At 65.2% G+C, this 55,781-nt stretch carries 57 protein-coding genes (1 of these 57 running past the window's edge); 24 read left to right on the plus strand and 33 right to left on the minus strand.

The genetic code is table 11. The annotated features are described in order from the left end of the window. Positions 1-161: 161 nt before the first annotated feature. The 10 genes from W930_RS0105730 to W930_RS0105775 all read left to right on the plus strand — a co-directional run bounded on the left by W930_RS0105730 (position 162) and on the right by W930_RS0105775 (position 8,956). On the plus strand, positions 162-953 hold the full coding sequence (locus tag W930_RS0105730; protein ID WP_023874320.1) for a DUF1295 domain-containing protein: 792 nt from the start codon (positions 162-164) through the stop codon (positions 951-953). Positions 954-984: 31 nt separating this feature from the next. After that, a complete protein-coding gene (locus W930_RS0105735) occupies positions 985-2,100 on the plus strand; it encodes a cyclopropane-fatty-acyl-phospholipid synthase family protein (RefSeq protein WP_023874321.1) in 1,116 nt (371 codons plus the stop codon). Positions 2,101-2,183: 83 nt separating this feature from the next. Continuing rightward, positions 2,184-2,777 carry a lipocalin family protein gene (locus W930_RS0105740; protein ID WP_048806643.1) on the plus strand — a complete coding sequence of 198 codons (594 nt, stop codon included), beginning with the start codon at positions 2,184-2,186 and terminating at the stop codon, positions 2,775-2,777. A gap of 147 nt (positions 2,778-2,924) precedes the next feature. Further along, positions 2,925-4,229 (plus strand): NAD(P)/FAD-dependent oxidoreductase, encoded by a 1,305-nt coding sequence (locus tag W930_RS0105745; protein ID WP_023874324.1) that lies wholly within the window; start codon positions 2,925-2,927, stop codon positions 4,227-4,229. Further along, the gene (locus tag W930_RS0105750) at positions 4,226-5,077 is read left to right on the plus strand and encodes a DUF1365 domain-containing protein (RefSeq protein ID WP_023874325.1); all 852 of its coding nucleotides are present in this window, start codon (positions 4,226-4,228) and stop codon (positions 5,075-5,077) included. The genes W930_RS0105745 and W930_RS0105750 overlap by 4 nt, the downstream gene beginning before the upstream one ends. Next, positions 5,074-6,285: a cyclopropane-fatty-acyl-phospholipid synthase family protein gene (locus W930_RS0105755; protein WP_023596023.1), complete on the plus strand. Its 1,212-nt coding sequence runs from the start codon at positions 5,074-5,076 to the stop codon at positions 6,283-6,285. Before W930_RS0105750 ends, W930_RS0105755 begins: the two co-directional genes overlap by 4 nt. 1 nt (position 6,286) lies before the next feature. Beyond that, positions 6,287-6,823: a chalcone isomerase family protein gene (locus W930_RS0105760; RefSeq protein ID WP_023596022.1), complete on the plus strand. Its 537-nt coding sequence runs from the start codon at positions 6,287-6,289 to the stop codon at positions 6,821-6,823. Then, positions 6,824-7,417, plus strand: a complete 594-nt coding sequence (locus W930_RS26250; RefSeq protein ID WP_023874327.1) for a DUF2878 domain-containing protein — start codon at positions 6,824-6,826, stop codon at positions 7,415-7,417. Positions 7,418-7,610: 193 nt separating this feature from the next. Next, entirely contained in the window at positions 7,611-8,228 is a 618-nt protein-coding gene (locus tag W930_RS0105770) for a sigma-70 family RNA polymerase sigma factor (protein WP_023596020.1), read from the plus strand. Beyond that, positions 8,225-8,956, plus strand: a complete 732-nt coding sequence (locus W930_RS0105775; RefSeq protein WP_023596019.1) for an anti-sigma factor domain-containing protein — start codon at positions 8,225-8,227, stop codon at positions 8,954-8,956. The genes W930_RS0105770 and W930_RS0105775 overlap by 4 nt, the downstream gene beginning before the upstream one ends. A 73-nt stretch (positions 8,957-9,029) precedes the next feature. Here W930_RS0105775 and W930_RS0105780 read toward each other — a convergent pair whose 3' ends face one another. The 5 genes from W930_RS0105780 to W930_RS0105800 all read right to left on the minus strand — a co-directional run bounded on the left by W930_RS0105780 (position 9,030) and on the right by W930_RS0105800 (position 14,395). Next, positions 9,030-10,841, minus strand: coding sequence for an adenosylcobalamin-dependent ribonucleoside-diphosphate reductase (locus W930_RS0105780; RefSeq protein WP_024788884.1), 1,812 nt, complete (start codon positions 10,839-10,841; stop codon positions 9,030-9,032). A 39-nt stretch (positions 10,842-10,880) separates the two neighbouring features. After that, the gene (locus tag W930_RS0105785; RefSeq protein ID WP_023596017.1) at positions 10,881-11,252 is read right to left on the minus strand and encodes a YqjD family protein; all 372 of its coding nucleotides are present in this window, start codon (positions 11,250-11,252) and stop codon (positions 10,881-10,883) included. Between the two features lie 171 nt (positions 11,253-11,423). After that, positions 11,424-13,244 (minus strand): DNA polymerase/3'-5' exonuclease PolX, encoded by a 1,821-nt coding sequence (polX, locus tag W930_RS0105790; protein WP_023874331.1) that lies wholly within the window; start codon positions 13,242-13,244, stop codon positions 11,424-11,426. Positions 13,245-13,296: 52 nt separating this feature from the next. Continuing rightward, positions 13,297-13,923, minus strand: a complete 627-nt coding sequence (locus tag W930_RS0105795; RefSeq protein ID WP_023596015.1) for a phosphoribosyltransferase — start codon at positions 13,921-13,923, stop codon at positions 13,297-13,299. A 7-nt stretch (positions 13,924-13,930) separates the two neighbouring features. Beyond that, entirely contained in the window at positions 13,931-14,395 is a 465-nt protein-coding gene (locus W930_RS0105800) for a CBS domain-containing protein (RefSeq protein ID WP_023874332.1), read from the minus strand. A gap of 293 nt (positions 14,396-14,688) precedes the next feature. Here W930_RS0105800 and W930_RS0105805 point away from each other — a divergent pair, with 293 nt between their 5' ends. The 3 genes from W930_RS0105805 (at position 14,689) to W930_RS0105815 (ending at position 16,201) form a co-directional block, all read left to right on the plus strand. Continuing rightward, entirely contained in the window at positions 14,689-15,033 is a 345-nt protein-coding gene (locus W930_RS0105805) for a hypothetical protein (protein WP_023596013.1), read from the plus strand. 20 nt (positions 15,034-15,053) lie between these two features. Beyond that, positions 15,054-15,644, plus strand: coding sequence for a rhomboid family intramembrane serine protease (locus tag W930_RS0105810; RefSeq protein WP_023874335.1), 591 nt, complete (start codon positions 15,054-15,056; stop codon positions 15,642-15,644). 95 nt (positions 15,645-15,739) lie between these two features. Continuing rightward, the gene (locus W930_RS0105815) at positions 15,740-16,201 is read left to right on the plus strand and encodes a universal stress protein (RefSeq protein ID WP_023874336.1); all 462 of its coding nucleotides are present in this window, start codon (positions 15,740-15,742) and stop codon (positions 16,199-16,201) included. 36 nt (positions 16,202-16,237) lie between these two features. Here the strand turns inward: W930_RS0105815 and W930_RS0105820 are convergent, their stop codons facing one another. From W930_RS0105820 to W930_RS0105840, 5 genes are all read right to left on the minus strand, one after another. Next, complete coding sequence (locus tag W930_RS0105820; RefSeq protein ID WP_023596010.1) at positions 16,238-16,891, minus strand: nitroreductase family protein; 654 nt, start codon at positions 16,889-16,891, stop codon at positions 16,238-16,240. Between the two features lie 50 nt (positions 16,892-16,941). Next, entirely contained in the window at positions 16,942-17,445 is a 504-nt protein-coding gene (locus tag W930_RS0105825) for a BCAM0308 family protein (protein WP_023596009.1), read from the minus strand. A gap of 219 nt (positions 17,446-17,664) precedes the next feature. Further along, complete coding sequence (locus W930_RS0105830; protein ID WP_023874337.1) at positions 17,665-18,945, minus strand: putative glycoside hydrolase; 1,281 nt, start codon at positions 18,943-18,945, stop codon at positions 17,665-17,667. 295 nt (positions 18,946-19,240) lie between these two features. Then, entirely contained in the window at positions 19,241-19,669 is a 429-nt protein-coding gene (locus W930_RS0105835; RefSeq protein ID WP_023596007.1) for an Hsp20/alpha crystallin family protein, read from the minus strand. Between the two features lie 125 nt (positions 19,670-19,794). Further along, on the minus strand, positions 19,795-21,045 hold the full coding sequence (locus tag W930_RS0105840) for an MgtC/SapB family protein (protein WP_023874338.1): 1,251 nt from the start codon (positions 21,043-21,045) through the stop codon (positions 19,795-19,797). A 189-nt stretch (positions 21,046-21,234) separates the two neighbouring features. On the opposite strand from W930_RS0105840, the gene W930_RS0105845 reads away from it, so the two are divergent. Further along, positions 21,235-22,194 (plus strand): universal stress protein, encoded by a 960-nt coding sequence (locus tag W930_RS0105845; RefSeq protein ID WP_023874339.1) that lies wholly within the window; start codon positions 21,235-21,237, stop codon positions 22,192-22,194. 36 nt (positions 22,195-22,230) lie between these two features. Here the strand turns inward: W930_RS0105845 and W930_RS29045 are convergent, their stop codons facing one another. Genes W930_RS29045 through W930_RS0105860 form a run of 3 tightly spaced genes read right to left on the minus strand, consistent with a single transcriptional unit; the run spans position 22,231 to position 23,930 of the window. Next, positions 22,231-22,692 (minus strand): universal stress protein, encoded by a 462-nt coding sequence (locus tag W930_RS29045; protein ID WP_023596004.1) that lies wholly within the window; start codon positions 22,690-22,692, stop codon positions 22,231-22,233. A gap of 51 nt (positions 22,693-22,743) precedes the next feature. Next, complete coding sequence (locus tag W930_RS29050) at positions 22,744-23,217, minus strand: pyridoxamine 5'-phosphate oxidase family protein (RefSeq protein WP_023596003.1); 474 nt, start codon at positions 23,215-23,217, stop codon at positions 22,744-22,746. Positions 23,218-23,276: 59 nt separating this feature from the next. After that, positions 23,277-23,930: a BON domain-containing protein gene (locus W930_RS0105860; protein WP_023874340.1), complete on the minus strand. Its 654-nt coding sequence runs from the start codon at positions 23,928-23,930 to the stop codon at positions 23,277-23,279. Positions 23,931-24,172: 242 nt separating this feature from the next. Here W930_RS0105860 and W930_RS26265 point away from each other — a divergent pair, with 242 nt between their 5' ends. After that, positions 24,173-24,973, plus strand: coding sequence for a universal stress protein (locus W930_RS26265; RefSeq protein ID WP_023596001.1), 801 nt, complete (start codon positions 24,173-24,175; stop codon positions 24,971-24,973). 64 nt (positions 24,974-25,037) lie between these two features. On the opposite strand, the gene W930_RS0105875 is transcribed toward W930_RS26265, so the two are convergent. From W930_RS0105875 to W930_RS0105885, 3 genes are all read right to left on the minus strand, one after another. Continuing rightward, positions 25,038-26,345: an NRAMP family divalent metal transporter gene (locus W930_RS0105875; protein WP_023596000.1), complete on the minus strand. Its 1,308-nt coding sequence runs from the start codon at positions 26,343-26,345 to the stop codon at positions 25,038-25,040. 72 nt (positions 26,346-26,417) lie between these two features. After that, entirely contained in the window at positions 26,418-27,455 is a 1,038-nt protein-coding gene (locus W930_RS0105880) for a nitroreductase family protein (RefSeq protein ID WP_023595999.1), read from the minus strand. A gap of 64 nt (positions 27,456-27,519) precedes the next feature. Beyond that, complete coding sequence (locus W930_RS0105885) at positions 27,520-28,074, minus strand: hypothetical protein (protein WP_141571616.1); 555 nt, start codon at positions 28,072-28,074, stop codon at positions 27,520-27,522. Between the two features lie 650 nt (positions 28,075-28,724). Here W930_RS0105885 and W930_RS0105890 point away from each other — a divergent pair. Together W930_RS0105890 and W930_RS0105895 are read left to right on the plus strand one after the other, a co-directional pair. Continuing rightward, positions 28,725-30,227, plus strand: a complete 1,503-nt coding sequence (locus W930_RS0105890; RefSeq protein ID WP_028730855.1) for a thymidine phosphorylase family protein — start codon at positions 28,725-28,727, stop codon at positions 30,225-30,227. Then, positions 30,224-31,132 carry a ribose-phosphate diphosphokinase gene (locus W930_RS0105895; protein ID WP_023874345.1) on the plus strand — a complete coding sequence of 303 codons (909 nt, stop codon included), beginning with the start codon at positions 30,224-30,226 and terminating at the stop codon, positions 31,130-31,132. Before W930_RS0105890 ends, W930_RS0105895 begins: the two co-directional genes overlap by 4 nt. 82 nt (positions 31,133-31,214) lie before the next feature. Here W930_RS0105895 and W930_RS0105900 read toward each other — a convergent pair whose 3' ends face one another. Continuing rightward, a complete protein-coding gene (locus W930_RS0105900; protein WP_023595995.1) occupies positions 31,215-32,252 on the minus strand; it encodes a zinc-dependent alcohol dehydrogenase family protein in 1,038 nt (345 codons plus the stop codon). Positions 32,253-32,276: 24 nt separating this feature from the next. After that, the gene (locus W930_RS0105905; RefSeq protein WP_023874346.1) at positions 32,277-33,119 is read right to left on the minus strand and encodes a universal stress protein; all 843 of its coding nucleotides are present in this window, start codon (positions 33,117-33,119) and stop codon (positions 32,277-32,279) included. A gap of 245 nt (positions 33,120-33,364) precedes the next feature. Between W930_RS0105905 and W930_RS26270 the strand changes: the two genes are divergently transcribed. Beyond that, positions 33,365-35,335 (plus strand): PAS domain-containing sensor histidine kinase, encoded by a 1,971-nt coding sequence (locus W930_RS26270; RefSeq protein ID WP_023874347.1) that lies wholly within the window; start codon positions 33,365-33,367, stop codon positions 35,333-35,335. A 56-nt stretch (positions 35,336-35,391) separates the two neighbouring features. On the opposite strand, the gene W930_RS0105915 is transcribed toward W930_RS26270, so the two are convergent. The 5 genes from W930_RS0105915 to W930_RS26275 form a co-directional block, all read right to left on the minus strand. Next, the gene (locus tag W930_RS0105915) at positions 35,392-36,384 is read right to left on the minus strand and encodes a zinc-dependent alcohol dehydrogenase family protein (RefSeq protein WP_023874348.1); all 993 of its coding nucleotides are present in this window, start codon (positions 36,382-36,384) and stop codon (positions 35,392-35,394) included. A gap of 93 nt (positions 36,385-36,477) precedes the next feature. Then, complete coding sequence (locus W930_RS0105920) at positions 36,478-37,323, minus strand: cyclic nucleotide-binding domain-containing protein (protein WP_023595991.1); 846 nt, start codon at positions 37,321-37,323, stop codon at positions 36,478-36,480. Between the two features lie 142 nt (positions 37,324-37,465). Next, a complete protein-coding gene (locus tag W930_RS0105925; protein ID WP_023595990.1) occupies positions 37,466-38,110 on the minus strand; it encodes a response regulator transcription factor in 645 nt (214 codons plus the stop codon). 136 nt (positions 38,111-38,246) lie between these two features. Beyond that, positions 38,247-38,723, minus strand: coding sequence for a universal stress protein (locus tag W930_RS0105930; RefSeq protein ID WP_023595989.1), 477 nt, complete (start codon positions 38,721-38,723; stop codon positions 38,247-38,249). Next, entirely contained in the window at positions 38,716-39,231 is a 516-nt protein-coding gene (locus W930_RS26275; protein ID WP_023595988.1) for a universal stress protein, read from the minus strand. Before W930_RS26275 ends, W930_RS0105930 begins: the two co-directional genes overlap by 8 nt. A 253-nt stretch (positions 39,232-39,484) precedes the next feature. Between W930_RS26275 and W930_RS0105940 the strand changes: the two genes are divergently transcribed. Together W930_RS0105940 and W930_RS0105945 are read left to right on the plus strand one after the other, a co-directional pair. Then, positions 39,485-40,900 carry an MBL fold metallo-hydrolase RNA specificity domain-containing protein gene (locus tag W930_RS0105940; RefSeq protein ID WP_023874349.1) on the plus strand — a complete coding sequence of 472 codons (1,416 nt, stop codon included), beginning with the start codon at positions 39,485-39,487 and terminating at the stop codon, positions 40,898-40,900. Then, positions 40,890-41,189, plus strand: a complete 300-nt coding sequence (locus W930_RS0105945) for a DUF1488 domain-containing protein (RefSeq protein WP_023595986.1) — start codon at positions 40,890-40,892, stop codon at positions 41,187-41,189. The genes W930_RS0105940 and W930_RS0105945 overlap by 11 nt, the downstream gene beginning before the upstream one ends. Positions 41,190-41,266: 77 nt before the next feature. Here the strand turns inward: W930_RS0105945 and W930_RS0105950 are convergent, their stop codons facing one another. The 7 genes from W930_RS0105950 to W930_RS0105985 all read right to left on the minus strand — a co-directional run bounded on the left by W930_RS0105950 (position 41,267) and on the right by W930_RS0105985 (position 50,302). Beyond that, complete coding sequence (locus W930_RS0105950) at positions 41,267-42,640, minus strand: MFS transporter (RefSeq protein ID WP_023595985.1); 1,374 nt, start codon at positions 42,638-42,640, stop codon at positions 41,267-41,269. Positions 42,641-42,841: 201 nt separating this feature from the next. Then, positions 42,842-45,580: a YadA-like family protein gene (locus W930_RS26280; RefSeq protein ID WP_158516335.1), complete on the minus strand. Its 2,739-nt coding sequence runs from the start codon at positions 45,578-45,580 to the stop codon at positions 42,842-42,844. Between the two features lie 314 nt (positions 45,581-45,894). Further along, positions 45,895-46,830 (minus strand): LysR family transcriptional regulator, encoded by a 936-nt coding sequence (locus W930_RS26285; protein ID WP_023874352.1) that lies wholly within the window; start codon positions 46,828-46,830, stop codon positions 45,895-45,897. Between the two features lie 116 nt (positions 46,831-46,946). Then, complete coding sequence (locus tag W930_RS0105970; protein ID WP_023874353.1) at positions 46,947-47,567, minus strand: pyridoxamine 5'-phosphate oxidase family protein; 621 nt, start codon at positions 47,565-47,567, stop codon at positions 46,947-46,949. Further along, on the minus strand, positions 47,557-48,951 hold the full coding sequence (locus tag W930_RS0105975) for an adenylosuccinate synthetase (RefSeq protein WP_023874354.1): 1,395 nt from the start codon (positions 48,949-48,951) through the stop codon (positions 47,557-47,559). The genes W930_RS0105970 and W930_RS0105975 overlap by 11 nt, the downstream gene beginning before the upstream one ends. Further along, positions 48,948-49,412, minus strand: coding sequence for a RidA family protein (locus W930_RS0105980; protein ID WP_028730856.1), 465 nt, complete (start codon positions 49,410-49,412; stop codon positions 48,948-48,950). The genes W930_RS0105975 and W930_RS0105980 overlap by 4 nt, the downstream gene beginning before the upstream one ends. Positions 49,413-49,519: 107 nt before the next feature. Continuing rightward, positions 49,520-50,302 carry a helix-turn-helix domain-containing protein gene (locus tag W930_RS0105985; RefSeq protein ID WP_023874356.1) on the minus strand — a complete coding sequence of 261 codons (783 nt, stop codon included), beginning with the start codon at positions 50,300-50,302 and terminating at the stop codon, positions 49,520-49,522. A 125-nt stretch (positions 50,303-50,427) separates the two neighbouring features. On the opposite strand from W930_RS0105985, the gene W930_RS0105990 reads away from it, so the two are divergent. Together W930_RS0105990 and W930_RS0105995 are read left to right on the plus strand one after the other, a co-directional pair. After that, on the plus strand, positions 50,428-51,285 hold the full coding sequence (locus W930_RS0105990) for an alpha/beta hydrolase (RefSeq protein ID WP_023874357.1): 858 nt from the start codon (positions 50,428-50,430) through the stop codon (positions 51,283-51,285). Positions 51,286-51,433: 148 nt separating this feature from the next. Beyond that, positions 51,434-52,804: an APC family permease gene (locus tag W930_RS0105995; RefSeq protein WP_023595976.1), complete on the plus strand. Its 1,371-nt coding sequence runs from the start codon at positions 51,434-51,436 to the stop codon at positions 52,802-52,804. A gap of 103 nt (positions 52,805-52,907) precedes the next feature. Here the strand turns inward: W930_RS0105995 and W930_RS0106000 are convergent, their stop codons facing one another. After that, positions 52,908-53,297: a hypothetical protein gene (locus W930_RS0106000; protein ID WP_023595975.1), complete on the minus strand. Its 390-nt coding sequence runs from the start codon at positions 53,295-53,297 to the stop codon at positions 52,908-52,910. A 255-nt stretch (positions 53,298-53,552) separates the two neighbouring features. Here W930_RS0106000 and W930_RS0106005 point away from each other — a divergent pair, with 255 nt between their 5' ends. Then, a complete protein-coding gene (locus W930_RS0106005; protein WP_023595974.1) occupies positions 53,553-53,933 on the plus strand; it encodes an OsmC family protein in 381 nt (126 codons plus the stop codon). 80 nt (positions 53,934-54,013) lie between these two features. Beyond that, on the plus strand, positions 54,014-54,760 hold the full coding sequence (locus W930_RS31040; protein ID WP_023595973.1) for an A24 family peptidase: 747 nt from the start codon (positions 54,014-54,016) through the stop codon (positions 54,758-54,760). 37 nt (positions 54,761-54,797) lie between these two features. Here the strand turns inward: W930_RS31040 and W930_RS0106015 are convergent, their stop codons facing one another. Together W930_RS0106015 and W930_RS29060 are read right to left on the minus strand one after the other, a co-directional pair. Then, positions 54,798-55,178 carry a hypothetical protein gene (locus tag W930_RS0106015; RefSeq protein WP_023595972.1) on the minus strand — a complete coding sequence of 127 codons (381 nt, stop codon included), beginning with the start codon at positions 55,176-55,178 and terminating at the stop codon, positions 54,798-54,800. Between the two features lie 16 nt (positions 55,179-55,194). Then, on the minus strand, positions 55,195-55,781 hold the 3' portion of the coding sequence (locus W930_RS29060) for a hypothetical protein (protein WP_051610633.1). Its footprint extends 205 nt past the window's final position; 587 of the gene's 792 nt are visible here — the last part of the coding sequence; the start codon falls outside the window, past its right edge; it ends in the stop codon at positions 55,195-55,197.

Genomic DNA, 55,781 nt, shown 5'->3' on the forward strand with positions numbered 1-55,781 from the left:
TGGAAGCCATCACAGATACGGATGACACCGACTTTCGGATGCACCCACCGAGCACATTCTTCGCCGATCGCCCTCAAAAAATTTCTTTATCGAGCGTGCATCCGAAAGCTGCCGATCTACGTATACGTCGCAACGACACTCAATTGCCGGACACATCTCCCATGCTATCGACTGCGGTAGTGACCTTCTGCGGAATGATCTTCGCCTTCGCGTTGGCGTGGCTCCTCCAAAAACGCACGAAAAACGCCGGCCTGGTCGACCCCGTCTGGGCTGCCGCACTCGCTTTGGCGGCGATGTTCGTGGCGGCGCAAGGCACCGGACACGCGCTCAACCGAACGTTCGTCGGCGTGGCCGGCGGGCTGTGGGGCGCACGTCTGGCCCTGCATCTTTGGCGCCGCAACTGGGGCAAGCCGGAAGATGCGCGCTACCGGGTCTTTCGCGAGCGATGGGGGGCGGCGGCCGATCGCAACATGTTCTGGTTCTTCCAGTTCCAGGGTGTGGTGGCGATGCTGCTCGCCGTCGCGTTCTTCGTTCCGGCGTTCAGCGTGCAGGCGGCGTCGCCGCTGAACCTGATCGTCGCCGTCGTCGTCTGGGTGGGGGCGATCATCGGAGAAGCGAGCGCCGATCGCCAGTTGCGCGACTTCGTGAGCGATCCCGCGCATCGCGCACAGGTCTGTCGCAAGGGGTGGTGGCGTTATTCGCGCCACCCCAACTATTTCTTCGAGTGCCTGCATTGGTGCAGCTATGCCGCGCTCTCGATCTCGATGCCGTGGGGCTGGACAACGCTCATTCCCCCGCTGCTCATGGCATGGCTGCTGCTGAAAGTGTCGGGAATCCCGCTGCTGGAGGCGCACCTCATGGCCACGCGCCCGGCATACCGGGAGTACATGCAAACCACCAGCTCGCTGGTTCCCTGGCCCCCGAAATCCTCTCGTCAGACGCGATCGTCATGACGGACGTCGCGCACACATGGAGTTCGACACTATGACTGTCTCCCTTACACGGCCGCCCTCGGCCAGCGCCGACCCGACCGAAGAATCGGGACTCATTCGGCTTTGCGAGCTGGGTGTGGTGCCCGACGCGCTGTTGCGCGCCGGCATGCGTCAGCTGATGCGCCAACGGCTGAAGCAGGAGCACGCGCACGACGTCGAGCGTGGCATGTCGGCGCTGGCCGACCTCGTGAAGGAACTGCGCTCTAGCCCCATCGCGATCGCGTCCCAGGAAGCCAATGCCCAGCATTACGAGGTGCCGAGCGAGTTCTTCCTCGCTCACCTGGGACCTGCGATGAAGTATTCGTGCTGCTACTACGAGTGTGAGGCGACGACACTGGAGCAGGCCGAGCAGGCGATGTTGGCCCGCTATGCCGAGCGCGCTCAGCTTGCCGACGGCCAGCGCATTCTCGACCTCGGCTGCGGATGGGGTTCGCTCGCGCTCTGGCTGGCCGAGCGCTACCCGGGGTCGCAGATCGTCGGGCTGTCCAACTCCCATGGTCAACGCCGTTTCATCGAGGCAACTGCCGCCAAGCGGGGCTTGCGCAACCTTCGGATCGTGACCGGCAATGTGGCCGACTTCGACTTTTCGGACGACGTCCCCGCGCAGTTCGACCGGGTCCTGTCGATCGAGATGTTCGAGCACATGAAGAACTACGGTGCGTTGATGAAGAAGATCGCCCACTGGCTGAACGATCGGGGAATGCTTTTCGTGCACATCTTCGCTCATCGCCATCTGGCCTATCACTTCCAGGACCGTGACGGCTCCGACTGGATGTCGCGCCACTTCTTCACTGGCGGCACCATGCCAAGCGCCGATCTGCTGCTGCACTTCCAGGACGACCTGCGCATCGCCGAGCGCTGGTGGGTGGACGGGAGGCACTACGCGCGCACGGCCAACGATTGGCTGGAAGCGCTCGATGCGTCCAGAGAAACGACGCTGCCGATCCTCGAGGCGAACTATGGGACGCAGGCGCGGCTTCAGTTTCAGCGCTGGCGCATGTTCTACATGGCCGTTGCGGAGTTGTTCGGCTACGCGGGGGGCCAACAGTGGGGTGTGGGGCATTACCTGTTCGAAAAGCGCGGCGCGAACGCAGGAGACGTGGCATGACCGGACATTACACGACCCTTCGCCGGCTTGCGGGCAGGCTCGTCGCTCTGGCACCGCGCATGCAGCGTGCCGCGTCGCAATCGATGTGCGGAGTCTGGGTGGCCGGCGCCGTGCTGGCGTGTGCCACGCTGACCAGTTGCTCCGGCGCACCTCCCAACCCGAATCCGCTCGCCGATGTTCCTCTCAAGGTGGCATCGGTCGATCTGCCCCGTTACATGGGGCGCTGGTACGTCATTGCCAACATTCCCTACTTCGCCGAGCGCGGCTTCGTCGCGAGCCGCGCCGAATGGGTGCTTCGGGAAGACGGGCGCATCGACGATCACTTCTACGGCCGCAAAGGCGGGTTCGACCAACCCGAGAGCCATTACCAGTTTCTCGATAGTGTCGTGCCGGGCAGCGGTGGCGGCCATTGGCGTGTACGACTTTTCTGGCCGATCTACGTCTCCCAACTCACGCTGTACGTAGATCCGGATTATCGCTACACGCTGCTCGGCTACCCGGACAAATCACTCGGCTGGGTATTTTCGCGCGAGCCGACGATGGACGATGCGACGTATCGCTCGTTGCTGACCCGACTCGAGGCCATGGGCTACGACACATCGCGCTTCCGGCGCGTGCCGCAACTGCCGGAACAGCTCGGTCAGCCCGGATTCGCCACGCCGGGGCGCGACGACTGAGCGTCGCAACCCGACGCAGCACACCCGGTTCCGAAATTTTTCTGCATCCGACATGGCCTCGCACACGTATATGACTTCAAGCCCCCACTGCCTCGTTACGGCCGACTTCGCCGTTCGAGCGGCCCACACTGACGGAGAGATCGCGCGATGAGCTCAATGACGGCCGTTCTGCCTCCCGGAAAGCGGATCGCGGTGATCGGCGCCGGCATCGCGGGCATGGCAAGCGCGTATTTCCTCGCACGAAAGTACCGGGTAACGGTATTCGAGGCCGGGCAATACGCGGGCGGACACACGAACACCGTCGACGTCGAACTCGACGGAATGCGCGCGCCCGTCGACACGGGTTTCCTCGTGTTCAACGAGCGCACTTACCCGAACCTCATCGCCCTGTTCGACGAATTGGGCGTGCGCTCCATCGCCAGCGACATGTCGTTCTCGGTGTCCGTCGGCGGCGGCGCGCTCGAATGGGCGGGGACCAACCTGAACACCGTTTTCGCGCAACGCAGGAATCTGTGCTCGCCCAGCTTTCTCGGCATGCTGCGCGACATCCTGCGGTTCAACGCGTCGGCCGAACGGCATCTGGAGAGCGCCTCGCGCGAGCGGCAGTCGGTCGGGGAGCTGTTGCTCGCGCACGGTTATGGCCAGCCGTTCCAGCAGCATTACCTGCTGCCGATGGCGGCGGCGATCTGGTCGAGCCGAGCCGCCGACATTCTGCGGTTTCCTGCCGTGACATTCCTGCGGTTCTGCCTGAACCATGCCCTTTTGCAGATCCGGGATCGGCCGCAGTGGCGTACGGTCGCGGGTGGCGGGCGCGAGTATGTCAGGCGCATCTGCGCCACGCTCGACGACGTTCGACTCGGAAGCCCGGTGAGGCAGGTCGAGCGCGACGCCGACGGGGTGATGGTTCGGTTCGGCAACGCTCAGGCGGAGCGCTTCGACGCGGTGGTGATGGCCAGCCATGCCCCAACCAGCTTGCAGTTGCTTGGAGACGCATGCCCAACGGAGCGCCGGGTGCTCGGCGCCGTGCGCTATCAACCGAACATTGCGGTCCTCCACACCGATCCGACACTGCTCCCCCGGCGCAAGCGCGTGTGGTCGGCCTGGAATTACGTGAGCCACGCGACCCGGACGACCGCTTCCGATCATCCGGTCTGCGTGAGTTACCTGATCAACCAGCTACAGGCCCTGCCCTTCAGCACACCCGTCGTCGTGACGCTCAACCCGGTGCGCGAGCCTGCGCCTTGCACGGTGCTCGGCCGCTACGCTTACGAGCATCCGCTGCTCGATCTCGCGGCAGTCGACGCCCAGTCGCACCTTCCGGCGTTGCAGGGTCGTCGACGGACCTGGTTCGCGGGCGCCTGGACCGGCTACGGATTTCACGAGGACGGCCTCAAATCCGCACTGCGTGTGGCACGGGATTTCGATGTACTCCCGTCATGGGCCTCGCTATGAATCAGAACGATCCGATCGATGCCCCGGCCGCCTGGCTGCTCCGAGGCCGCGTAATGCACGAGCGTCTGTCCCCCGTGCGGCACAGGTTCACGTACCCGTTGTTCCAGGTCTCATGCGACGTTGCGCGCATGGATGCCTTGTCGAGTTGGTGGTTCGCGGTGGATCGACGCCGCATTTTGAGCCTGCGGTCGTCCGACTATGGCCCGAGGGACGGCCGCCCGCTCGATGCCTGGATGCGTGAGCGACTTGCCGAAGCCGCAATACCCGCCGACGGTGCCATCTGGCTGCAAACCATTCCCCGTATCGCGGGTTATGCCTTCAACCCGGTCAGTTTCTGGTATTGCCACGACAAAGATGGCGAGCTGCGCGCGATCTATGCCGACGTGAACAACACATTCGGCCAGCATCACGGCTACCTTTTGTGCGCGCCCGGCGCGGCCGCCATCCGCGGCGACGTCGCGCTGGAATGCCGCAAGGTATTTCACGTCTCGCCGTTCTGCAAGGTCGAAGGCGAGTATGTCTTTCGCGTCAATCGGCATGGCCGGTCATGGTCGGTAGGCATCGATTACCGCGTGGACGACAAGTGGCTCCTGCGAACCGCCATCGGCATGCGTGCCGAGCCGTTCACGGGCGCCGGAATGCTCAACGCCGTGGTGCGCGCGCCGTTCAATGCACTGAACGTCATGTTTCGAATTCATTGGCAGGCGCTGCGGTTATCGCTCAAGCGAGTGCCGTTCCATGGGAAGTCGCCGTCGGGCCCGCTTGTCGACACGCCAACACACGGGGCGGGACGCGTGCGCGAATTGTCACCGTCTGCCACGCCATCCGATCAGGAGATCAGACCATGACGCTGCTTCGACTTCTCTCGCCGCACACTGACATTCCCCTTGGCGCCCGCGTTTTCTGCGCCCTGTTGCAGCGGATTCGCGTCGGGCATCTGACGCTCGTCGCCCCCGACGGATCGATACAGGTTTTCGGAAAATCCAGCGAGGCGCCCGGCGCCACGCTTCAGATCCACGACTGGCGAGCCTGCCGGCAAATCATGCGCGCAGGCGACATTGGTTTTGCAGAGGCCTATATTGCCGGGTGGATCGATACGCCCGACATTGCCGCATTGCTTCGTCTGGCGCTACGCAATCATTCGTCGATCGACAGGTCCATCGTCGGGTCGCGTCTGAGCCGGATCTGGTTCCGCCTGCGGCACGCCCTGCGCCGGAATTCACGCGCCGGCAGCCGGCGCAACATTCATGCCCACTACGACCTCGGCAACCGGTTCTACGGCTTGTGGCTCGATTCGACCTGGACCTATTCGAGCGCATTGTTCGAAGGGGATGCGCAGCGCTCGCTTGCCGACGCGCAGCGCGCCAAGTACCAGCGCATCGTCGACACGCTCGGCCTGCGCCCCGGCGACCGGGTGCTCGAGATTGGTTGCGGCTGGGGCGGCTTTGCCCTGCATGCGGCACGCCAGGGCATTTCGGTCCACGGCATCACCCTGTCGCACGAGCAGCTGGCCCTCGCGCGATCGCGTATCGCCGACGCCGGCCTGGCGAACATGGCAACGGTCTCGCTCACGGACTACCGCGACGTTCAGGGACAGTTCGATGCCGTGGTGTCGATCGAAATGTTCGAGGCGGTCGGGCAAGCCTACTGGACGCGGTACTTCAACGCTCTCGCGGAGCGCCTTCGTCCAGCAGGACGGGCGTTGATTCAGACGATCACGATTGCCGACGCGGCGTTCGATGCCTACCGCGGTTCCAGCGACTTCATTCGAGAGTTCATCTTTCCGGGCGGCATGTTGCCGAGCGTGTCGCGTTTTGTCGCGGCGGCGCGCGGTTGCGGGTTGCAGGCCAGCGAGACGTTGAAATTCGGAATGGACTATGCGCGTACGCTCAATCACTGGCACGCGGCCTTTTCGTCGCGAATCGAGGATGTCCGTGCGCAAGGATTCGACGAGGCGTTCATCCGCACCTGGCGCCTTTACCTGAAGTATTGCGAGGCCGCGTTCGACGAGGGGCGCATCGACGTCAATCAGTTCCTGCTCACGCGAGGGGCGTGACATGGCCGCCCGCGCACTCCACGCCAGCCTGATCGCGCTGCTGCTCGCCGGCGCCCATGTCCCGGTGGCCTCGGCCATCGGTTGTCGTGGCGACATCGCTGCGACGACACGCGTGGGCACGGGGGAGTTTTGCGTCCTGGGGTTCTGCCTCTACAAGGCGGAACTCTGGTCGGCGCGGCCCCGGTTCTCTCCCGACGCGCCTTTCGCGCTGGTGCTCAACTATGAGCGCAGCGTGAGCGCCGAAAAGATGGTCGCGACAGGCATCTCGGAGATCGAGCGGCTGGCAACGCAGCCGCTGCCGAGCGCGACGGTGCAAGCCTGGCGCAACGACATGAAGCGGGCCTTCGGCGACGTATCGCGAGGCGACGAACTGTGCGGCGTTTACCTGCCCGGGCGGGGTGCGCGATTTTATGCCAACGGCGTGGCCACGGCTCAAGTCGACGACGAGGCGTTCGCCCGCGCGTTCTTCGGTATCTGGCTCGACCCCCGCACCCGTGCTCCATCGCTGCGCGAGCGGTTGCTTGGTGGAGGGTCGTGAATGATGGCGTCGACGCATTTGTCCACAACGCGCGTGGTGTCCTCACGCAAGAGGTGGTGCTATTTCATTCTCGGGCAACTGGGGTGGCTGGTCTGCGTGTCGAGTGCGGCGCGTGGCGTTGGCTGGGTGGGGTGTTGCGCGGTGGCGCTCCTCGCGGCGGGCCATTTGCGTCTCGCGCCATTTCCCACCCGCGAGGCGCGGTTCGTGCTTGTCGTGACCGTGCTTGGCTGGACGTGGGAATCCTTCGTGCAGGCGACGGGCGTTCTCGTGTATCCGAACGGCTGGATTCTGGCGTGGGGCGCTCCGTATTGGATGGCCGGGCTATGGGCGCTATTCGCGCTGCAGGTCGGTACGTTGCTCGGGTGGCTGCGCCCATATCCCCTGCTCTCGATGCTGCTTGGCGCGGTGGGAGGTGCCCTGTCATTCAGGGCGGGGGCGATGCTGGGGGCGGTTCGATTCGTGAAGGAAGCGCAGGCCTATGCATTGCTGGCGTGCGGATGGGCGGTCTTCCTCCCCGCCCTCGTATGGCTCGGACAGACCCTGGGAGCGTCGCGTGTGGACTCCCGCGGATCGCCCGACACGAGGTGCCTTTGAAGATCGACATCAAGGAACAACGTCGCAACGTCGCCAACGACCGGCTCAGCGCCAGCAGGCGGCACCGATGCCACGGATCCACACCATGACGCAAGCATGCCCTGGCTCCCCGATGCCTGCGCGCCGCCGCGCAGCCGAGGTGATATATTGCGCGGAGCGTCCCAGCCCCGAACCGAGACACCACCGCGTCCGCATGAACGATATTTCAAAGGATTCCGGCCACACCATCGCCTCGGGCTCCGTACCGGCCGGCGACAGCGTTGCCATGACCGCGCGCCGCGAATTCCTCAACCAGCTGTTGCTGGCGGTGGCCCAGGAAGATCGCACGGCATTTGCCGAGCTTTACCGACTGACCGCCTCGCGGCTATTCGGCGTCATCGTGAGAATGGTGCGGGATCGGGCCGAGGCGGAAGATCTGCTTCAGGATGTTTTCGTGAGCGTGTGGCGTCGGGCGCACGCCTTCGATGACGGGCGAGGCAACGCCATGACCTGGCTCACCGCGCTCGCCCGTAACCGAACGATCGATCGGCTGCGGGAGACGCGGGAGACACACCTCGATGACGCCGAGGATCCCGACCCGCCATCCGAGGACCCGACGCCGGCAGCGCTGGCCGAGGCCAGCGAGCAACGGCGACTTCTCGAGGAATGCCTGCAACGACTCGACCGGCAACCGCGCGCCGCCGTGCGCGAGGCCTTCTTCGGCGGATCGAGCTACAGCGAGCTGGCCGCCCGTCTCGACGTTCCGGAAGGGACGATGAAGAGCTGGATACGTCGCAGCCTGTTGCAACTGAAGCGGTGTCTTGAACAATGAATAGCCCCATCAACCACGACGATGATCTGCGCTGCGCCGAATATGCGCTCGGCGTGCTCGACGCGTCCGAACGGCGAGCGCTCGAACAAGCCGCCAATGCGGATCCGCGTCTGCAACGTGCATTGGCGCAATGGCAGGATCGCCTCGCGTGCCTGGCCGAGGACGTGGCGCCGGTCGAGCCGACGGCGCGCGTCTGGCAGCGCATTCAGCGCGATTTGAATTTCGATGTGGCCGCGCCCGACGCCCCGGAGAGGCGCGTTTCGTTGTGGGACAGCGTCAGGCTGTGGCGCTGGGTCGGATTGGCCGCCAGTGCCGCCGTCCTGGCGCTGGTCGCCGTCAACATGAGTTCGCTGATCTTTCCGCCCACGCAGCACGTCGCGACGACCGGCACCTACATGGTGGCGGCCATGGCGCGACAGGATGGTGTGACGCAGTGGACGGCGACGGTCGATCTCCGCCGCAGCAACATGGTCGTCGTGCCGATCGAGACGCCAGTCGTCGCTGCGGGACACACGACCGAGCTCTGGCTGATTCCGCACAACGGCAAGCCGATCGCACTGGGTGTCTTCCCCTCGAATCAACCGGCGTCGATGCCGATACCGGCGGAGATTCTTGCGCAAATGGACGACAAGGCCGTACTCGCTGTCTCCCAGGAGCCGCCGGGCGGCTCTCCGACGGGCCTTCCGACGGGGCCGGTACTCGCGTCTGGCGCGATTCGCGGAGCCTGACGTTCTGGCGCCTGACTTTCCGACGCTATTCCGTCGCGCGCACCGGGGCGCATTGCCAACGTGACGGCAGGCGCTATTGTCCGCAATCACAGATCGGGCGTTCGTGCGACGGTGTCAGCGTGTGCATCACGGCGTCGGCGGTTTCCAGACGGAAGACCGTCACGCCCTTCAGCCCTGCCCGCCATGCGTGCCGGAACAGCGCCGCGACCTGCTCCGCCGACGCATTGGGCGCCAACGGCACCGTCTTGGAAATGCCGCCGTCCACGAACGGTTGCAGGGCGGCGAGCATCCGCAGATGGTCGAGGCCGTCAATCTGCGCGGCCGTCGCGAAGCTTTCAGGCAAGGCGACGCGATCGCCCCGCAATTCACGGAAAATGCGATAGGCGCGATTCTCGAGAAGGTAATCGCGCGGCAGAACTTGGGGGTCGTTCGAGAGGCGCAACCGGCGCCGGTACGCCCAGTCGAAAGCCGGTTCGATCCCGCTGGAACAGTTGCCGCAGAATGCCAGGCTGACACTGCCGGTCGGTGCGAACGACAGCAGATGGCTGTTGCGCAATCCGTGCCGGGCGATGAGATCGCGCACCGCTTCGGGCAGCGCCGACGCGAAATGACCGGGCGACAGGCTGCGCTCGACGCGAAACAACGGATAGGCCCCCCGCTCCGCCGCCAATGCCGCCGACGCGGCATAGGCATTGTCGCGCAAGCACCGCCCAATTGCGCTCGCCAGTTCCCGTGCGGCCTGCGAGTCGTACCGCAGCCCCATCATCGTGAGGGTATCGCCCAGCGCCGTCACTCCGACGCCGATCCGGCGCTTGCTCCTGGCTTCGACCTCGTGGGCTTGCAGCGGCCATTTCGTGATGTCGATCGCGTTGTCCAGCATCCTGACCTGCGTATGGACGAGGCGGCCCAGCTCGACGAAATCGAACGCCGGCGAGCCGCCGATCGCGAAAGGACGACGGACCCGGCGCGCGAGGTCGATTGGCCCGAGCACACAGCTTCCCCAGGACGGAAGCGGCTGTTCGCCGCACGGATTTGTCGCGTCGATGGATTCGATATCGGCAAGGTCGTTGGCGCGACGAATCGTGTCGATGAATAGCAGCCCCGGCTCAGCGCTGTCGCGCGCCGCCTCGACGATCCGTTGCCAGAGCCGTCTCGCGGGCACGCTCGTGTAGCACCAGTCCCCGTCGGCCAGAAGCCGGGCGCCGTTTGCGAGCCGTTGCGCGTCGGGTGGCGCAGCATGGCGCAACGGCCACGCGGTGTCGCATTCGACGGCCGTCATGAAATCGTCGGTGACGGCCACGGAGACATTGAACGTTGCCCAACGCCGACGACCGCGCTTTGCGCTCACGAAGTCCTCGAGGTCCGGGTGATCGCAACGCAACACCGCCATCTGGGCGCCGCCTCGCGTGTCCGGCAATGGCAGCGACCGGCAGGCGACGTCGAAGCGCTCGATGACGGCACACACGCCGCCGATCCCGGTGCCCGCTGCGTGTGTCCGGGCACCCACCGGCGCAATCGCCGAGAAATCGTACCCCACGCCGCCGCCCATGCGTAGCGTACGACATGCCTGCGTCAGCGCAAGCGACACGCTTTCAGGCGACGCGACGCGTACTCCGGGCGCCACGATCGGATGCACGAAGCAGTTCACCATCGTGGCGTCTTTCCGGGTGCCGGCGTTGGCCATGATTCGCCCGGCGCCGATGGCGCCCCGAATCAGGTTCGCGTAGATCCGACGTGTGCAGCGAGCGCGCTGATCGACGCGTTCCGGCGCCGCAAGCGCGTGCGCGACTCGACGAAAGACGTCGTCATGAGTCGTCTCGCCCGGCGCCAGGTAGCGCTGATTCAGTAGGACGCGGCATATCTCCGGCGCCGGGATGCTTTTCATGTCGGGCCGACCCGGGTCGCGACCACGCCGGTGGGCGCGTCAAAGCCGCACGTCCTCCGACGCCGCCTTGTGTTGGCGTCGCGCGATCATGGGAATCGTCATCGCACCGGCCACACCTGCGAGCGCCGCGATGGAAGCTGCCGCGGCCACGCTCTTCCACGGATGTTCGTGAACGTAACCGTCGGTCGTCCTGGCAAGCCGGGCGGCGGTTTCGCGGCTCGTGTGACGCAGCGAGTCAAGGTGCGAATTGAGCTCGCGCAGACGTGCGCCGAATGCGGGACGTTCGGCGACCCCGGCCTCGTCGTGCTCGGCAAGGTCCTTGAGGAACGCCTTCACGTCCGCCAGAAGGGCGTCGGCATCGTTGATGAGCGTCTGGCGATCGTGTGGATCATTTTGACGAATGTCGTTCATGTCTGACTCCGCAAGCGAGGGTTGGCGCACCCTGGAGCGGGTGCGCCGGCTCAGTCCAATATAGGCAGTCGGTGCCGACGTACCATGACATGGGACAAATTCGCGCAATGTCGGGGCGACACGATCGGGCGACCCGGCATGCCATCGTGGGCCATCCCGCGCCGCACCCGCTTACATCGTCCTTCGCAACAGCGTTCGCAACTGCGCGACGGAGCGGGTGTTGAGGACGTCCGCCGCCTCGAGCCAGCCCCGCCGGGCCTGCGAGAGCGCCCACGCCACATTGTCGAAATCGGCGACGCGATGCGCGTCCGAGGCCACACTGACCTTCACGCCGTGCAACTTCGCCAGCCGGCAACCTGTGTCGGAGAAGTCCAGCCGGCGGGGTTGTCCGTTGGCCTCCACGAAGCAGCCTCGCTCCGCCATGGCCTTCAGGACACGTCCCACGTCGAACTGGCAGCCAGGGCGCTCGTCGATCAGGCGCGCGAACGGGTGCGCGAGGATACTGAAGTGGGGGTGCTCGATGGCCCGCAACAGGCGCGTGGTCTGCTTTTGCGCGGGCAGGTCGAAGTGATCGTGAATCGCGCCGACCACGAGGTCGAGTTTCCCGAGCACGCCGTCAGGAAGATCCAGCGAACCGTCTTCCAGAATGTCGACCTCAATGCCCTTGAGAATTGTCGGGAGCCCGCCCCGGGCGTTGAGCGCGTCGATGGCATCCGACTGGGCAGCCAGGCGGCTGGCGTCCATGCCGTGCGCAATCCGAAGGTGAGCCGAATGATCCGTGATCGCCAGATACCGAAAGCCGCGTCGACCCGCGGCCGTCGCCATGGCCTCGAGTGTGTCGATGCCGTCGCTGTACGACGTGTGGACATGCAGGTCGCCTTTGACGTCCCCGGCGCACACGAGGTGCGGCAGCGTTTCGTCACGCGCCGCGTCCAGCTCACCGGCGTCTTCTCTCAATTCGGGAGGAATCCAGGGCAGCGACAGCGCAGCGTACACCGACGCCTCATCCCTGCCCGCCAGCTTTCTTCCCTGCCGGAACACGCCGTACTCGTTGATTTTCAGGCCTAGCGCCTGCGCCATTTTCCGAAGCGCGACGTTGTGCGGCTTCGATCCTGTGAGATAGACGAGCGCCGCGCCGTAACTCGCGGCAGAGACCACGCGCAGGTCGACCTGCATGTCGTTCGCGAGCACGATGCTGGCACGCGTGCGCCCCGCCGAGATCACGGAGCGACGCTCGCCGTAGGCGAGAAACGCCTCGATTAGCGCCTGCGGCGCGGACGATGCGGCAACGATATCCAGATCCCCCACGGTTTCCCGTCCTCGCCGGAAACTTCCAGCGACGGCCACCTCTGGCGCGGGGCGGCAGCGCTTCAGGTAATCGACGAGGGGGGCGACCGCCCTCGAGGCGACATCCAGCGTGAATCGCCGGTGACGGTTCAGCCTCGCCTGCACGGCTTCGAGCAGCCTGAGTTCCGTGCGGGGACCGAATCCGGGCAGCGGACTGATACGATGCTCGCGTGCAGCCGTCGCCAGATCGTCCATCGTCAGCACATTCAGGTCGTGGCCGAGCCGCTGTACCCTGCGCGGCCCGAGCCCCGGCAGGCTGAGCAGCGCCTGGACCTCGCCCGGCGTCTGCCTGCGCAATTGTTCGAGAAGCTCGCTCGATCCCGTGCGCGCGACTTCCTCGATCTTGCCCGCGAGGTCGGCGCCGATGCCCGGCAACGTGTCCAGATCGACGCCGTTGGCCAGCATCACGCTCACGTCCTGCGTGAGTCCACCCATCGTGCGCGCGGCATTGCGATACGCCCGAACCCGGAACGGATTCGCATGCTCGACGTCCAGCAGATCCGCGATTTCGTTGAAGATGGCGACGACCCTCGCATTGGTCGTGCCGCCAGTCCCCGCCGCCATCGTGACCGGGGGTGTCACGGTTGCAACGGTGTCATCTGCCGCTGTCTTGCGCCCGGCCGACTTGTTCGCCGGACGCTTCACCGCGATGCTCGCGGATGGTCCGCGGGCGTGCCGCCGCGAAGCACACTGGGCGCTATGCGTCGCGCAGCCATGCCAGCACCTCGTCGTCGCCGACCTGCGAAAACGTGCGATAGAAGCTGCCTACGGCGTCAAAGTGCAATGGCACTTGCAGGCAGATCACCTCGTCGGCGTCGTGAGCGAGTTCGCGCACGGCCTCGCGCGGCGCCACCGGAATGGCGCATATCAGCCTCTCCGGTGCCTGCCGACGCACCGCTTGCAAGGCCGCATGCATGGACGCTCCGGTTGCGACGCCGTCGTCCACCACTATCACCACCCTGCCCTGCGCTCGGGTGCTCCGACGGCCAGGCGTGAGATGCGCACGTCGCCGACGCAATGTCTCGAGTTGCACGGCCCTTTCGCGCTCGATATACGCGCTCTCGATGTCGGCAAGCCGCGCGTCGGGCAACAGATAGGTGTTCCCGCTCTCGTCCACGGCGCCAATGGCCAGTTCCTCATCGTAGGGTGACCGGAGTTTGCGCACGAGCACGACGTCCAGATCGCCGCCGAGGGCTTGCGCCACGATCGCCGCGATCGGCACGCCCCCACGTGGTACGCCGAGCACCAGCGGGTGCTGGTCCGCGTAGGGACTCAGCGCCTTGGCCAGTTGACGTGCGGCGTCCGCTCTGTCGAGAAATTGCATGGCGCGCTCAGACCCGGAGCGTCGATTGCACGTTACCTGCGCGCTCGCGATCCTGTTCATTGCGAATGAGCGCCGCGAGCATATTCCAGTCCGCGGCCAGCGCACCCATGATGTCGTCGAGCGAGACCACGCCGACCACCGCCTCGCCGTCGAGCACGGCCAGACGCCGCACGCCGTGGGAGAGCATGGCTTGCAACGCGTCGCTCACGTTGTCCTTCCCGGCAATGGAAACGAGCCCCGGCGTCATGACGTCGGCGACCGCCGTCTCGCTCGGATCGTGGCCGCTGGCGGTCGCGTTCAGGGCGATATCGCGGTCCGTCAGCATGCCGATGGCACGCTCCCCGGCCGGGGTGGCCTCGGTCACGATCAACGCGCCGACATGCTTGTCGCGCATCTGCATCGCCGCGTCCTGCAACGTGCGCGAGCTCGGAATATGCACGGGCTGACGCGAACAGATTTCCTCGATCTTCATTCGGTTTTCTCCTGAGTCCCCGGTGGATTTGCGCCGCGCCGGGTCGGCCCGCCGAGCGGCGGCTCGCGTTGGCACACAGCGGCTGAACGACGATTGAAGCTTGGCACCGATTCGCCGTTGCGGTTTGTCGCAAGTCAACGCGGCGTCGATCCGTCGTTCCCGGGGCGGCGGTGACGGGCCTTGACCTGCGTCATGGCGCGCATCGCAAAGCGCGCTATAAATGGCAGATATCGAGGGCGCTGGCCACCGCTCGGATGGCGCGCCCGATGCCCCTCATTTTCAAAGGAGCGTCCATGTCTTCGCTGCGACAGCATTACAAGGAATTTGTGATCGAAGCCCACGCGAGGCTCGTCGGTAACGGCGGGTACACCGTACCGAGCGCACAGCGGCGCTATATGCCGGTGGCCGTCGTGCGCGGTGTGGCGCCGCGCGATGGCGACGACCTGTCCGAGGACGGAGTGGCCGATGGCGTCGTCATCGAAATCACGCTGAACGATCGGCTGGATTCAGACCCGTACCGCGCGATACGCTGCGCGATCGGCTATGCGCGTCGCGTGATCGACGGCATACAGCTTCCCGAGTTCGACGGTACCGTCCTGGCCCCGAGCTGCATCCCGTTTCCGCGCACGCTCCATTAGGCAAGCGGGGGCGCACTGCCATGACGCTCGTCATCGTTCTGGTCAACGTCGTCGCCTTCCTGCTTCAGCTCGCGGCCGCCGATGCGGCAGTCAACGCGCTCGCCCTCTGGCCCATGGGCTCGACGGGTGTCGCGCCGTTTCATCTTTGGCAACTGTTGACCTACAGCCTGCTGCACGTCGGCTGGGTCCACCTCGCGTTCAATATGTGGGGTCTCTATCTCTTCGGCAGAGACATCGAGAATGAAATCGGATCGGCGCATCTGTTGGCGTTGTATGTCGCGAGCGTATTGAGTGCGGGGCTCACGCAACTGCTTGTCACTTCCTTCGTATTTCCATCGCCCTACCCGACGGTGGGCGCGTCAGGCGGGGTGTTCGGCATGTTGTTCGCGTTCGCCGTGCTGTTCCCGAGACGCACGGTCGTCATCCTCATGCCGCCGATCCCCATGCCCGCCTGGCTGTTCGCCCTGATCTACGGTATTGCCGAACTGGCCCTTGGCGTCACGGGAACGCTCAACGGCGTGGCGCACTTCGCGCATTTGGGGGGAATGCTCGGCAGTGCCGCGCTCATGCTGTATTGGGGGTATCGCAAGCCCCGGCGGCGCGCCGGATAGCGGGTATCGCCTCATGGGGCCGGAGCGCCGGAGCAGTGCGGCGGCGAGGCCGCGAGGCGACGAAGGGGTTCGAAAATCTCAGCGGAGGTACGGCCATGTTGCACAGGATACTGATCGCCGTCGACGGCAGTCACGCATCGCGTCTGGCCACGCTGCAGGCGATCGAGCTGGCCAAACTGAGCCATGCCACCATCCGCGCGATCTACGTCGCCGATGACAGCGACACTGCGTTGGGAAGCGCCGCGATCGATCAGGCCGGTCTGGTGCGCAGCATGACGGCTTATGCCCACGACGTGCTCGAGACCTGCGAGCGGCTATGCGAAGCCGCCGGCGTGAACTGCTCGACCGAACTCGTGGCCCGTCCGGTTGCCAAGGGGCGCATTGCCCAGACCATCCTCGCGCATGCGGCGACCTGGCACGCGGATCTGATTGCGCTCGGCACGCACGGCCGGCGCGGACTCGCGCGACTCGTGGTGGGCAGCGTGGCTCAGGGCGTGGTCAGCGCCAGTACCAAGCCGGTGCTGCTCGTGCGCAGCGACGAGGAGGATCAGGTGTGATCCGCCTCGCGCCCACGACACGGATCAGGCAACCCTTCAGCCCGGAACGACAGCGTGCCCGATCGTTTGTGCCAGCACCGGAACTTCGTCTTCGTTGAGCGACATCGCGTTGGCCAGCAAGCGGTGATTCAGCCAGCCGCGAACGACACAGGCCAGTCCGGAGGCTGCGCAATAGAGCGATACGTTCTGTGAAATGGCGCCGATGGCCACGCCGGCGAACGTGTCGCGCTCGGTCTGCGGGAATTGATCGGCCCTGGCGTGGTTGACCACGTACACGAGGTCCAGTGGCGCCCTGGCCACGAAGTCCTGATAGCCGGTGAGATTGCGGGCGTCGACGGCATGCTTCAGGCGCAGCTTGTGGGCCGCCGGGTCGTAGCGATACACGCCCTCGGGCAACGCGGCGTAAACATCGATCTCGTTCACGCCGTGCGCCGACGGCGCGGTACGACCGCCCGAATCTGCGCGATTGATGCCGTCCGCGGCCCACAACAGTTCGCTCATCTGCTGGATACTCAGCGACGCCTGCGAGAACTCCCGCACGCTTTTGCGCCGCGCGAGCGCGACCATCAACGGCGTGCCACCCCCCAGGATCGGGGGCGGCAGATCGATGAGCGCGGGTGAGCCCGACGCGGCTTTCGCCTTGGGGACATGCGTCAAGGCATCGTAGGGTGGGAATCTGAGCTCGTTCATGGTCGGAATCCTTTCAAGGCCCCGCCGACGCGGGCGCCGAGTGCGTAAGGTCAGGGCCGCTGCCAGCGCACATGCAGCTGCGCTTTCGCGTGTTGATAGTCGAAGTGGAGTTTTCCGCCGTAGGCATGATGGATGGCGGTGGCGATGTCGCGCGCGATGTGTACACCGGTGGTCGTGATAGTGGTTCCGGATTCATTGGACGTGATGGCCATCACCCGCTCCACGGGGTGCTCCCGATGCAGCCGCTGGGCGCGGTGCCTTATGAGCCCCAGAATTTCGTCGCGATGCGCCGCTTCGAACGCCCCTTCCAGGGCGATGCTCGCGGCTGCCACGCCGTCGGCGATGCGATGGCATGCGGAACAAGTGAGCGAGGCCGCGCCGGGCGGAATCACGCCCCATTGCCAGCGCCCGCGCAGATAAATCGCGTGACACACCGGACACGCGGCCAGGGCGGGAGCGGCCTCGGGTTGCTTGTAACTGTCCGGGACCGTCTCTTCCGGAAAGTGGTCCCATCTCACGGGGCGAACCGTGGCCGACCGGGCTCTGAATTTCATGATGCGACTCCTGGAGTGTCTGGCGAGGGCTCCGCACCGGTTCCGGCGGGCCGCGCCCGTGTTACCTAGGCTGAAATGCCGGCGTGCCTGCCGCTCACGCGCCGGATATTCCAACACTAGGCGACGACAGTCCGAGCGATTTGGCCTGGATCAAATCCTCTCGCATTGCGCCGCCCGGCATGGCACGGGGCGCGTCGCCGCCCGCGGTCACTGCCGCGGTCACTGCCGCGGTAACGTGGCCGGGTCGTACTGATTGCGCGGGTTCCACAGCATCCAGCCGTCGGTTTGCGCGGCTTCCGACGCGTCGATCTGCGCGCGAATTTCCGTGGCACCGAACGGCCTGCGATCGAACGCGTAATCGCGAAAGGCTTGCAACCACGGTCGGAAACGAATGCCGGGCAACCCGGTGCGGTCGACGGCTTGCGCCAAAGTGCGCGACACGATCTCGCCGGGATGTTCGATCGGGGCCCGGCATCCCGGGAGTCCCCAGGTGAAACCGGACGGATAGAGCATCGGCGAAATGTAGTCGACGAGCGGCGGCAGTGTCTCGAGTTGTTGCCCGAGCATCGTGTCGTTCAGATTCCAGCAGACATAGCCGAAGATGTCGGCCGACGTGTAGACGTTGTACGGCGCGAGGCGCGCGTTGGCTGCCGACAGGAAGCCGGTAATGGCGGCCACCCGCTGCGGTTCGGTGTTGGGACTGGCGAATCTCAGGCCGGGGGCGTCGGGAAAGCGCAGATAGTCGAACTGAATCTCGTCGAATCCCAGTCGGGCGGCCTCCTCCGCCACGTCGAGGTTATGCGCCCAGACCGCGGGCAGCATGGGGTCGAGCCAGCGCAGATGTTCGCGGTCCTGCCACACATCGCCCTGCGCGTCGCGCACGGCCCACTCCGGATGCGCCTGCGCCAACGGGTCGTCCTTGAACACCACGATGCGTGCAATGAGATAGATGCCGTGCGCATGCAGCGACTTGAGCCACGCCGCGAAATTCTCGATGCGAGGCGTCCTGGGCGGCGCATACGCCTGCGCGCCGATGCGCTCGCGCGCAAGACTTCGGTAGGACGTCATGCCACGATCGCCCTTCACATCAATGACCAATGCGTTGATCGCGGTGCGCCCCGGCAGGCCGAGCGCTGCGTCGCGCAATGTCCGATTTGCCACGCCATATACCGACAGGTAGACGGCTTTCGGGCGCAGCCGTGACATTGCGACGACGTTGTTCGCGTCGCCGGCACGAAGCGAGGTTTCCACCCGGGCGAATCCGACCGCCTTGAGGGACAACGGGACGCTGGCGCCGCCCCCGGTCGGCGCCAGCGGGAGGGCGAACGAACCGTCCGGCGCGCTGTGCACGATAGCCCCCGCACCGACCACCGTTGCCCCTGCAATCGGTTGACGGGAGGTGGCATCGACGACCCTCGCCGTCAGGGTTTGCTGTGCCGATGACGTCTGTGCAAGCAGGCACAGCCATGCCATGCTCAATTGCAGGAGCCGGCTAATCATGGCCGGCCCACGCATCGCGGATGCATGTTCGGATGAGCGTCGCGTGCGCACCGTGCTGAAGTTCGGATGCCAATCGGCATGAGACGGGATGTCGACTTCGCCCGAGGCCGTTACCCCGCGAAGCGGGTTCCACGTCATGGCGTACGGTGCGTTCGAGGTCGCCGACGGGAGGGCGTGGCGGGCACCTCTTGCCGCCACGACCTCGCCGGATGAGACTCGGCCCTCGCTTCATACGGAAGGCGTCCTCGGCGGCGCCCCCCCGTTTATGCCGGACGCTGTTAGCGGTTCGCGGCGATTACTGAATCGTCAGTTCACGCTGGCCAGCGTCGGCGCGCTTGGGCAGCACCAGTTCGAGCACGCCGTCGCGGTAGTTCGCCTGTGCCTTGTCCTTGTCGACGGCTTGCGACAGCGAGAAGCTGCGATACATGTCGCCTTCGTAGCGTTCGCGATGCACGAAGTTGCCGTTGTCCTTCTTTTCCGTCGAATTGCTGATATGGGCACTGATGGAAACCTGGTTGCCGTCGAGCGCCACCTTGATGTTCTCCTTGCTCACCCCGGGCATATCGGCGCGAACCGTGAACTGCTTGTCGTCTTCCTCGACATCGAGCTTGATCTGCATGCGCTTGCTGCTCTCCATTGCGAGCGGACGCCAGAATGCATTGCGGAAAAAGTTTTCGAAGGGTTCGTCGAAGCTCAGGGGGTCGAATCGGGTGATGTTTGCCATGGCTGACTCCGTAAGTTGAAAGGCCGCTGTGCGCATCCGGTCCGAACCGGTGCGCAACATATCCAATCTAGAGGCCATGGCGTGCGGTCGATTGACCGAAATCAAGAGACGCGACGGCGCCGCATTCACCCCGGCATCAGGGAGAGCGCGTACCCCGCCCACATGGCGGCGATGACCAGGGCAATGCCGGGGACCACGATCCGGGAGAATCTCGCGCCTCCGGAGAACGCTGCGACGATGCCTTTCACGAGCGCGTTGGAGGATACGCCGGCGAGGATCGGCAAGCTGGCGCCTGCAAGGCTCATATGGCCCTGCTCGGCGAGTGCCGTGGCGCTGGCGGCAACGGAATGTGCGTCGGCGAGTCCCCCCACCAGTGCCACGACGAGCAGACCGGCGTTGCCGAACCAGTGCGTGAGTGCCCCCGACGCGAACATCACGACCGAAATGCTCAGCGTCAGTGCCAGCGCAGACTTGAGATCGATGCCAGTGCCGACCGGGAGCGCTTGTGGCGCGACGACGCGGCTCGCGCGCCACAGCACCCACAGTCCGTAGACGAGCGCCACGAGCGCCCCGGCGCCGAGCGGCAGCGCCAGATGCACCAGCATCGGTGGAAAGATCGCGCTGATCACCACGGCCAGTTGCAGCATGGTGGCAATGCTCGACAGGACCGCGCCCGCCGCTGCGGGCATCACCAACTCGGGATTGCGTTTCGCGTTCGAGCCCATCGCGCTGATGGTGGCGATACTCGACGCAAATCCGGACGCGAATCCGGTGACCGACAACCCCGCATTGGGCCCCATGGCCCGTTGCACGAAATGTCCCGCCACGGCGATCAGCAGCATGACGACGGTAAATCGCCAGATCGTGTACGGATTGAACGACTGGAAGGTATCGATCGGGTGGTCCGGCAGCACGGGCAGTATGACCAGGGCCGCCACGGCAAGCAACAGGATGTCCTGCAGCTCGGCCTCCGTGACCACACGCGTGACCAGGCGATGCAGATGAAAGCGTACCTGCATCACACCGGCCACGGCGACGCCGATGGCAATCGTCAGGCCGGGCGAACGATGGGCCAGCACGCCGAGGAGCAACGTCAGGATCAGGGAGGTTTCGGTGGTGATGCCCGGATCGTCGTGCGAGCGCATATACGCAATGCTCAGCAATCCGCCAACCGCCAGCACGACCGATGCGACGATCCAGACGCCCCCCGCCCGCATGGCCACCGCGCCGAGCACTGCCGTGAGCGCGAACGTCCGGATGCCGGCCGCATTGCGTTCACGCGTGGCGCCCTTGCGCCGCTCGCGCTCGGTGCCGATCAACAATCCGACCGCCAGCGCCGTGGCGAATGGCAACAGGTCTTGCATGGCTCCGGTCATCGCGTCCCCTGAAAATCACCGAAAGTTGCCCGAACCGCGTTCGGAAACGCATCCAGCATACGCCGCGCAAGGCATGCGCCGCTGGCTGGTGTCCGGATATTGACGGAGCGCAATGCTTTGGCCAGCCAGACATCTATGCTCTAATCGTTCACATCCTCACACGGATCGCCCTGCCCGGCGAAATCGACCATGCACCCCGAATCGAAACCCGCGTCGCCGCAGGGCGCGCCCCGGCCGTTCAAACGCGTGATCGTGGCCGTCGACGCCGGCGGCGCCTCAATGAAGGCGGTCGACTACGCAAGCCGCTTGTGTTCGCCGCAATCGCACGTGCTCGTCCTCGGTTTCTTCGAAGACCCGGCCGCTTATCTGAAGCCGCATTCGCGCACGCAAGCGGATGTCAGCGCGGCCTTCGAGGAACTCAGACGGGACGAACTCGAGGCGCTGGAGCACGCACGCACGACATTGCAGCGAAGCGGGGCCTCCGTGCAACTGCGGTTGCTGGGGCCCGCGCTTGGGAAAGGCGAAATCTCGGCCGGTCTCGCACGCGTGGCCGAGGAGTGGAATGCCGACCTGGTCATCGTTGGCGCGGAGCCGTCTGCCGGCATCCTCTCGCTACTGGCCTCGAAGGTTTCCGTCTCATTGGCGGAACATACGCACCGGGCAATTCTGGTCGTGCCCAGCGTTGCCGAGGCATCCACGCTGCGCATGCCGCAGCGTATCCTCTTTGCCGTCGACGGCAGCGAAGCGTCGTTGCACGCCGTGCGCGTGGGCATGCAACTCGCACCGGCGCGTGCTCATTTGATGGCGATGTTCATCGAAGACCGGGGTGTCGATCTGGCGGAACTCAGGAAATTCGTGCTCTCCCCGGCACAGGACGTGAAGTCGGCGGAAAACGTGCTGGATCGTGCGGTCGCCATCATGACCGAATACGGCGCCGGCATGGCTGTCGAGCGGCTCGTATCCCACACTCGCATGACCGAAGACGTGGCAGCCGCCATCAAACGGGAAGCGGCGCAATGGGGGGCCGACATCGTGGTCATCGGCGCTCAGGACCGTGGCGGTATGTTCTCGTGGTTCAGGGGGCATGAAAACGAACGCGTGGCGCGCGAGATCGATCGCCCGCTCCTGGTGGTCAATGTCGCCGGATGAAGCGTTCGGCCCCGCCGGGCGACCTTGACATTCGGGTCAGGCGGCGTGCGACTTCACGATGAGCACGGGCAACGAGGCGTGCTGTAGCAGGCGATTCGCTTCGCTGCCCAGCGTGAGGCGCGCCAGACCCTTGCGGCCGTGGGACCCGGAGATGACCAGATCCGCCTTCATCCGGGTCGCTTCCGAGAGCAACCGGTCGGCAATATGGGTGTGGCTGTCGATCAGCGGCAGGGTGGCGAATTCCGCTGCAACCCCTTCTCGCGCAAGCAAGTCCAGCGCCGCTTCCCTTACTGCCAGCGTCTCCGCGCCGACCGAGTCGCGGACATCGGCGATCGAGGGCAACGCGGCAGCCATCAATGGGAAATACAGGGCCGGGTCAACCTCTACATACGCGACTCTGAGGCTGGCGCCCAGCGCCTTGGCCAGCCGCGCCGCGTGCGTGAGCGCGATCTGCGAGGGTTCGCTGGCATCGAACGCCGCCAGAATGTTGCGATACATGATGACTCCTCCCCTGCGCCTGAACAGTTCGTGCGGCCAGTCGCGCCGCGCCTAATCGAAGCGGCGTTTCGACGCCACCGGGACCATATCCGTGTGACCGAAGCCGCGGCTGTAGTCGAGCACCTTGAGCGCCCATGATTCCAGCTTGACGATGGTCGTGCGACTTGACCCGTGCTCGGGAATGCGCGTCCACGCGTTCGGGAAGCGAGTGTCGAGCAGACGTATCGCAAGCGAGCGCTCGGGTGACTCGTCCGGCAGTATCTCCGCGAACGCATGGCTCGAGATCGCCTTGATGTCGGGCCATCCTGTGTACGGTTTGTAGATGCAGAACGAGACCTGTGCGGCGTGTTCGATATTGGCGATCTTGCGGCTGTCGCGCGCGGTGGCGAAATAGATGTCGAGCCCCTGGTGCACGAAGCACACGACGTCCGATTGCGTGTTGCCGTCGCGCATGAGCGTGGCGAGCGACAATTCCCGACAACTGTCGAGAATGTCCAGGACAACGGCTTCCAGGTCTGTGTTCATCGCTGCTCTCCGATACCGACGCGCATTGCGCGCGGTTTGCGCCAGGCGCGCCAGGCCCGTCAGGCGACCGTCAGTCGATCGACCACGGCGCTGACCCCATGCGTGGACATGGCCGCGCCCCGAATCGCTTCCTTCTCGGCGAGCGAATGCACCGTGCCCGTGAGCAGCACCTCACCGTTGCCGAGCAGGGAGATGTCGAGATGCTGGGCTTCGCGCTGTGCCTGACGGGTGAGCGCGGCGGTGATGTGCCCGACGATCTCCCGGCGATGCGGGCTGCCTTGCACCTTGATGTCGTTGATGACGCCTTTCACCCCCCGGAGCGCGCGCACCGCGCTCTCGGCCTGTACGCGTTGCGTGTAGAGCTCGACATTGCCGTCGAGGGTGACCCAGCCGTTCTCCACCTTCACTTGCATGCCGTCCGGCGGCAGTCCGGCGTGCCACTTCAGGATGGCCAGCGCCGCGCGCGCAATGTCGGCATCCGTATGGCGATCGTGCGATGCCGGCTGGACTTCCAGCGAAACGACGATGGCGCGTGCGCCAGCCACGCGGCTCGCCACGCGTTCGGCCTCGCACTTCTCCAGAAAGCTCCCCACGTCGCCGGATAGCGTGACGATGCCGTCGCGAACCTCTACACCGATGTCGGTGGCATGAATATTGGTGTCGCGCGCGAGTTCGTCCATGACGTCGCGCTGGAGCTGGGTATCCGTTTTCATGAGGTGTCTCCGTGTCGGGGCAGTTACTTCGGTCTCTTCACCTTAGCGCGACGCCTTTGGCCGCGCGCTCCTGTCTTGCCGGCGCTTGATTCACGTCAACCGTTCGGCCCGCGCGAGCGCACCGAAGTGGTGTGCGGCGCTATAAATGTAGCCATGGCTTCGGTGCGCCGCGAGGTCGCGGTCGAGTTCGCGAAGTCCCATGTCGGGAGATCGAAATGAGCCTACGGAGAATTTGTGTTCATATGGACGACACGGCGACGGGCGCGGCGCGAGTTCGCTTCAGCGCCCGGCTCGCGCGCCAGCACGACGCCAGTCTCTGCGGCATCTACCTGCCACACCGTCCGGGAGCTGTTCACTCGGGCCAACGCGAAGCGTCGGGCGATCACTTCCAGACCGAGGCGCACTCGCGCACGGCATTGCACGCTGCCGAACACCTGTTTTCTCAAGTGTGCGCCGAAAGCGATATCGAGGGCGACTGGCACAGTCCCTATGGGGCGGCCGTCGCCATTCTCTCGAGCGTGGCCAAGGCCACCGACCTGTGTATCGTTGGTCAGCCGGATGCTCCGGGAGGCGTTGGCGCCCTGGGTGTCGACGGCCTTGGCGACGTGATCGTCTCATGCGGCGTGCCGGTGATGGGGCTGCCGCACAACGTGACGTTGCCACAGGAGATTCGTCGCATCGTGGTGGCATGGAATGGCTCGCGCGAAGCGCGCCGCGCCATCGGGGATGCCTGGCAAATGCTGGGCCGGGCCCAGGATATCTTCGTGGTGGGTATCAATCGCTCGCCGGGGGGAGACGACCCCTCGCTGGCCGACATCGTGAGGCTCATGGAATCGCACGGCCTGCGCGCGAAGCCCGTATCCATCCGCGAGGACACGGACGCCAGCGACGGTGTGCAACTCCTGTCCGTCTCCGAAGCCTACGAGGCCGACCTGCTTGTCATGGGCGCATACGGACACGGACCAACCCGCGAGCTCGTCTTCGGCGGCGCCACCCGCACGGTACTCAAGCACATGTCCACGCCCGTGTTGCTGTCCCACTGAGACTTGGCACCCGGGTCTTCTCGTCCTTGCGCCGCCGCCGCGCTTTGCGGCGGCGGCGCAACCTTCAACTTGCGACCAACATCACGACGGCGGCCGCGCCCATCACCGCGGTAGCGATCCAGCCCAGCGCAAGGATCGGCCAGCGGGCCGTGAACGGTCCCATCACCGAACGCCGAGCTGCCAGCAGCAGTACGACCGCCATCACGGGCACGGCCACCACGCCGTTGATCACGGCGCTCCAGAAGAGCGCTTTCATGGGGCTGATGGGGGAGTACTGAATGGCGGTGGCGGCCATGATGCTCAGGGCAATGATGGCGTAGAAACCCTGCGCACTCGTGAGCTTGCGCTCGAGCCCTTCTTCCCAGTGCAGGGTCTCGGCCAGCGCATAGGCGCCCGAGCCCGCGAGCACCGGCACGCCGATCAGCCCCACACTCACGATGCCGAGACTGAAAAGCGCGTACGCCAGGTCGCCGGCCAGCGGGCGCAGCGCGCTGGCCGCCTGTGCCGCCGTCTCGATGTTCGTGACCCCACCCGCATGCAATGTCACCGCCGTTGCCAGAATGACGAAGAACGCCGTGATATTCGAGTAGAACATGCCGGTCCAGGTGTCCCATCCGATGCGGCGCAGCTCGTCGGGCGCGGCAGCGACATCGTCTCGCAAGGGGCGAGCGTCCGGATGCCTCGCCATTTCCTCCACCTCCTCCGACGTCTGCCAAAAGAAGAGATAGGGACTGATCGTGGTACCGAAGACCCCGACGATCACGGCCGCGCTGGCGGAATCGAGGCGAAACGCCGGCCATACCGTTCGCAGTGCCACGGTGTGCCATGGCACGTGCACGGTAAGCAGGACAGCCGCGTACGCGAGCAGCGACATGGTCATCCACTTGAGGAAGATCACATACCGGTGATACGGCACGAATACCTGGAGCAGCAGCGTGCCGAGGGCGAAGCCGATCGTCATCCAGTGCCGGTCGATGCCGCTGGTGAGCTCCGCCACCTCGCCCATGGCGGCCAGATCCGCAGCAATGTTGAGGGTGTTCGCCACGAGAAGCAGTACCACGACGATGCGCAGCACGGCGGGTGGAAACGCGGTGCCGATGTTGGCGGCAAGGCCCTTGCCGGTGACCCTGCCGATGCGGGCGCAGATCAGCTGGATGGCCGCCATGAGCGGGAGCGCCAGCGGCATCGTCCACAGCATGTTGAAGCCATACTGCGCGCCCGCCTGCGAATAGGTTACGACGCCGCTGGGGTCATCGTCGGCCACGCCGGTAATCAGTCCCGGCCCAACCCGGGCGAGAGGATGCTCCCGGAGTCTTTTGCGCAGGCCCTCGCGCAAGGTCGGCGACCGTCGATCGCCCAGGTCGATTCCCATGTCCGCGTGTGTCGTTTGGTGTGAGTGTTGAACGTCGGGCGGCATCGTGCGACGGCTCGTCGGGCGCCGCGATCAGGAAACGACCGAGGCGAGTGTTCGGCGAGGCGTATGTGCCACATCGGGGCCGCGCCCAGCGCGCAGCAGTAGCTGAGGATAATCCATCGTGCCCATCGCTTGGGCAATCGTGCGACGCAAATCGTCCACTTCGATCGGCTGGTTGAGAAACGAGGCGCAAAGGCCGCTGGCGGTCAGTGTCAGCAGGACGCGCTGCATCGCCTGCCCCGCACTCAACCAGCTTTCCTGGTGATCCGCGGCGGTCGACAGGCACAGGAGCAACGGCGAGCCTTCGGCAAGTCGGTGATGGCTGGCTGCGATACCCCCACCGATGTCGAACGTGCGAATGACGGAAGTCACGATTGGCGCCGCGAAGTCGAGCAAGTGGCCGGCATTGGCCGAGTAGCCGGCCATGCCGTCGTCCCGACGCGACGCGCTGATCCAGGACGCCAGTTCGCGGCGAAAGCGAGGATCGCCAAGTTGAATCCGGTCCGCCTGATCGATGAGTTCGGCCAGATGCAGGCGTTCGGCGTGCGCGGTGACAAGGGCGAGCCGGGCGCCCTCGGCTTGCGCCGCGGCATGTAACCGATCGAATACGACCGGCGATATCGGCGCGTCGTCGAACACCTGACGATTCGTGACGCGCTCGGGAATCGCGCCGAACAGCGGTGCAATGTCCTTGTCGACGAACCCGTCTTCGGACAGTTGAACGCTGGCAAGTACGTCGGGCTCGGCGGATGTCGGCAATACCCGAATCACATACGGGCAGCCGAAATGGCTGAGCGCGACTCGCAGATTGAACAGGGCCGCGCCGCAACTGATAATCAGTTCGCGATCGTAGGTGTCGCTCACCGGCAATCCGCGTGCGCGATCGGCGCATACCAGCACGGTGTCGTCGCCCAATACGAAACGCCAGGGCTGGGTATTGTGCGTGGAGGGCGCAAGGATCGCATATTGGAGGCAGAACCGCAGTTTGTCCCGCGCCGCCGCCCGTTCGGGAAACCCGTGTTCGTCGACCGACCATACCCGCAGCAAATCGTTTTGGACGTGGCTCACGAAAACCTCCTTATGCCGACCGCCGTGGCCGACGCTCGCGGCGGGCTCGAACGCATGATTGACATCATCCTTCGCTATTCGCCGCGCGCCCGGCCCTGGCCGGCTTCACCTTCGCCCGGCCGGCTGCCGCGGAACCCTGAAGCCAGGCCAACTGCTGCGCTACGGCCCGATTGGCCTCGCTCGACATGGCGCTCAGGGCGTCCATCGCCGATCGGGTGACATCGCCCCAGGCCTGCCAACCGCTCTCGGCCGAGGCGGAGGACGTGGTGGCCGCCGAGTCGGAGAACACATGTTGCCACGCCATTTGCGCACCTTGGTACTGTTCGGCCCACACCGCGGGGCCACGTGCGCCGATCTGCATCCACCCCTGCCAAATGCGATGCTGCATCGCCAGTTGTCGGTTGATGAAGGCGAGCTGGCTGTTCAGAACCGCGTTGAAATCCGGGGCGCTCGCCAATTCCGCGCCGAAAGTCCTGTCGGCTTCGAGCAAGCCTTCGTCGGTGCGCAACTGCACCTGTCGCAGGCACAGCAGATCTTCAACCCAGTGCCGATGGGCTTCGAGCAGCGCAAGCATCTGTGCCTTGCACAGGCCTAGCATTGGATTCGGTTCCGTAGCCATCTTCACGACTCCCATGACAAGTGCCGGTCACACGGGACGAAGGCGAGGCGCCTTCTGCCTTCTGGCGGGCGAAGCGCAATCGTGGTGCGGCAGGTTTCAGCATAATGGCTCCCCGTGCGTGCCGTTTGCGCCATGTCAACGTCGCGTCTCGCGCGCCTGTCCGCAGTAAAAAAGATGCCCGCCGTAGCGGGCACAGACCCAACTTGCTTGCGCCCTGAACGGGGCCGTATCCGGGCGCAAGTGCCAACCACACGGCAATATCGGGCAATCGACGCATCGGCCAACCCGCACCGACGATGACTCCACCTTAGCGCCGCCGCGCATAGCCGTGTTTGACATATCTCAACGTCCGCGAGGTTGTCCCGGATTGCCGTGCACTGTCTCCCTGAATGTTTCGCCGCGCGCTGCGGGGCTTGATACGCATCAAGCCCGGAACGAACAACGCGGGCCCCACGCGGAATCGGAACTAGTCTTGCAGACAGGCACGTGTCGGGCATCGTATCGAAGGATGCCTGCCGGGCGCCCTCCTCCGTCACTTGCAAGGACCACTCACCGTGCCAGACGACTTTGAACGAACGCCCGACGTCGCGGTCCATGCGCATCGCGCTGCCGCCGAGGATCGTGATGCGGCATCGAAAGACGGCGCGCCGCTGACCGGACGCCGCCTGCGTGCGAGACGCATGCAGGTCGATACGCTGCGCGAAGCGGTGGCGTACCTTCGTCGCGACAGCCTGATCTGTCGCTCCGAAGGATTTGCGGCCCAGACCCGCCTGCAACTGGATTTCCGCGACGTGACCGTCGTTGCCACGCTTCAGACGGTCATCGGCGACTGGCTGGAGCTCGACGAAATCGGTTTGAGCGAGGCGGCCCTGCTGGCATTGGAAGTGGACGAAGGCGAATGGGTTCGGGTGCGGCATATGCCACCGGTCGAATCGTTTCGGCACGTCCGGGGCCGGATGTTCGGCGAGGCGTTCACCCCCGCCGCACTTGACGAAGTGATCGGCGATATTGCGGCGGGCCGTTACTCGTCGATTCACATTTCCGCGTTTTTGACCGCCTGCACCGGCAACCGGCTCGACGACGACGAGATCATCGCGCTCACGCGCGCGATGGTGGCCACCGGAAAAACGCTGCAATGGCAAGCCGATACGGTCATAGACAAACACAGCATCGGCGGACTGCCTGGCAACCGGACGACCCCGATCGTCGTGGCGATCGTGACCTCGCAGGGACTGGTCATGCCCAAGACATCGTCTCGCGCCATCACTTCGCCCGCCGGCACGGCCGATACGATGGAGACGCTCGCGCCAGTCGACCTCAGCGCGCAGGAGATGCGCCAGGTCGTCGACAAGGTGGGGGGCTGCATCGTGTTCGGGGGCGCCGCGGGCCTGAGTCCCGCCGACGACATTCTGATTCAGGTGGAGCGCCCGCTCGATCTCGACAGCGAGGCCCAGATGATGGCGTCGATCCTGTCGAAGAAGCTGGCTGTCGGCGCGACCCATGCCCTGATCGACATTCCGGTCGGCGAGACCGCGAAAATCCGCACGCGTTACGCGAGCGCGCTCTTTTCCGAGCGCCTGCGCGCGATCGGCCGCGCCCTGGGGCTCGAGATCGACACCTACGTCTGTCAGGGCGAACAACCGGTCGGCCGGGGCATCGGGCCGAGCCTCGAGGCACGCGATGTGCTCGCGGTGCTTCAGAACCTCAGCCGTGCGCCGTCCGACTTGATGAACAAGAGCCTCGAGATTTCCGGCCGATTGCTCGAAATCGGCGGCAAGGCCCTACCCGGCGACGGACTGGCCAGCGCCCGTCGCACGCTGACCAGCGGGCTCGCCTGGCAGCAGTTCCAGCGGATCTGCGAAGCGCAGGGCGGCATGCGTGAGCCGGTCGTCGGACGCCACAGCCGGCCGGTGACCGCTCGACACAACGGTACCGTCACCGCCGTCGACAACCGGCATCTGTCGCGCGTGGCAAAGCTCGCCGGCGCGCCGACAGCCGCGCGCGCCGGGGTCGTCTACGAGGCGCCGATCGGCGCCATGGTCGCAACCGGCCAGCCGCTCTTCACCATTTACGCCGAAAGCCGTGGCGAGCTCGAATACGCATTCGAATACGCCTGCCGCTTCCCCGGCATTGTCGCAGTGAGGGAATCATGAAAGACGTCGCGCTCTACGCGTTGCCCGGCAACGAGACGCTGGCCCGCTCGCTTGCCGCGCAGATCGAGTCTCCCATGCAGCGGCTCGAGGTCCATCGCTTCCCCGACGGGGAACAGATGGTGTCGATGGAGGGACCGCTGAGCGGAAAAGCCATCGTCATCGTGTGCTCGCTGAACCGGCCGGACGCGAAGCTGCTGCCCTTGATCTTCGCGGCGGACACGGCGCGAGACCTCGGCGCGCGGCACGTCGTTCTCGTCGCGCCGTACCTGTGCTATCTGCGACAGGACGCCCGTTTTCATGCGGGCGAATCGATCTCCGCCTACAGTTTCGGCCGATTGCTCGGCGCGCAGTTCGACGGATTGGTGACGATCGAGCCTCACCTGCACAGGCTCCCCTCGCTGTCGGTCGTCTACCCGATCCCGGTGCGTGCGCCGCACAGTGTTGCCGCCACGGCCAGCTGGATCGTGCAAAACGTAGCCGATCCGCTGATCGTGGGCCCCGACGAGGAAAGCGAGGCCTGGATCGCCCAGATTGCCAGCCGCATCGGTGCCCCGTCGGTCGTGGCCCGCAAGACACGCGAGGCGGACAGGAAAGTGGACGTGAGCCTGCACGTGCCGGCGAAGTTCGCGCACCGGAACCCGGTGATCGTCGATGACATTCTCGCCAGCGGCCAAACCATGCTGGCTACCGTCGGCGCGCTAGTGAAAGCGGGGTTCGGAAGTCCCGTATGCGTTGCGGTGCACGGTCTGTTCGACGGCGTGAGCGTCGACGAACTCATTGCCGCGGGCGCCGGTCGTGTCGTGACCTGCAATTCGGTCGCGCACGCCACGAACGCGATCGATGTGACCCCGCTGTTGGCCGACGCCGTTCGCGACCTGCTCGACAGCCTGCCTGAGACGCCATGAGGTGCAATGAGCCCCGACCGCCGGCGGCGCGTCGGGGAACGTCCCTGCGCTCCTGCGCGCCTCCGACCAACCCTGCACGGCACTATGGCGCGATGATGACCTTCAACGCATGTGTATTGGCCGCATCGCCGAACGTCCGGTAGGCATTCAGGATATCGGCAAGCGAGAAGTGGTGAGTGATCAGTGCACCCGGCGTCAGACGCCCCGAGGCCACGGTCTTGAGCAGCATCGGCGTTGCCGCGGTATCGACCAGACGGGTCGTGATGCTGATGTTCCTGTCCCACAGCGATTCGAGATGCAGGTCGACCTTGCGGCCGTGCACGCCCACGTTGGCGATGATGCCCCCGGCGGCGACGATCGCCTCGCAAAGTTCGAATGTCGCGGGTACGCCCACCGCCTCGATGGCCGTGTCGACGCCCTGCCCGCCGGTCAGGCGCCTGACGGCCTCGGCCGCATCTTCCCTTGTGGGCGAGATCACGGAGGTGGCGCCGAATCGGGTGGCCACCTCCAGCCGCGCGAGGTCGGGATCGACGACGATGATCTGGGCCGGGCTGAAGAACTGCGCCGTGAGCAACGCGGCGAGCCCGATCGGTCCCGCCCCGACGATGGCCACGCTGCTGCCCGGTTGCACCTTGCCGTTGAGCACGCCACATTCGAAGCCCGTGGGCAGAATGTCGCTCAGCATGACCAGCGCGTCGTCGTCCACGCCGTCCGGCGCGTGGTAAAGGCTGGTGTCGGCGTGCGGGGTTCTGACGTATTCGGCCTGGGTGCCGTCGATGCGATTGCCGAGAATCCATCCTCCGGCGGCGCAATGCGAATACATGCCGCGCCGGCAGGCCGCGCACTTGCCGCACGACGAGATGCATGAGATCAACACCCGGTCGCCGGGCTTGAAGGCTGTGACGGCGTTGCCCGTTTGCACGACCTCCCCGACCCCTTCGTGGCCCAGGATCCGGCCCGGCTCGACCGTCGGCACGTCGCCCTTCAGGATGTGCAGGTCGGTGCCGCATATCGTCGTTTTCAGAACGCGCACGATGGCGTCGGTCGGGTCCTGGATTTCCGGCATGGGCCGATCTTCGAGCGATATCTGTTGGGGACCGTGAAATACGAGCGCTTTCATGGCATGGCTCCTTGCAAGACGGATTCAATGCGACATCAGAACGGGCACGGTCATGCTCTCGAGCATGGTGCGGGTCACGCCGCCCAGCACCCATTCCTGCATGCGCGAGTGACCGTATCCCCCCATCACGATCAAGTCGGTGTTCATGTCCGCGGCGCGCGAGAGCAGTGCCTCGGCCACGGCGACGTCGTTGGCGCCGCGCTCCGGTGTGACATTGACCTGAACGCCATGACGGGCGAAGAACATGCCGATGTCCAGTCCGGGAATCGGACCGAGTCCGTCGGCGCGATCGCCGCGGCTCACATGCATGACATCGACACGCTTGGCCGCGCGCAGAAACGGCATGGCGTCGACGGCCGCGCGAGCTGCTTCACGTCCGCCATCCCAGGCGAGCAGCACGTTGTTGAACGCCTTGGGGAGCTTGCCGGCGTAAGGCACGATCAGGACAGGCCTGCCGCCACCGAGCACGACCGAAGCGACGAAGCCCACAGTCGGCGAGGATTCCGGATCGGTGACGTCCTCCTGCCCCATGATCACGAGGTCCGCGTAGCGCGCGTGCGTGCGCATCTCGCGGATCTCATCGTATTTCGGGGTGAGCCACTCGGGACTCAGCGCCTGACGACGACAGAGGTCCATGAACATCCGTTCGGCGTTCGCAAGGCGTTCGGGATCGCTCAGGGGAACGGGCGGCGGCGGCAGGCCTGCCCCGGCCAGACCCGTGACATCGGGAAATCCGGGTGGATGGAACGGCAGGTAGATCCCCGTGAGGTGCGCGGGCAACCGAAAGGCAAAGTCCGCAGCCAATTCGACACGTGCGCGGCAGCGCGCGCTGTTGTCGACGTGTACCAGCAAGGTCCGATAGGTCATGGCGTCACTCCAGGGCGAGAGGATCTGTTTCCAGCCTAGTACGGCGTTGGCGCATGTCGATTGACGCGGATCAAGGCCGCCCCCCGAGGCGCCGCGTCGAAGCGGCGCCCACTGCCCGGCGGATGGACCACGGATTGCCCGCTGTTGCACCGGCGGGACGATTTACGGAATGACGCGTATGGGAAATTCGGACAAACGGTGATACAACGGCACCATCCGATGCCGTTGCATCGAATTCGGGCGACATGATGGCCAAAACGCTGCTTGGCATGCTTCGATCCATTCGACAATCCGACGGACTGCTATTCGCTGCGGTGTGCCTGCTTTGCGTAGGCGTTGCGACGGCTAACTGGCTGACGGTGCGCTCCGTATTGCACAGCAATGTCGACGCACGCTTCTCGCAACGGACCAGCACCGCCACCGACAAGCTCGCGAGCGCGTTGAGCGCCTACCGCGACGCGGTCCATGGGGCATCGGATTATCTGGCGGACTTGCCCGCGCCCACCGACACGATATTGGCGACGTACGCACAGCGTATGCGGCTCGCGGAGCGCCTGCCCGGCCTGGTCAGCGTGGGCGAGTGCGAGCGCAGCGGCGACCGCATCCGTCGGGTGGCCGCGTATTCCCCCATGGGAGGCGCGATACCGGCATTGGATCTATCGGGTGGGGCCGGCGCGGGGGAGCGCATGTTCTCGCGCCAGTCGCCGTCGACCGGGCGCACCTATCTCGTTTTCCTCGCCAACGCCAGCGCGCCGCCGTCATGCGCCTACGCCATCGCCGACATCGACATGCTGGTGCACGCGTCGATCGGCCCGCTCCTGCACGACCTGACGCTGACCATTGCCGCGGCCGGGGCGACGGATCAGCCCCAGCCGGTATTCGACAGTCTGGCCCCTCGCCCGCCGACTGAGCCGCGGCCGTCCGCCACCTATCGCGCGACGACGCACCTGCCTTACGCCAACAGGGCGGGTCTGGACCTCACCTACACGGCATCCGGCGAATTTGCCGCATTGCGAGGCGCGGGCATGGCCAGTTGGGCGCTCGTTTTCGGCATCATCATGAGTGCCGCCACGCTGTTCGCCTGGGCGGTCGCGCTGATGTCACGACGGCATGCCCGGGCGGTGGCCGAGCGTGAGGGACTCGACAAGCGGCGCTCCGACGGCCGGCTGTTCAGCGTCATCCAGTCGGTGCGCGAGGCGATCATTACCATCGACGAATGGCAGCGCATCCAAATCTTCAACCCGACGGCCGAGAGCGTTTTCCGGTGCAGCGCCATGGAAGCCATTGGCGAGCCGCTGGGGCGTTTCATCCCGGAGCGGTTCCGCGATGCTCACTTCAGGCACATCGAGCGATTCGGGGCGACCGGCGTATCGGAGCGCCTCATGGGGCGCGGCAGGCCGCTGTGGGGGCTGCGCTCCGACGGCGAGGAGTTTCCGATGGAGGCGTCCATTTCCCAGAGCGCCGACGCGGCCGGGAAGTTCTACACGGTGGTGCTGCGCGACGTGACCGAACAGCGCCAGATGGCGAACGCCCTGCAGAACTCCCGGATCGAACTGGAAAAGCTCAACGCCCGCTTGCTTGAAGTGCGTGAGGACGAAAAGCTGCGCATCGCGCGAGAACTCCACGACGATCTTGGCCAGCGGCTCACCGCGCTGAAAATGGACGCCGCAATGCTCAAGCGCACGCTCGACGGCCATGCCCCGGCAAGCGCCGATGTGAAACGCATCGAGCTGGCGATCGACGGGATGATCAGCGCCGTGCGACAGATGGCCGCCGAGCTGCGCCCGCCGATGCTCGACGATCTCGGGCTCGGTCCGGCGATCGAGTGGTACGCACAGGATTTCGCGCGGCGTTACGGCGTCGCCGTCGATGTCACGGGCGCGCGGGGCCTGCCGCCCGTTCCGCCTGCCGTGGCGACGGCGTTGTTCCGAATCGTTCAGGAAGCGATGAACAACGTGGCAAAACACGCGCGAGCGACGTCCATCACGATCGAACTGTCCTGCGATCGGGAATGCCGGCTGCGCATCTCCGACAATGGCCGGGGCCTGCCTCCCACCCGGCCCAAGCCCGACGCGCTGGGACTGATCAGCATGCGCGAGCGAGCTCGCCTGCTCGGCGGATCGCTCGAAGTCCGCAGTCCTTCCGAGGGCGGCACCGTCGTTACCTCCGTGATTCCGCTGGAGAAGCCGCCCTCACCCGGCGCCCCGCCGGTTTGAGGGCCTCCCCCGCTTTGCCAGGCCCGAAGAGACAAACGAACGTGCCTGTCCCGGTCTCACGACGCCCCGACCCGCAACACCGCCGCGCCGGAGAATGCGCCTCGGCGTAGATCGTCGAGCGCCTCGCCGGCCCGCTCCAGCGGGTATTCGCGCGTTGTCACCTTCAGCCTGATCGTGTCGGCAAGTTTGAGAAATTCGAGCCCGTCGTCTCGGGTCAGATTCGCCACCGAGCGAACCTGACGTTCCCCCCAGATCAGACGGTACGGAAACGACGGAATATCGCTCATGTGAATGCCGGCGCAGACGACGACGCCCGCCTTGTCCATCGAAGCGAGCGCCTGGGGAACCAGTTCGCCGACAGGGGCGAAGAGGATGGCGGCATCGAGCAACCGCGGCGCCGGCGCATCGCTCGGCCCGGCCCAGTCGGCGCCGTGGGCCAGTGCAAACGCCTGCCCCTGTACGTCGCCGGGGCGTGTGAAGGCGTAGACCTCGCGGGACTGCGCGCTGGCAATCTGCGCGATCAGGTGCGCCGCCGCGCCGAATCCATAAATGCCGAGTCGGCGGGCGTTGCCGGTCATCGAAAGCGAGCGATAGCCGATCAGGCCGGCGCATAACAGCGGCGCCGCGGTGGCGTCATCGTAGCGATCAGGCAGACGGAACGTGAACCGGGACTCGGCTACCGCGTACTCCGCATAGCCGCCGTTGAGGGTGTAGCCGGTGAAGCGTGCGTCGTCGCACAGATTCTCGCGCCCGCTCAGGCAGAACCGGCAGGACCCGCACGTCGCCCCGAGCCACGGGACACCGACACGGTCGCCAATCCGAAAATCCTGCACGCGATCCCCCAGCGCCGTGACCGTGCCGACGATCTCATGCCCCGGGATGATCTTGTCGGGAACGTCGGGAAGGTCGCCGTCGACGACGTGCAGATCGGTACGGCACACGCCACACACGCTCACCCGGATGAGGACCTGGGTGGGACTTGGCGTGGGGACCGGGATGTCCACCAGCCGCAACGTGTGGTCTGTCCTGGAGAGTTGCATCGCTCGCATACCGGTTCGCGCGGCCGCGCCTCGCCAAGTCTCGTACGTACCGTACGTGTGGTTATGTCTCGTGCCGCATACGCGGCCCGTCCCGTTCCGCCGTCAGGACTGCGTTGCGTTCGCCATGAGGGTCAACTGCCGGATATCGAGCAGCGTGATCTCGCGCTGGCGAACGCGAAGCGCGTTCTGTGCCTGCATTCGGGAGAGCATCCGGCTGACGGTCTCCAGTTGCAGCCCGAGGAAACTGCCGATCTCTTCACGCGTCATGCGCAGCAGGAAGGCGTTCGGCGAGTAGCCCCGCGCGGCCAGCCGGGCGGACACATCCAGCAAAAAGCTCGCCAGTCGGGCCTCGCCGCGGGCGGTGCCCAGGCGCAGCAACTGCTGCTGTTCCCGTACGATGCCGGCGGCGATAAGGCGGTGAAGCTGGTGCTGTACAGCAGGCGCCTGCGTGCCGATCGATTCCAGCTCGGCGAACTGGATGGCGCATACCTGGCTGTCTTCGAGGGCAACGGCCTCGGAGACATACCGGCCGCCGGCAATCCCGGCCAGACCGAGCAGCTCGCCGCCCATCAGGTAGCCCGTGACCTGTTCGCGCCCGTCGGGGTGCGTCAGCACGGTCTTGAACGAACCTGCGCGCACCGCGTATATGTACTCCAGCGTGTCGCCCGGTCGAAACAGCACCTCGCCGCGCCGGACTGTGCGGCGCACCCGCGTCACGCAGTCAAGCCGGCGGGCCGACTCGTCGGAGAGGCCTTCGGCCAGGCAGAACTGCCGAAGCAGGCAAGTGCTGCAACGGGGGGCGCTGGCATCGACGTCATCGAAGGCGCGATGGATCCGGATGGTTCGCGCAGCGATTTCGGCGGGTTCGGCCGGCTCGCGGGGACCGGGTGCGAACGGCGAAATCGGGGAGATGGGCGAAAGGTTCGAAAGGGAAGATGGGGCGTACATGGCAACTCCGTCGCAACGGCCTCAAGTCAAGTCATCACGCTTGAAGTATTGGAGAGAGCAGGCAGAAAAAAAATAAGCGCGTGGCGCGACGTCGTGTCAGCCGCGATGACAGCTTGTAGGCATTGGACTACAAACGGTGCGTTCAGGGATTGTCGCGAAGCAGATCGTGCCGGATCGCGTAATGCACCAGTTCCGTCTGACTTCTGAGCTGGAGCTTCTGGAGGACGCGGGCCTTGTAGGTGCTCACGGTCTTGGCGCTCACGCACAGGCTGTCCGCGATGTCTGAAAGCGACAGGCCGCGTGCGAGCATCAGGAAGACATCGAATTCCCGGTCGGACAGGCGCCGGAAGCTCGGGCCTTCGTCGATCGTGCTCGCCAGATCCCTGGCGATTCGTTCGGCCATCGATGGGCTCAGGTACACCCCGCCGTCATGCACCTTGCGCACGGCGCTCACCAGTTCCGCCGGTGCGCTCTCCTTGGTCAGGTAGCCCGCGGCGCCGGCCTTGAGCGCCCTCACCGCATACTGCTCTTCGCCGTGCATGGTCAACACGAGCACGGCGAGCCGGGGGAACGTGGCCTTGATGTGGGCGATCAGGTCGACGCCGCTGCGCCCGGGCATCGAAAGATCGAGCAGCAGCACATCGCATGGCGTGGTCTGAAGCAGCGACATCGCCTCGGCGCCGTTCGATGCTTCGCCCACAATTTCCAGGGCCTCATTGCCGGCCAGGATGCGCTGCAATCCTGCCCGTACCAGCGTGTGATCGTCCGCAACGATGATGCGAGTCATTTGCCCGCCTTTCTGTCGTGTACCCCGTTCGATGTATTGCATGTGCAATACCCACGTACGCCCGTGCCCGGGCGTCCATGAAAACGATTCTACACGCGGCGTGGCGCCTCTGGCCGACGCGTTCGACAGGTGGCGTCTATAGCGCATTTCCGGGGACTTCGGGAGACTCGACACCTGTGGGTGGGATCAGAAGCACCGGACGGTGCGCCTGCCGTGCGCAGTTTTCCGCAACGCTGCCCAGCGCCAATCGTCGGAAGCCCCGTCGACCGTGCGTGCCGATCACGATCAGGTCGGCTTGCCACTCGTCGGCGGCGGCGTTGATCTGCACCGCCACGTCTCCGCCCAGCGGCAGCAGGTCGCGAATCTCCACGTCCCCGCTCACGCCTTCCTCGTTGAGCCGCTTCGTGGCCAGTTCACGCATGCTCTCCCCTTGCATCCGGAGCGCTTCGATAAAGGGAAACGGATCGGCGTCAGTGACATAGGCAACGGGAATGTCCACCACGAACAGCACGTGCAGCCGCGCCCGGCGTGCCTTTGCCATGGTCAATGCGTAATCGAACGCGGCGTCAGCGGTCGGACTGCCGTCAATAGCGACCAAGATTCGTTCATACATGATGTCCGCCCTCCTCGGTGACCGTCGGCAGGCCCGCCGCGCGTGGCGTCGCGCCATCCGCTCCCGTGACCAGCATGACGGGGCGATGCGCGCGGCGCAGCACCTGCTCGGCGACACTGCCGATCATCAGACGCCGAAAGCCCCTGCGCCCGTGCGTGCCCAGGATCAGCAGATCGGCTTGCCATCGCTGGGCTTCACGCAAAATGGCATCGGCGACCGTGCCGCCCCAGGTGCGCAGATCGATCGAACGCGTGTCGGCCTGCAGGCCTTCGTCGTGCAGTTTCCTGTAACTGTCGGCCAGGGTGAGTTGGCCCTCGGCGATCAGACCCTCCCGAATCGCTTCAAGGTCGATGTAGGCGGCAAACGCCGCCTGGTAATGGGTGAACGGATCGTCGATGACGTTGACCACTCGCACAACATCGTCTGGCATGGCAAACCGGATCGCTTCGTGCAGGGCGTGCCATGAGGTCTCGCTGCCGTCCGTGGCAAGCAGGATTCGATGAGACATTGCGTCGTCCTCACAGGAAGAGTTCAGTGAATACGCGTGACGCTCGCCGGTGACGTGATTCACCCGGCGTTGTGCTGACGTTACGCTGGCGATTAGACAGTAGCGCCACGCGCACCCGCCGTGTGTCGGCACGCGACGCGGCATTGACTCACATCAACGTCGCGCCGCGCGTGACCGGGCGATTCGCTCCAGGACGGCTATGCTCTCAGTGCCGGAGACGATATTCGCTCCGGTCCCTGTCGGAGGTGTTCCCATGCAGATGAGTTTTCTGGGCGCGGCCGGAACGGTCACGGGATCGAAAACGCTGCTTTCGGCGGCGGGCAAGCAGTTGCTGGTCGATTGCGGCGCGTTTCAGGGCATCAAGAACCTTCGAGCGCGCAATTGGGCGCCGCCGGCATTCGATCTGCATCGTCTCGATGCCGTCGTGCTCACTCACGCCCACATCGATCACAGCGGATACCTGCCGGTGCTGGCTCGCTATGGATTCCAGGGCCCGGTGTACTGCACGGCGGCCACGCGCGATCTGTGCGAGATCATGTTGCTCGACAGTGCCCATCTGGAAGAGGAGCAGGCCGACTTTCTGAATCGGCACGGCAAATCGAAGCATCACCCCGCCCTTCCGCTCTTCACGACTGCCGATGCCAGGCGGGCCATCGGGCTGCTCAAGCCGAGGGCGTTCGACACGCCTTTCGCCGTTTCTCCCGACATCGAGGTCACCTTCCGCCACGCGGGTCATATTCTTGGCGCGGCCATGGCGCAGTTCGACGTCGGCGCGACAAAGATCCTTTTCTCCGGCGACCTTGGCCGGGCCGACGACCCGATCATGCCGGCGCCGGCGAATCCGGAGACGCCCGACTATCTGGTGCTGGAGTCCACTTACGGCGATCGTCTGCACGACCGCACCGATCCTGGTGGACAACTCGCCGAGATTCTGCACCGGACGTTCGCACGCGGTGGCACCGTGATCGTGCCGGCGTTCGCCGTGGGCCGGGTGCAAAGCCTCATGTACTGGATCGCCCGACTGAAGGCGGCCGGCGAGATCCCGGACATACCGGTGTTTCTCGACAGCCCGATGGCGATCGACGTGACCCGCGTCTATTCGGCGCATCTGGCTGACCAGCGACTGGACCAGGCGCAATGCGCGCAAATGTGTGGCGCGGCCACCTTTGTCACGAGCGTCGACCAATCGAAGTGGCTCGATACGCGGGCCATGCCGTCGGTCATCATCGCGGGAAGCGGCATGGCCACGGGCGGCCGGGTGTTGCACCATCTCAAGGCGATGGCGGGCAACTGGCGCAACACCATCCTGTTTACCGGATTCCAGGCGCCCGGCACACGCGGATCGACGTTGGTCGACGGCGCAAGCGAGGTGAAGATCTTTGGTGAGTATGTTCATGTGACGGCCGAAGTCGTACAGCTCGATACGCTGTCGGCGCATGCCGACTATGCCGAGACGCTCAACTGGCTCGCGAAGTTCGACCGGCCTGTGCGTCACATTTTTGTCAATCACGGGGAGCCGGCGGCGTCCGACAGTTTGCGCAGACGCATTGCCGAGCGCTTCGATTGGCCGTGCCATGTCGTGGAGTTCATGGAGCAGGTGAGCCTGTCCGACGCGGGCCTCGCGTCGGCGCATCGTCCCCCGCCACAGGAGCCTGGCCGTGAAGATTGAGTTCCCCCGCGTCGCCGCCGTCTACAACGCCGACGACATGACCATCGAGTTTGCCGTCGACTGCGACGGCAAGCGAATCGTGTGTGCCATTTCGGCCGAGGCGCTCGAAGACCACTGCGACGCCAAGTCCATCAATGCCGAAGACCTGATGGTTGCCTTCCGCGCCCACCGCCCGTCGATCGAGAAAATGACGGCGCGTTATCTCAAGCTCTGTCAGGGCGCGCCGATCCTGCTGCGAAGCGGCCACTTCCGCTGGGGCATGGAGTGCCCGCCTTGCCGGGACGGATGATGAGCTCTGGTGGGCGGGCGGCCGGCGCGACGCGCATCGCAGGCGAGATCAGATAACAGCGCGCGACGCGTGCGGCATCACTGCGACACCGCCTCTAACTGAACGCCCCGCGTTTCCACGCCAAAGCACCAGACGCACACGGCGGCGACGCCGAAACACGCGGCGCCGAAGGCAAACACCATGCCGCTTGTCGACCAGGTCACGATCGCGCCCACGAGCGTAGGCCCGAGCAGCGCCCCGATGCGTCCGCAGAACGACGCATACCCGCAACCGGTGGCGCGAGCTCGCGAGGGAAACAGCTCCGGCGTGTAGGCGTAAAGGACCGCCCACATGCCGAACGCGAAGAACTGCATGCTCGCGCCTGCCGCATAGACCGACCAGGGCGCCGCACCGGTCACCAGGACCTGACCGAACGCATACGTCGCACACGCGCCGCCCACGAGCGTCCCGACACAGGTCGCTTTTCGTCCGAGACGCTCCACGGCCCAGGCGGCGGCGAGAAATCCGGGAATGCCGCCCAGCGAGATGTACACCGTGAAGAGCACGGATTGCGTCACCACGGCGCCCGCCGCCTGCTGAAGTGCGCCGAGCCACGTATTCAGTCCGTAAAATCCCAGCAACGCGAAGAACCAGAGCGTGCCCACAACCACCGTGCGCCGCCGGTAGCTCGGCGACCAGATGACCCGCATGCCCCGCGCCTGCGTCTGGGCGTCGGGGCTGGCAGGAGAGATCGGCGGCAGCACATCGAGCTTGAGACGGCGCATCACCGAAGTCTCGACCGCGCCCACGACGGCGTCGGCCTGCGCATGGCGTCCCTGCGACTCCAGCCATCGCGGCGATTCCGGCACGTACCGCCGAATCACGAACAGGAACAAGGCGGGAATGGCTTCCAGCGCGAACAGAACACGCCAGTTGTGGTGTGCCAGTACCGCATACGAGAGCAACCCGGCCGTGATGAACGCGAGTGGCCAATTGCCGTCCATCAGCGCCAGGTACTTGCCGCGACGCGCAGTCGGAATGAACTCCGACAGCAGCGTCTGGGCAAGCGGCAATTCCATGCCCATGCCAACGCCAAGCAGCAGCCGGAACACGCCCAGTTCGACCGGGCCGGAAGCGCTCGCGCACAGCAGGCTGCCCGCCCCCCATACCACCATGCTGATCTGGAACACCGGCTTGCGCCCGAAACGATCGGCGGCCATGCCCGAGCACACCGCGCCGATCGCCATGCCGACGAAACTCGCGCTGCCGATCATCCCCGCATGCACGTTCGACAACCCGAATTCCGTCTTGATCGAGCCCAGCACGAATGTCATCGTTGCCAGATCGATGTTGTCGAAGAAGAACGCCAGCGCAATCACGAGAAACAACCATCGGTGGTACCCGCATACCGGCAGTCGCTCCAGGCGCTGCGCTGCCGTGATGCGGCCTACTTCAATCGAATTCATTTTCATACGCCCTCCTCCGTTTCGGTCCGAGCCGTTTTGTTCGTCGGTCGGTCCCGGGATCGGCACCGCCTACATCAATATCGGACGCCAAAAGCGGAGGGGCGCGCTGGAAAATGTCGTGCGCAATCGAAGTTACGCCAAGATGCTATTTTTGGGTGCCCCCAAAAGTGAACACGGATTAATACGAGCGCCGTCTCCCAATGCGACTCACCACAGGAAGCCCACGCCCACCGACGCGCCAACGTCCCCGCGCGATGACGTGTTCGCCACGCCCTTCAGCACCCACCGGCCATCCGCGGAAACCGACGACAATGCCATCGCCAGACCGCCTTCTCCCCGCCAGGTGGCGCCGCTGAAACTGAACATGTGTTTGCCTGGTTCGGTTGCCTGAGGCAGTCCTGCCATGGCCATCGCGGCCGCAATGCCGGCGCTGAGTTCTCCCTCCAGATGCTGCATGTCCCCTCGCACGCCGGCGAGTTGCTGACTGAAGTCGCGGTGAATGGCGCGAAGCTGGTTGACGTTGACGGCATCCGTTCCGGCGGTTCCCGGCCGAACGTTGGCGATTTGCCGCTCCCCGCCTGCGATGCCTATCGAAACCGTGTTGTCGCGGGTCGCCACCGAGCCCGAGCCGAGCGCAACGGATTGCGTCGCCGACGCGCGACTTCCATTGCCCAGCGCCGTCGAATGGTTGCCGCTCGCCTTTGCGCCATTGCCGACAGCGACGCTGTTCTCGCCGGACGCCTCGGCGCCGGCGCCGACGGCCATCGAGTTTTCGCCGGACGCCCTGGTTGGCGGCTGGATCGTCTTGCCCGGATTGATCTTGAACATCTCGCCGTTGCCATCCATGCGATGCGCGATATCGTGCCGCATCTCGTTCAGGCTGCCGTCGCGCCGCGTGATGGGGGGGGCCGGGCTGACGGGCGAGTTGCTGCTCTTGACCAGCGTCTGATTGGTAAGGCCGATGGCCAGCGCGACGGCTCGACTGACGGCGCCGTCCAGTTGCCGCTTGTTCACCGCGTCGGTATCGAAGCGGCCGTCGGCGGTATGACTGATGGTCCGCTCCGCGCCCGCGGCGCCCACCGCGACCGAGCCCACGGTGTCGTTCATCGCGCCGGAATAGTCACCGACATAGCGTTGTCTGCCCTGGGCCGCGAGGGCACCCGCGCCCAGCGCAACGTCGCCATCCTCGCCGGCAATTGCACCGTTGCCGACGGCGGTGGAATCGACGCCTTTGGCGAGCGCCATCGGTCCGGCGGCCACGCTGCCGGGACCCGCGGCAAGTGAATCGGGAAGCGGCGGAGCCACGCCGCCATTCGCATTGAAGTACTTGGCGCGATTGCCGCCTTCGCCGATATTTTTCACAGCCTCGTCAAGCGCCCGCACCAGTTGATTGGTCACGTACAGCTGCGACCCATTGACCGCGTCGATGCTGTCCTGCGTCAGGCGGCCAGCCGCGACGTTCTGGATCTGGCGCGGCGCGGTGACACTGCCGATGCTCAGCACATCGCCGGGCGCCGGGTGGCCGCCCGCAAACGAATGGACCATCCCGTCGACGACGAGCCCCTGAATCGGCACCGCAGCGGTCGCGGTCGATCCGTTGCCCAGGACGACCGCGCCGGCAAGAGTCGCGTCGCGTACCGCGATGCCGTTACCCAGTGCGAGGACGTTCGCCGGTACCAGGACATTCCGACTCCCGATCGCGATTGCGCCATCGCCGCTGACGATGTTCGATCCCCCCAGGCTCACCGCCTGCGCACCGCTTACGACACTGCCATTGCCCAGGCTAATCGCTTGCGCACCGGTCGCCTGAGCCTCCCTTCCGACGGCGAGGGCGCTCGCCGCACCCGCCAGGGCGTTGTACCCGACTGCGGTGCTGCCCTGCCCCCGTGCCGACGCGTCCTTGCGATCGAGCCCCGTGTCGTTTGTGCGCACATAGCGAATACCGACACCGTTGGCGTCTGTGCCGGCTTGTCCTGCATCGCCGGCAATGTTTCGCAGATTCTGGTTAGTCTCGTAGAGCTGCGCCCCGTTAACGGCATCGGTACTCGAGGGACTCAGTTTGCCGGGCGCGACATTGGTAACGGTCGTGGGGGATCCGGCCGGATTCATCGTCACGCGACTGAAGTTGATGGTGCCCTCAGGCGTCTTGTCGTACTCGACGGCGCCTGCGGCGGGTGACGCGGACAGCAGCGCCTGATATGTCGCGAACAATTGCGAGCCGTTGATCGCATCGGTGCTGGTGCCGTCGACCCGACCGGCTGCGACGTTGGTGATGGTCCGCTCCTTGCCGGTATCGCCGACACTGACCGTGCCCGACGGTGTTGCGCCCGCGAACGTGTATGCCTTGCCACCGAGCGTCGTGCCGCTCGTGCCGACGGCCACGGCGGTCCTGGTGCCAGCACCGAGGGCCACGTCACCCGCATTGGTGGCGATGGCATTTCTGCCCAGCGCGATGGCGCTGGCACCGGTCCCACGAGACTCCCCGCCGATCGCAATCGCATTCGTGCCCGGGGCCTGTGCGCCCGCCGCCGCCGTGTTGGAGGCGTCGCTTCCACCGATCGCGATGCTTCCGGTGCCGGTCGCGCTCGCCCATTGCCCGAGTGCCGTCGACCCCATGCCAGTGGCGCGCGCCGCCATCCCCACGGCCGTAGCCCGTTGCGCGCCGGTCGTGCTGAACCCGATCACAACGGCACCGTTACCCGTGGCAGTCGAAAATGGGCCCATCACCTGAACGCCCAGTTTGCCGCTGGCACTGGCCGAGCATCCGATCACGTTCGACCAAATGCCCGTGCCGTCGACTGGTTTGGCGGAATCGCCTCGAACGATGCCGTCCGGGCCTGCACCGGGCGTAACTGACGGGCAGTAAGTGGTATAAGTGGTGGCCTGGACGCAGGACGACGCTGCGAGACAGCCGAACGCAGCGGTGCCCAGGACAGCGTGCAGCAAACGATGACGAGTGCTGCGCGCGGGCACTTCCCGGTAAGTGATTTGCTTGGCGGCCGTCCCATGCGCTCCGAACCGCTCGCTTCTCACAATCCTGATTGGTTTTCCCATCGTTCTCGATCCCCATCGTTGATGTGAAATTGCCCCCCTGCACCCTTGTTCGGATGGGCACCAGACGGAAGGCGTTGGCCAACATGAGGCTAGTGTCGAAGCGGAAGGCGTGGCTGGCCGACGCGACCGATGACACGTATTGGAAAAACCAAGAGATCGTTGAAAGCGCCGATCGGCGCTGGTGCGGCGCGAGCGTTGCGCCCGGCTCAGATGGGCTGGCCCGGCCCTGTTAACGGGCTGGTTCCCAGCGCGGCAGCCCCCGGCAAGTGCGCCTTGAGGATCGCCACGACCGCTTGCGTTTTCAATGGCACGGGCCGCGCGGCGGGGACGAGAGCATTGAGTTCAACGGCGGGCACGGCGTGCGATGGAAGCAGACGAACGAGACGGCCGACGGCAAGGGCGTCCGCGCAAGCAGGTTCCTGAACCACTCCCACCCCGGCGCCGGCCAGCAGCATTTCGTACATCGGCCGCCAGTGACTGACGACGATGCACGGGCGAATGGGGACGAGCATTTCGCTTTGTCGTGCACCGATCAGCGGCAGGTGCTCGTTATTGAACTGCCCTTTGACGTGAATGAACGGATGGTTTGCCAGATCCCTGGGGGACGCGATGTCGCCATGGCGGGCGAGGTAGTCCGGCGCGCATACCAGCATTCGACGCACGTGGCCGAGGGGGTGCGCTATGAAGTTTCCCTCGCCCGTAGCCCCCAGCCGTAGCGACATGTCCACGCCCTCGGTCACCGGGTCGACGACGAGATCGTTCAGGACGAGCTCGATGCACAATCGCGGGTGCAGCTCCCGGATGCGCAGGAGCGCCCGGGGAAGCACGACGCCCCCGAAGCATTGCGGCGCCGCAATGCGCACCGTGCCGAAGATCCCGTCCGCACCTTTGGCGACGGCCGCGCAAGCCTCCTCGGCAGCGTCCAGCACATGCTGGCACCTCGTATGAAACAACAGCCCTTCATCCGTGCAGGCGAGCGCGCGCGAGTTGCGACGAAGCAACTGTACCCCGAGGTACTGTTCCAGTCGTTCAATGCGTTCGCTGACGGCGGGCTGTCCGATGCCGAGATCGCGTGCCGCACCGGACATGCTGCCCCGCTCGACAACCCGAACAAAGATGCGCATGGCGGCCAGTAAATCCATGCGGGCGATCTTATCAGCAATCCTGCGGCCCGCTGCACGATGGCAAGGGGTATGCCGCCCCGACCATGTGCATGCCGAGCCCCTGCGGACCGATTCATCGGAGCGCTCGCATGCGGCTACTTCGCAGGACGAAATCGGTCAGGATCAAACGCGTCGTCTGCGAGGCCGGACAGTGACGCGCCGCGCTCGAAGGGAAAGCGCATGTACGGCGCCTGAGGCTGTCCCGGCGGCGAATACTGGCCGTCGGCGAGGATGCGCTTCTTGGCGCTCAGCCGTTCGATTTCGCAGCGGATGGCCACGATCTGATTCGCCGCACCGGACTCGATCGGCGTGTAATCCTTCTCCGGCCGGAATTTTTCGAGCGCGGCATTCTGATGCGAAATGACGTCTTGCGTTTGCTCGCGCATGACCGCCTTGCATCGCGCAATGACGCTGTAATACTCCAGGCTCGTGTTCTGCCCTTTTGGCGCTTTGAGCAACGCGACCGGACGGTCGACCACCAGGGTAACGCGGGGATTCTCGGCGAGCAATTTTGCGAATTTTCCGAAGCGCGAACAGTGAATCAGGAAGGCATCGCCGGCAAACGTGAAGCTCTGCGGGACGACATACGGATACGGTGAGTCGTTGACTGCCACCCGGCAGATCAGTTCGTCGCGCAGGAACGCTTCGATGGCGGGCCAGTCGGTCCACGCCAGATCGGTGCGGCGCATTTCGGGATCGAGATAGTCAGGCGTCATGAGCGCCGTCTCCTTCTGAAAGGGTGAGCAATTGGTCGCGGCCCGGGCCCAGGCCGATCCCGGCAATGCGGCATGACGTGGCTTGTTCCACGGCTTGCAGCAGTGCTTGGAGTGCGCCCGGCAGATCTTCCGGGCGGCGGACATTTCGCGGCAATGCTTCGAACGCCGTGAAACGGCGAATCGCGGGGACACTTCGGCCGCCCTCGGATAGGGCGATGCCCAGGACCGGCACCTCTCCCGCATGCGTCTTCGCAAACCACGAAAGACAATCGCATTTGTTCAGATAGAGCTCGTCCACCGCATGGCGCTCAACCGCGTTCGCGAGCGCCGCAAGGTCGAGGTACCCCAGGCGCCGTGGCCGCCCGCTGCCCGTGCCGTATTCGCCGGTCAGCATGCGCAGCCCGATTCCCATGTCGAAGTCGTCTTCCGACGCGAGCATCGACGCCGCGTCGAAGCGGTCGCGCTCCTCGCGCCAGCCCGTGCCGCGTAGCGCCGCGTCCGCGCAGTACCGGGCGGAGCGCTCGCCGCCGAATTCGGTGGGAAACGGCCCCTCGCCCACACGCGAGACGATCGCTTTTGCCACGCCGATCGTTTTGCGGTGATAACGGTTGGACAGGTCGCCCCCCACGAATGCGAACGCCGGCGCCGTATGGCTCGATGTGACGTAGGGCTGTTCACCTCCCGCGACATCGAGCATGACCGACTGCGCCCCTTCGAATAACACGCGCGCCCCGGCTTTGACCCGGTGCGTCAGCCAGAGCGTGTCGGTCACGACAATCGTCTCCCGCAATGTTCGCCAGGCGGCGCGCATGCGCGCGAGCCTGTCTGCCGTGGCGGCGCGTGCGGCCGGTGCGTCGTCGAACTGCGCCGCGTATCGAAGCATCTGCTCGAAGGCGCCGGCGTCATCGGCCACGAGATCGCGAACCTGCACGACCGAGCGCACCCCGCGGTGCCATCGCAGTGCCAGGTCGGCATAGCACGGGCCAATGCCGTTGCCCGTCGTTCCGATGCCCGCACCGTGCCTGGCGTCGAAGTCGAGGTGCATCGGCTGGATGACCGCACAGCGTTCATTGAGGTAAAGCCGCCCGTCGATGCGTGTCCCCGCGTCCCGGAGCGATGCGATTTCATCGGCCAGTTTTATCAGGTTCACGACGCATCCGGAGCCGATGTAGAGCGAGAGGCCCGGATGAAACACGCCGGAGGGGATCTGCGCAAGCCGTGCCTGTCCTTGCGGCGTTTGCACCGTATGCCCGGCGTTCGCGCCACCGTTGAAGCGCGCCACGATGTCATAGTCGCCGGCGATCCGGTCGACGATCTTGGCCTTTCCTTCGTCGCCGTACTGCATGCCGACCAGCACGTCGGCAAACCCCGTGCGTGTCTTCATGACGCCAGCGCGAAGGTCGCTTCGACTTCGACGGGGGCATTCAGCGGCAGGCTGGCCACCCCGATGGCAATGCGCGCGTGCTCGCCCGCGTGCCCAAAAATGTGCGTCAGCAGATCCGACGCGGCATTGATGACCGACGGCGCGTCGGCAAAGCCTTCCGAGGTCGCGACGAAGCCCCCCACCCGCAACACGCCTGCGACGCGCTCGAGCCGGCCGTCTGTTGCCACGTGGGCCCAGCCCAGCACGTTCATGACGCACAGGCGCGCGGCGAGTCGCGCGTCGTCGACGCTGACGTCCGACGGCACCTTGCCAACGCAGACCGGCGCACCGTCGCGCACCGGCAGCTGTCCCGAGACGATCAGCGTATCGCCATGCAGCTTGAAGGGTTTGAAAGGGGCCGGTGCGAGCGTGAGTTTCGGCAGCTCGAGCCCGGCGGCGGTGATGCGTTCGTAGACGTTCATGGGATCTCCTGAATGGCGCCGCAACGGCGGCCATTCATTCTGGGCGATCCGGTCTACGGAAAATGTCGCGCCAACGCCGACGTTTGTCGCGCCGACGCCGATTGGCGTCAGGCGGCGTCGATGCGGAAGAATTCCGTCGGCGTGCAGCCGAGCGCCTTTCGGAACATGGCGCTGAAAGCGCTGGTGCTGTCATAGCCCAGCGACGAGGCAATGTCGGTGACCGGGCGATTGGCGCTGAGCATCTGCACCGCCTCGAGCAGCCGGGCCTGTTGCCGCCAGCGTGTGAAGGTCATGCCCGTCTGCTCGGGAAACAGGCGGATGATGGTCCGCTCGCTAGCTCCGACGACTTTGCTCCAGGCCGCCACGGAAGTCTCTTCCGCCGGATTGGCGAGGATCCACCGGCAGATGCGCGCAATGCGCTCGTCCGACGGCATGGGCAGATGCAACGGCTCGACGCCCACGGGGCGAATCTCGTGAAACAACAGATCCACGACGGCGGCATCCCGGCCTGTGAGCGCGTAATCGAGCGGCATGCGCGTGACCGCCGCGATGAGCTCGCGCAGCAGCGCCGAGACCGACACGACACAGCAGTCGCCCGTTGCAAGCGGCGAGTGCGCCGGGTCGAAGTACAGCGTCCGCATTTCGATGGCGCCGACGGCCTGCATGCAATGGCGAACGCCGGGCGGCACCCAGACGGCACGAAGCGGCGGCACGACCCACGTCCCCTTGGACGTGGTGACAACGATGGAGCCTGAGCTTGCGTAGATCAGTTGCCCACGCACGTGCTCGTGATCGTCGATGAAGAACCGATCGGGCAAGTCGCGCGCCATGCCACCCACCGGACGCGGAATTCGCTGATAGTCGTCCCGGTTCTCACTTTTTCCAAACATGGCGTAACCTCGGCATCGATTGACACTTGTTCGCGCGCGGCTGGGGCGCACCTCTCTTAGATTCGGACATTGCGTCGCCACCACGCGGCGCGAATTCGACTTCCATTTCGATGAGTGAGGCTAGCATGCCGGTTTACCGTTCGTTTGATCAAGAGGCGCTCGACCTTCAGTACAACGTACGCGCAGGAATTCCTGATCATCTCGAGATATTCTCGCGTTGGGCTCGCACGGGGGAAGCCTTCCGTCGCGCCACGACGTTCAGGGAAGATGTCGCCTATGGCGACGACGCGAAGCAGACCTACGACCTGTTCCCCGCGCAGCGCACCGGGCGGCCAACGCTGGTGTTCATTCACGGCGGGTACTGGCAGTCGCTCGACAAGTCCGATTTCAGCGCGCTCGCAGGCCTGTATCAGGCCAACGACATCAACTTCGCCGTGGTGAACTATCGCCTTGCACCGAACGTGCGCATGGGCGACATCGTCGAGGACAATCGCCGGGCGTTACTGCACCTGTATCGCAACGCGACCGCGCTCGGCATCGACCGCGATGCGCTGTACGTATGCGGCAGTTCGGCGGGCGGGCATCTCACCGCGGTGCTGACCGGCACCGACTGGACGGTCTACGATGCCCCCGCGAACCTGATCAAGGGGGCGTGTGCCATCAGCGGGCTCTACGACCTCGAGCCGATCCGTCTGTGCTATCTGAACCAGGCGGTTCGGCTCGATCCGTCCGAAGTGGCCGACTTCAGTCCCATCCATCATCTTCCCCCCGTGCCGCTGCCTTATATTCTCAGTGTGGGTGGCGACGAATCCGACGAATTTCACCGGCTTCAGGCGCAATTCCAGACGCGGCTCGACGATCATGGGCTCGACGTCAAGGTCGTGCGCCAGCGTGACGGCCACCATTTCGACGCCGTCGACCGTGTCGGAGAATCCGGCAGCGATCTTTCGACGGCGATTCTCGCGATGATCCGGGGGCGCTGACCCGCCTCGCCCGCACGCCGGCGTGCGCCCCGCGCCGTTCAACGGGGCCGCGTGGAGAAAGCGTCGATAGTCTGGCAAGTCCCTACTTGCGTGCGGGTTCAGGTGAGAGTAAAAGGAGCCATCGTCAACTACGCCGAGTCGAACACCCATGGATCAGCCCGTCAAGCTCAACGCCAATTCGCTGGGCCTCGTGGAGTCAGTGATCATGGGCATTGCCGGCACGGCGCCGGCCTACAGCATCGAGATCACGACGTCGACCATCATCGGCACGTCCGGCACGCTCTCTGCCGCAAGTATTCTGGTGTGCGGGCTCATCATGTTCGGTATCGCCTTCGCGTTCATCAATATGAACCGCGCCGTCGCGAGTGCCGGCACCTCCTACTCATGGGTCAGCATGGTGTTCGGCCGCACGCTCGGCTTCTTTGCCGGGTGGGCATTGCTGGTGCTTTGCTGCGTGTTCATGGTGTCCGCGATGATTCCGGCGGCCAACGCCACGCTGCTCATCTTCGATCGGCCGATGATGAACAACGTCCATTACGTGACGCTGATCGCCGCCGCGTGGCTCACCGTCGTGAGTGCCGTGGTCGTCAAGGGAATCAAGCTCACCAGTTATGTGCAGGTGCTCATGACGATCGTCGAAGGCGTGATCCTGCTGGCGATTATCGTGGCGAGCTTCCTGGTCTTCCCGCACGCCCCCCAACATCCGTTCGAACTGCACTGGTTCTCGCCGTTGGCGTTCACGCCCGCGCAGTTCGCCAACGGCGCGCTGGTGGCGATTTTCTTCTTCTACGGCTGGGACGTGACGATGAACCTCAGCGAGGAGACGCGAGACTCGAACCGCACCCCCGGGCGCGCGGCCTTCTGGTCGATGGTTTTCCTCATGGTGTTTTTCCTCGTCTTCATCGTCATCACGCTGCTTGGCCTGTCCGACGCCGAGATCCAGCACTACAACACGAATATCATCTTCGCCATTTCGGAAAAGCTCTTTGGTCAAACGTGGGGCTACGTGGCCATTGTCGCGGTGCTGCTGAGCACCGTGGGCACGGTCGAGACGCAGGTCCTGCAGTTCACGCGCACGCTGTTCGCCAAGAGCCGCGACGGCGCGCTCCACCACCGCTATGCGCGCCTGCACGCGCGCTGGCAAACGCCCCACATCGCCATCTTCTTCATCTGGGTCGCGGGCATGGCGCTGTTGCTGATGTCCTCGTACCTGCCGACGATCAACGTGATCCTGCAGGATTCGATCACCGCCATTGGTTTCCAGATCTGCTTCTACCTGGGGCTGACCGGGCTTGCCTGCGGGTGGTACTACCGCAAGTCGATCACGAAGGGGCCGTGGACAGCCGTGACCCACGTGATCTGGCCGGTGGCCAGCGGCCTGTTCCTTTTCTTTATTGCGCTCTACAGTATTCCAACATTCGACTGGGTGACCAATGTCGTGGGCATGGGCGGCATCGCCATCGGGGTCATTCCGCTGCTGGCCAACCGCAAACAGATCTGGCGCGCGTCGCCGGGCTGAGCAGAGCCGGAGGCATGCGAAAAGGGCTGCATATGGCGACATATGGCAGCCCTTTTTGCATCATGCTCCCGGATGACGCCGAGAGCGCTAGCCGATGTTCGGCTCAGGCGAACTTCTCCTTGAGGAACGACACGATATAGGGGGTGGCCGCCGCGGCGACAGTGGATGCCGTCGCCGGGTCGATCCCCATGCGGGCGGCAAGCGACTCGGCAACGCGGCCCGTCAACACGCCTTCGCCGCCTTCCCCCAGCGACTTGAGGAAGCCGTCACCACGCACGAGACCGGCGGCGAACGCGGCGAAGAAACTCTTTCCGGCATGCTCGCCCATCAGGCCCGCTCCCTGCTCTTCCGCATTGGCGTGAGCGGCTTGCGTCGCCTCGCTCAACATCTGCTGGGCGTCATCGCCGCTAATGCCCTGGGCCGCAAGCGCCTGGGTCGCCTGATCGCCATGCTCCGAGGCCAGAAATTCGGAAACAAGTTGCTGAACATCCATGGAACACCTTCCTGCAAGTGGGGAATCGTATGCCCCTTCGGGGCCGCACGGCAGCACCGGAAAACGCTGGCTGCCACTGTCGAGACTATAGGAAATCGGCTTGCGCGAAGCCAGGGAAATCGGGTAACGATCCGTAACGGGCGGGGGCAGGTAGATTTCAGATGATTACTTCTGCGATGATTCGTGCGACGGCTCTTACAATGTCGCATACGGTCTCGGATTCTCCCGCTCTCTCCGCCCAAGGAAACCCACCCCATGACGCACGGCACTGCCCACATCGGATCGACACCATATCGCACCGACATCGTCGTCGGTGGTCATTCCCTGACGGCCGACGAGCCACCGGCACTCGGTGGCCAGGGCGTCGGTCCTGCACCGTACGACCTGCTGCTTGCCAGCCTCGGCGCCTGCACCGCGATCACGCTCAAGATGTATGCGCAGCGTAAAGGCTGGCCGTTGACGTCGCTTGACGTGTCGTTACGCATCGTCGGCGGCGACGAGCGTCGAATCGAGCGCACACTGGCGATCGAAGGGCTGGACGACGCCGGCAAGGCACGCCTGGCCGAGATTGCAGAGCGCACGCCCGTGACGCTCACGTTGAAGTCCGGTATTCCGATCGACACGCATTTGGCTTGAACACGGCACATTGCGCCCCGCGCGGATCTCGATGCCAGGCGTGCTCCTCCCCCCATTCACTCAATCGCAGACACGCTCGCGTGGAATTTTCGATCCCCTTCATCGCCATTCCAACCGGCCTGGTGGCCGGTCTGAGCGCCGACGCGCTCATTCGTCACGTTCCCTGGGCCGTCGAGCGACGCCTTCACGCGGACGTTGAGGACTACCTCGGCACTTTCGGGCACACGTCGGTGCAGACACCGGTGCTCGCTCCGGCGCCGCCGATCACGCTGCGCGCCTCGCTGGGCACTGCGAGGCTCTGGTGGGTGATCGTGATGTGCATCGCTCTGATTGGCGCGTCGTTGGCAGTATTCGGTATCAACTTCAAGGGGGCGGCGGCGGCGGGATTATGTGTCCTGCTCGTGGCACTGGCCATGATCGATCTGGAGCACCAGTTGCTCCCAGACGTGTTGACATTGCCATTGCTCTGGGCAGGCCTGCTCGTCAACGTGCAAGGCACGTTCGCTCCGCTCGCATCGGCCGTGCTCGGCGCGGCAGCGGGTTACGGCGTGCTCTGGGTCCTGTACTGGGCGTTTCGCCTGCTGGCACGAAAGGAAGGCATGGGATTCGGCGACTTCAAGCTGCTCGCGGCGCTGGGCGCCTGGCTTGGTACCGGCCATCTGCTGGAGATGATCCTGGTTTCGTCGGTCGTCGCGGCAGTCACGACCCTCGCCCTGATCGCGCTCAAAAAAATGGACCGGGAGAATCCCTTCCCCTTCGGTCCATTTCTTGCCATCGCCGGCGTGGTCTCGCTGCTTGTCGGGCCGCTGGCGCTGCCCGTCGTCTGACGCGCGCTCGCGATGCGCGACCGTGCCGACCTCCGTCTCAGGACTTGGGTGCCATCGCGTCGCGACAGATGTCCTCACGCGTACTGGCATACTCCGACGGGTTCTTGGCCTTGACTTCGTTGGCTCCCGTGATCGTACGCTGAGCCGCTTGCCAGCCGCGAGCCCAGTCGGCTTCGAAATTCGGGTCGTCGGCGAATTCGCGCTTGGCATTCGCCTTCATTTCCTCAACGCGTTTGGCATCGGCGCCGCAAAGCGCCATCGATACGTGCGCGTCGCTCGCCGCGAATTGCACGCCCGTCGCGACCAGCTTTTTCGTCTGTTCCGCGGTTTGCGCGTGCGCCATCTGTGCCGCCATTGCCAGGGCAGAGGCCGCCGCTGCGAGCCATGCGCGCGCGGTCGTCTTTTGCATCATCGTCATGAGACTCCGTCGTGGGTTAGTGAATATCGGTGACGACCAGCGACGAGCGTTCGCCGCCCTGTTCGATGTCCTGGCGCATCACCAGTCCCGTCGCGGGACAGAAATGGTCGACGATACGTGTCGTGGTGTTGCCCCGACGCGTCATGCCGGGCATTTGAACGTTGCCGGTGTCAGTCGACCGCTCATAGCTGATCGGCCAGCACGACAGGCGCCCGCCCGCCGTCTGAAGCGTTTCGGAGGCGCCAACCGAGCGTTCCGACGTCTGCGTGGTCATTTGCGGGATGCGCACCTGGCCCATGTTGGCGCCCATGGCGGCCATCTGCGCGTTGATGTTGTGCGTCATCTTCATGGCAGGCAGGCGCTGGCCGGGCGCGGAGACCTGGCCGATGTAGTTCATCAGCCCGCTGCCTTCGACGGACGTCGATCCGGCCAGCGAGTCCACCCCCTTGCCGTGCTTATCGCCCGGGAGCTTGCTGCCCGTCGTGCCGCGCGCCTGGACCTTGCCGTGGTCGATGCTCAGATCGACTGCGCTTTCGCTGTCGAAGTTGCGCCCGCCCACGGTCATCGAAGTGCGCGCCGTGAGCTTGCCGCTGCATCGGTCGC

The organism is Pandoraea sp. E26 (assembly GCF_000681415.1).
Taxonomy (GTDB): Bacteria; Pseudomonadota; Gammaproteobacteria; order Burkholderiales; family Burkholderiaceae; genus Pandoraea; species Pandoraea pnomenusa.

What these genes read in the sequence shown, in the direction of transcription:
- W930_RS0105730 (WP_023874320.1), top strand. Translation starts at nt 162, where the DNA reads ATGCTATCGACTGCGGTAGTGACCTTCTGCGGAATGATCTTCGCCTTC.
- W930_RS0105735 (WP_023874321.1), top strand. Translation starts at nt 985, where the DNA reads ATGACTGTCTCCCTTACACGGCCGCCCTCGGCCAGCGCCGACCCGACC.
- W930_RS0105740 (WP_048806643.1), top strand. Translation starts at nt 2,184, where the DNA reads ATGTGCGGAGTCTGGGTGGCCGGCGCCGTGCTGGCGTGTGCCACGCTG.
- W930_RS0105745 (WP_023874324.1), top strand. Translation starts at nt 2,925, where the DNA reads ATGAGCTCAATGACGGCCGTTCTGCCTCCCGGAAAGCGGATCGCGGTG.
- W930_RS0105750 (WP_023874325.1), top strand. Translation starts at nt 4,226, where the DNA reads ATGAATCAGAACGATCCGATCGATGCCCCGGCCGCCTGGCTGCTCCGA.
- W930_RS0105755 (WP_023596023.1), top strand. Translation starts at nt 5,074, where the DNA reads ATGACGCTGCTTCGACTTCTCTCGCCGCACACTGACATTCCCCTTGGC.
- W930_RS0105760 (WP_023596022.1), top strand. Translation starts at nt 6,287, where the DNA reads ATGGCCGCCCGCGCACTCCACGCCAGCCTGATCGCGCTGCTGCTCGCC.
- W930_RS26250 (WP_023874327.1), top strand. Translation starts at nt 6,824, where the DNA reads ATGATGGCGTCGACGCATTTGTCCACAACGCGCGTGGTGTCCTCACGC.
- W930_RS0105770 (WP_023596020.1), top strand. Translation starts at nt 7,611, where the DNA reads ATGAACGATATTTCAAAGGATTCCGGCCACACCATCGCCTCGGGCTCC.
- W930_RS0105775 (WP_023596019.1), top strand. Translation starts at nt 8,225, where the DNA reads ATGAATAGCCCCATCAACCACGACGATGATCTGCGCTGCGCCGAATAT.
- W930_RS0105780 (WP_024788884.1), bottom strand. Translation starts at nt 10,841, where the DNA reads ATGAAAAGCATCCCGGCGCCGGAGATATGCCGCGTCCTACTGAATCAG.
- W930_RS0105785 (WP_023596017.1), bottom strand. Translation starts at nt 11,252, where the DNA reads ATGAACGACATTCGTCAAAATGATCCACACGATCGCCAGACGCTCATC.
- W930_RS0105795 (WP_023596015.1), bottom strand. Translation starts at nt 13,923, where the DNA reads ATGCAATTTCTCGACAGAGCGGACGCCGCACGTCAACTGGCCAAGGCG.
- W930_RS0105800 (WP_023874332.1), bottom strand. Translation starts at nt 14,395, where the DNA reads ATGAAGATCGAGGAAATCTGTTCGCGTCAGCCCGTGCATATTCCGAGC.
- W930_RS0105805 (WP_023596013.1), top strand. Translation starts at nt 14,689, where the DNA reads ATGTCTTCGCTGCGACAGCATTACAAGGAATTTGTGATCGAAGCCCAC.
- W930_RS0105810 (WP_023874335.1), top strand. Translation starts at nt 15,054, where the DNA reads ATGACGCTCGTCATCGTTCTGGTCAACGTCGTCGCCTTCCTGCTTCAG.
- W930_RS0105815 (WP_023874336.1), top strand. Translation starts at nt 15,740, where the DNA reads ATGTTGCACAGGATACTGATCGCCGTCGACGGCAGTCACGCATCGCGT.
- W930_RS0105820 (WP_023596010.1), bottom strand. Translation starts at nt 16,891, where the DNA reads ATGAACGAGCTCAGATTCCCACCCTACGATGCCTTGACGCATGTCCCC.
- W930_RS0105825 (WP_023596009.1), bottom strand. Translation starts at nt 17,445, where the DNA reads ATGAAATTCAGAGCCCGGTCGGCCACGGTTCGCCCCGTGAGATGGGAC.
- W930_RS0105830 (WP_023874337.1), bottom strand. Translation starts at nt 18,945, where the DNA reads ATGATTAGCCGGCTCCTGCAATTGAGCATGGCATGGCTGTGCCTGCTT.
- W930_RS0105835 (WP_023596007.1), bottom strand. Translation starts at nt 19,669, where the DNA reads ATGGCAAACATCACCCGATTCGACCCCCTGAGCTTCGACGAACCCTTC.
- W930_RS0105840 (WP_023874338.1), bottom strand. Translation starts at nt 21,045, where the DNA reads ATGACCGGAGCCATGCAAGACCTGTTGCCATTCGCCACGGCGCTGGCG.
- W930_RS0105845 (WP_023874339.1), top strand. Translation starts at nt 21,235, where the DNA reads ATGCACCCCGAATCGAAACCCGCGTCGCCGCAGGGCGCGCCCCGGCCG.
- W930_RS29045 (WP_023596004.1), bottom strand. Translation starts at nt 22,692, where the DNA reads ATGTATCGCAACATTCTGGCGGCGTTCGATGCCAGCGAACCCTCGCAG.
- W930_RS29050 (WP_023596003.1), bottom strand. Translation starts at nt 23,217, where the DNA reads ATGAACACAGACCTGGAAGCCGTTGTCCTGGACATTCTCGACAGTTGT.
- W930_RS0105860 (WP_023874340.1), bottom strand. Translation starts at nt 23,930, where the DNA reads ATGAAAACGGATACCCAGCTCCAGCGCGACGTCATGGACGAACTCGCG.
- W930_RS26265 (WP_023596001.1), top strand. Translation starts at nt 24,173, where the DNA reads ATGGACGACACGGCGACGGGCGCGGCGCGAGTTCGCTTCAGCGCCCGG.
- W930_RS0105875 (WP_023596000.1), bottom strand. Translation starts at nt 26,345, where the DNA reads ATGGGAATCGACCTGGGCGATCGACGGTCGCCGACCTTGCGCGAGGGC.
- W930_RS0105885 (WP_141571616.1), bottom strand. Translation starts at nt 28,074, where the DNA reads ATGGCTACGGAACCGAATCCAATGCTAGGCCTGTGCAAGGCACAGATG.
- W930_RS0105895 (WP_023874345.1), top strand. Translation starts at nt 30,224, where the DNA reads ATGAAAGACGTCGCGCTCTACGCGTTGCCCGGCAACGAGACGCTGGCC.
- W930_RS0105900 (WP_023595995.1), bottom strand. Translation starts at nt 32,252, where the DNA reads ATGAAAGCGCTCGTATTTCACGGTCCCCAACAGATATCGCTCGAAGAT.
- W930_RS0105905 (WP_023874346.1), bottom strand. Translation starts at nt 33,119, where the DNA reads ATGACCTATCGGACCTTGCTGGTACACGTCGACAACAGCGCGCGCTGC.
- W930_RS26270 (WP_023874347.1), top strand. Translation starts at nt 33,365, where the DNA reads ATGATGGCCAAAACGCTGCTTGGCATGCTTCGATCCATTCGACAATCC.
- W930_RS0105915 (WP_023874348.1), bottom strand. Translation starts at nt 36,384, where the DNA reads ATGCGAGCGATGCAACTCTCCAGGACAGACCACACGTTGCGGCTGGTG.
- W930_RS0105920 (WP_023595991.1), bottom strand. Translation starts at nt 37,323, where the DNA reads ATGTACGCCCCATCTTCCCTTTCGAACCTTTCGCCCATCTCCCCGATT.
- W930_RS0105925 (WP_023595990.1), bottom strand. Translation starts at nt 38,110, where the DNA reads ATGACTCGCATCATCGTTGCGGACGATCACACGCTGGTACGGGCAGGA.
- W930_RS0105930 (WP_023595989.1), bottom strand. Translation starts at nt 38,723, where the DNA reads ATGTATGAACGAATCTTGGTCGCTATTGACGGCAGTCCGACCGCTGAC.
- W930_RS26275 (WP_023595988.1), bottom strand. Translation starts at nt 39,231, where the DNA reads ATGTCTCATCGAATCCTGCTTGCCACGGACGGCAGCGAGACCTCATGG.
- W930_RS0105940 (WP_023874349.1), top strand. Translation starts at nt 39,485, where the DNA reads ATGCAGATGAGTTTTCTGGGCGCGGCCGGAACGGTCACGGGATCGAAA.
- W930_RS0105950 (WP_023595985.1), bottom strand. Translation starts at nt 42,640, where the DNA reads ATGAAAATGAATTCGATTGAAGTAGGCCGCATCACGGCAGCGCAGCGC.
- W930_RS26285 (WP_023874352.1), bottom strand. Translation starts at nt 46,830, where the DNA reads ATGGATTTACTGGCCGCCATGCGCATCTTTGTTCGGGTTGTCGAGCGG.
- W930_RS0105970 (WP_023874353.1), bottom strand. Translation starts at nt 47,567, where the DNA reads ATGACGCCTGACTATCTCGATCCCGAAATGCGCCGCACCGATCTGGCG.
- W930_RS0105975 (WP_023874354.1), bottom strand. Translation starts at nt 48,951, where the DNA reads ATGAAGACACGCACGGGGTTTGCCGACGTGCTGGTCGGCATGCAGTAC.
- W930_RS0105980 (WP_028730856.1), bottom strand. Translation starts at nt 49,412, where the DNA reads ATGAACGTCTACGAACGCATCACCGCCGCCGGGCTCGAGCTGCCGAAA.
- W930_RS0105985 (WP_023874356.1), bottom strand. Translation starts at nt 50,302, where the DNA reads ATGTTTGGAAAAAGTGAGAACCGGGACGACTATCAGCGAATTCCGCGT.
- W930_RS0105990 (WP_023874357.1), top strand. Translation starts at nt 50,428, where the DNA reads ATGCCGGTTTACCGTTCGTTTGATCAAGAGGCGCTCGACCTTCAGTAC.
- W930_RS0105995 (WP_023595976.1), top strand. Translation starts at nt 51,434, where the DNA reads ATGGATCAGCCCGTCAAGCTCAACGCCAATTCGCTGGGCCTCGTGGAG.
- W930_RS0106000 (WP_023595975.1), bottom strand. Translation starts at nt 53,297, where the DNA reads ATGGATGTTCAGCAACTTGTTTCCGAATTTCTGGCCTCGGAGCATGGC.
- W930_RS0106005 (WP_023595974.1), top strand. Translation starts at nt 53,553, where the DNA reads ATGACGCACGGCACTGCCCACATCGGATCGACACCATATCGCACCGAC.
- W930_RS0106015 (WP_023595972.1), bottom strand. Translation starts at nt 55,178, where the DNA reads ATGACGATGATGCAAAAGACGACCGCGCGCGCATGGCTCGCAGCGGCG.